The organism is Neomelitea salexigens DSM 19753 (assembly GCF_000422345.1).
GTDB lineage: Bacteria > Pseudomonadota > Gammaproteobacteria > Pseudomonadales > Spongiibacteraceae > Spongiibacter > Spongiibacter marinus_A.
Genome location: NZ_AULP01000006.1, coordinates 1 through 57,671, shown reverse-complemented (window position 1 = coordinate 57,671; position 57,671 = coordinate 1). Strand labels below are relative to the sequence as shown.

Here is a 57,671-nt window from a genome sequence, read left to right as displayed (position 1 = left end):
GCCTTGGAGAAGGACCCGCAAGTTCAAGAGGCGATTAACAAGGGCTATTGCGTACAGGCCTTCAGCGCCCACTGATCTACCGCGAAAAAATCGTCGCTCACGCTACGCCGTGGGCACATGCTGGCGCAGCCACTGCTGAAATTGCGCCTTCGGCAAAGCGCCTGACAGGCGAGCGATCTCTCGCCCCTGGTGAAGCACAATCAACGTGGGAATGGAGCGAATTTGATAGGCCGCCGCTGCCTGCGGCTGGGCCTGTGTATCCACCTTCAGAAAGCGCGCACGCGTCGCTTCTTCTGCGGCAACGCTGCTGTACACCGGCGCGAAACTTTTGCAGGGCCCGCACCACGGCGCCCAAAAATCCACAACTACCGGCTGGCTACTGTGCTGTCGAAAGCGCTGAAGGGTTGCACCGTCTGCCGTGACGACCTGTCCATCTAATAATGGCGCCCGGCATTTCCCACATACCGGGCCGTCATCTAAACGGCTATCGGGTATACGATTGATCGCCCCGCACGCAGGGCATGGCAGTTGTTGGCTCGCCGTCACGACAATTCCTCTTTCATCCACAACGGTAGTTATCGGGACGAAAAACCGGATTTCAAGCGGCTCACGCCCCTGACGGTAGCAAGGTTAAAAATGCGCTAATGGCGCCGTTTACTGGCTCTGGCTTTTCCAACTGCACAAAGTGACCGGCATCTGGCACCAGAACGAGTGGCTGCAACCCGGGAATACGCTGACGCATTCTCGCGACCATCTCATCATCTAACGAGGCCACTACAGGGTCGGCTTCACCGGCAATAAAAAGTGCAGGCACGGTAATATTCTGCCCAGCGTAGGCCGCGCCGATGTGCCAGTTTTCGTCGGCGACCCGGTAGCTGGCCAAGGCACCACTGAAGGCATTACCGGCACCGGCGCGCAGATAATCGTCGACAATGACCGCCATATCGCCCTCACTCATCCACGGCCACGGCAAGCTCGGCGCCGGTGGCAGCACGTCCAGATACGCGGTGCCCTGGCAGGGAAAGCTCGCCCAATCGCCGAGGCTGCCCTCGGCACTTAACGCCCAGTATATGCGGCGTAAAAATTCGCTGGCATTGTGGCCGAGCTCGCGATCGGCCACGCCGGGGCGCTGAAAATACTGCGCGTGTAAAAATTGCTGCTCTGCAATCGCAGCAAAGCCCACACTGGGTGGATGTAGTGGCGATGCCACCAGCAGGGAGTCGGCATTGAGCACCTGCAGTTGTTCAGCAGGCAAATGTCCCATACAGCTGCGGCCGTAGTAATCGTGATCAAAGGGCACGCTAATACCGACCACAGCCCGCACGCGCTCGGGGTGCCTCAGGGCGAGGCTCCACACCAGTGATGCGCCAAAATCCTGCCCGATAAACACAGCTTGTTGAATACCAAACGCATCCAGCAAACCGCACATATCGCCAATTTGCTGGTTCATGTTATAGGCCGAGACATCCGCTGGGCGGCTACTCTGACCGTAGCCGCGCATATCGGGCACCACAGCGGTATAACCCGCATCGGCCAGAACCTGCATTTGGCTGCGCCAGTTTGACCAATGACCGGGATAACCATGGCAAAGCACGACCCAGGGGCCCTCCCCCTGACACCGTACGTGTAGGTGGATCCCGTTAACCTCGACCCTTTGCTGGCGCATGCCGGCCATGACCTCATCCTCTGGTTGCGGCGCGTAACATCCGCCCCAACCTCAGGGAGTCAACAGCCAGACTTTCTCCTGTGCGGGGCACTGACCCTTGAGTCCCCCAGGCACCAACTCACAATGCAATGGCTTAAGGGTATAGCGCTGCGCGTAGTGCCTATTTAGCTCGTCGTCACTAATGGCGAATGGCGGCCCGGGCATCGCGCTTTGCTGGTAGTCATAATTCACCAATAACTGCGGGGCCGCATCGGTCATTTGAATGAGGTGTTGTGTATAGTTCTCGCGCATTTCTGCCGGCAGAGCGACCAGTGCGGCGCGATCATAGATGGCATCAACCGCCCCGAGTAAAGGCGCTGTTAACGCAATGATGTCACCCAAGTAGATATCCAGGCGTGGAGCAGCATAGACGCTCAGTTTGCCGAGCTCGGAGATCACTTGGGTTTCACCTAGCTCACTGAATAACTCCTCGACAGCAATGCGGCCAAGCATCTGGGGCTGCCGCCAGCCACGGTGACCCGCCGGCTGCAAAAATTGGAATACCAGCTGGGGTATAAACTGCTGCAGCGCTCAGCCCGCCAATGTGTGCTCACCGTCGACGGCGAGGCGCTATACCAAGCCTACGCTGAATTAATCGAACAATTTGACCAAACACGGCAGCAGCTGCGCAGTGACATGCAACAGCTGCGCGGAAAGTTGCGGGTCCTCGCGCCAAGCAACATTTCTCACGGCACACTGCGCCCCATGTGGCTGGGCTTTACCCGCGACCACCCCGACATTCAACTCGAGCTGCAACTGAGCAACCAGCTGCAGGATATGATCAAAACCAAGGCTGATATCGCCCTGCGCATTGGCCCTCAAGCCGACTCGTCGCTGTATCAAAAAAAGCTGAGGCAGATCGATAAGGTGGTAGTGGCGGCAGCCAGCTACCTGAACAAGGCCGGCGAGCCGCAGCACCCCAGCGAATTGAAAGACCACCGCTTAGTCGGCACCACCATTTCCAGCAAATGGACACTGCGCCACGTTGAGACAGGGAACCTGCAGGAAATCCTCCCGCGTTTTGTCGCACAGTTTAACGACACCACTTTCGCCAAATACATGGCCGTCGACGCGCAGGGGATCACATTGCTGCCGCTCAGCGAGGTGAAACCCGAGCTCGACTCCGGGCAGCTGGTGCAGGTGTTGCGCCAATGGCAGGGGGAGCCGCGTGAGCTCTTTGCGGTGTGGCCAAGCGGCCGCCTATTGAGCGCCAAGGCGAAGTGCCTGCGTGACTATATGGCTGAATATATCGCGCGCCACTTGTCCTGAAACACACTGCACCCCATCGGCAATGCCTTGACCGTATTCGCCATTACGGTGCCGAGTGGCGGTGATTATACTGGGCGAATCACTGACAGGAGCCCACTATGGAAGTCCAAGATAAACTGAATGCCGTGCAGCGCTATGTCGATGCCTTTGAAACGGCGGACATCAACATTATTAAAGAACTCTACGCCGCCGATGCGACAGTCGAAGACCCTGTGGGAAGCGATATTCACAATGGCATCGACGCGATTGTGGCATTTTATGAGGGCGCACTAAGCGCGGGGATTAAGTTGCAACTGAGCGGCACGCCGCGCTGTGCAGGTAGCGAAGTGGCTTTCCCTTTTCAAGTGAAAGGGCCAGGCATGAGTATCGATGTGATTGATGTCTTCAAATTCAACGCCGAAGGCAAAGTAGTGTCTATGCGCGCCTTTTGGGGCCCGGAAAATATGGCCAGCTAATCATTCCAGCCGAAAAAAAAGGCGCCCAAGGGCGCCTTTTTTTACTGGCCAAGTCGCAACTACAAACTCAGCACTTTCTCGCCACGGGCAATACCCGACACACCACTGCGCACTACTTCCATAATGGCAGCTTCGCCAACGGCCTCCAGGAAGGAGTCCAGCTTATCCGCCGCGCCGGTCACTTGAATGGTGTAGACACTGGGGCCGACGTCGACGATCTGGCCGCGGAAGATGTCAGTGCAGCGCTTGATCTCGGCGCGCTGCGCACCTGTCGCCCGCACTTTCACCAACATCAGCTCACGCTCGATGTGTGCGCCCTCTGACAAATCGACCAACTTCACCACATCGACCAAGCGATTGAGGTGCTTGGTGATCTGCTCGATCTTGTGATCGTCGCCAACCGTTGTCAGCGTCAGCCGCGACATCGTTGGGTCTTCAGTCGGCGCCACATTGAGCGTTTCGATGTTGTAGCCGCGCTGAGAGAACAGCCCGACAACACGCGACAGTGCGCCGGGCTCATTTTCCATAAGTACTGAAATAATCCGCCGCATTAGGTTCGCTCCGTTTTGTTCAACCACATGTCGCGCATCGAGCCATTCGGGGCCACGTGCATGGGGTACACGTGCTCGTGCGGGTCAACATGAATGTCCATGAATACCAACTCATTCTTGCGGGCGAAGACTTCTTTCATCGCCTCTTCCAGATCACTCAGCTGCGTGACCTTAACCCCCGAGTGCTGGTAGGCCTCGGCCAGCTTGATAAAGTCTGGCAATGAGTCTTCATAGACACTTTCTGAGTAACGGCCGTCGTACTGCATGTCCTGCCACTGCTTAACCATGCCCAAGTAGCCGTTGTACAAGTTCAAGATTTTCACGGGAATCTTGTACTGCGCACAGGTAGACAGTTCCTGGATATTCATCTGAATACTGCCTTCGCCGGTAACGCAGGCAACGTCCGCATCCGGGAAGGCCAACTTAACGCCCATCGCGGCTGGCAGACCGAAGCCCATGGTTCCCAAACCACCGGAGTTGATCCAGCGGCGCGGTTCGTCGAACTTGTAGTACTGCGCGGCAAACATTTGGTGCTGACCTACGTCCGAGGTCACAAAGGCCTTGCCACCGGTTACCTTGCAAAGCGTTTCGATAACCTGCTGAGGTTTGATGTAGGGCGTTGTCGTATCGTAGCGCGGCGCCGTCCACAGGCCGTGGTGGTCACGCCATTCATCGATCTGTTTCCACCAGTGGCCCAGCGCGTCTTGATCCGGCAGCGTAGGTTCCTCGGCACGCAGCTCACGCACCAGCGCAATCAATTCAGTTAATACCGAATCGACGGGGCCAACGATGGGAACATCGGCGTTGACCGTTTTAGAGATCGCCGCCGGGTCAATATCGATGTGAATGATCTTGGCACCCGGGCAGAACTTGCTCGTGGTATTGGTCACCCGGTCATCAAAGCGCGCGCCCACCGCCAGAATCACATCGCTGTGGTGCATGGCGTTGTTGGCTTCGTAGAAGCCGTGCATGCCGAGCATCCCCAGGAACTGGCGATCACTACCGGGGTAAGCACCCAATCCCATCAACGTGTTAGTAACAGGGAAATTCAACTCCTGGGCCAACTCGCGCAGCTGCGGCGAGGCATTGCCTTGCACCACACCACCACCGGCGTAAATAACCGGACGCTTGGCAGCCAGCAGCAAGCTCGCCGCCTTTTTAATTTGCCCACTGTGGCCACGGCTCGCTGGCGTGTAGGAACGCAGCTTCACCTTCTTCGGGTAGTTGTACTCGTACTTGTCGTGGGGGTTGGTGAGATCCTTCGGCAGATCCACAACAACCGGCCCGGGGCGACCACTGGAGGCGATATAAAACGCCTTCTTGATCATCTCGGGGATCTCTTCGGTTTTCGTCACCTGGAAGCTGTGCTTCACAATCGGCCGAGAAATACCGAGCATGTCGGTTTCCTGGAAAGCGTCCTCACCGATCAGGTGACTCATCACCTGCCCGGAAAGTACCACCATGGGAATAGAATCCATATAAGCTGTGGCAATACCGGTAATGGCATTGGTGGCTCCGGGGCCGGATGTCACCAGCACCACACCGGGCTTACCCGTGGCACGGGCATAACCGTCTGCCGCATGGGTGGCCGCCTGCTCATGACGCACCAGAATATGCGGCACCTTACAACTTTTGAAAAGCGCATCGTAAATATGTAACACCGCACCGCCGGGATAGCCGAAGATGAATTCAACACCTTCGTCTTCCAAAGCACGTGCGATCATTTCGCCGCCAGATAACAACTCCACTGAAAGACCCTCGCTTCAGTTTGAAACTTAAATTCCGTCGCCACGCCTCCGGCTGCCCACCGGAAACGCTCAATGTGAACGCCTAGATGCCGAAACACATACCTTCCGAGCACATTTGCTGGTGCTCGGGCGAATCGCCTAATGCCGCTGCTAGCGGCTATCTTTGCTTTGCGGGGTACGCAAAGCGGGCAATCTCGCAACACAGGTCATGTGTCTGCAGAGTGAATGGAACTACCTTGAGTAGCAGTGCAACAGCTTTAGTCACACTCTGTATATTGGCCGCAGGTAAGCAGCGCGGAAAACAGCCATCGCCACCCTAATTGGGAGGACGGTATATTTTTTAACCTCGCCCGTTTTTTGTCAAGGTAATGCGTCGCCAAGACCGTGTTTTTTCTGGCAATCTGGCTGTTTTGTGGTTTTGTGACAGCGCTTTTTGCGACCCAGGGAGAATCTGCCATAATCAGCCCATCAATTATGTTGTTGTGGCCGCTGAGTATGCGCAAAAATTTGCTGTTTTTATCCCTGATAAGTGTGAGCTTATTGACCAGCCACGCCGCCCTTGCGGCCAAGTCCGGTTACTACCGCTGGACCGATGCAGAGGGCGAGGTGCACTTCAGCCAAAAACCTCCGGTAGGGAAAGCCTACGAGTTTATCGAGTCGCAAACCGGAAAGCGCTCAGCCGCGACTGAAAGCGCTAACGACTCAACAACGAACCCACCCGAGTCCGAGCAAGACTTACCCCAGGACGCAAAAATGGAAGTGCTTCCGCCCAAGGACCCGGCAATTTGCCAGCAGGCGAAAAGCAATATGCAATCACTGAATGCCGCCGGGGCACGAATTCGCGCAACCGGGAAGAATGGCGAAGTTCGCTATCTGACGCCGGAAGAGATTGAGGTGCAAAAGCTGCGTGCCCAAGACGCGATTAACGTGCACTGCGAATAACGCCCTCTGTTAAACACGTTGCCACGCCCACCACAAACCTATGGCGGCAACCGCAAGTAATACAGCGGGATACACCCAGCGGCTATAAAGGGGCTTTTTCTGGCAGTACATGAGAAGAGGCACCAGAGCCACCGTTACAGCTAATTGCGCAGCCTCCACACCAATATTGAAACTGGCTAATGCCAGAACAGCACTGCTGCCCTCATCCATTAACCCGGCCAACATACTGGCAAAACCAAATCCGTGAATGAGCCCAAACGCCCCCGCCAGCTGCCATTGATAGCGATGGTGTTCGCCGACCAAAGCGGCCAACGCCGCGACGCTTATTGATAACGCGATGACTATTTCAACAGGCTGGATAGGCAACTGCCACCACCCGAGGGTTGCTGCAGATAACGTAATACTGTGAGACACCGTAAAAGCCGTCACGACGCCTGCGCAGCGCCATAGCAACGGTCTAAGCGACTCATCTCCGGAGGATGCCTTTACCAAAGGCAATAGCAAGGCCAACAAAAAGAGAAGGTGGTCGTAGCCCAACACCATGTGCAGAACGCCTTCCTTGAAGAAGGCCGTTACGGTCGCCCAGGGCCCATGAGACTGTATACCCAGGGCTCTTTCAGAAGGTGTCAGTACACCGAGTTGCGGCTGCTCTGCCACATCATTTCGGTAGAGCAGCCTGTGAAGTGGGTCGACATCAAAGAGTAAGTCGTAATTCAGCGTCAGCCTTTCCGGTTCAGAGAAGCAAGGTGACTTAAGCTCCCACACGGCATAATACTCGCCGCTGTGGCTCGCCACACCCAGGCGTTGCAAGTCGAGGGGGCAACCCCCGCCTTCTCGCGTCACGCGGATGCCTTTCAGAATAGACGCCTCAAGCCCCGCCTCCGCACCGCGAAGCTCCTTGGCCGTCACCCGCCCATCCACCGGATTTGTATCTAGATTGTAAATCCGCTGCAAATCTTCCACGGCAATATCGAGCCGCCATTGCTCCGAAGCGATATACAGATAACTGTCACTATTTTTATGCGCAAATAAGCTGGTACTGGCAAAGCAAAGAAAGAGAACAAGCCATCGACTCATTGTTGTGCTCCCACTGCCGACCGACTGCGCGCCAGTAACTGCTCGCCCGGCCACTCACGCTGCTCTTGCCAATTGCTGCTAGCAACACGCAAAGCCATGTCCGGCTTCTCTACAACATCGAGCAAAAAATGCGCGTAAGCGCGCTTGTGGAGCCGCTCCCCACGCCACTGAGCATCCTCAAATTTTTCGAGGAGTTCCGCCTTCAACTGTAAATACTGCTTTGTATAATCCGCTTCATTGGTTGCTGCCAGACTCTTTAGCGCGACCGCCCGACAAGTGAGTACGCCATCTGAGAGCGCTCCCTCGCTGATATCCAGTACCAACGCGTACTCGCGCTGCTGCAATGCCGCAAGGCAAAAACGACCACGCGCGTATTGATCATCCGGCAACAGCGCAGCGGCGGAGCGCCAGAGCGCGAGCGCATCTGCTCGACGGCCTCGGTCAGCCAAGTCAGCTAGGCTGACCAATGACCAGTGTAATTGGGGGCCTGTGCCTTGCAGCATTTTTGCTCTTACGAGCCCCTGCAGCGCCTCGAAAGCTTGTTCAATATCACTGGTAAGTCCACGCAAGTATTCGCGGCATGCTTGGGAATACAACGACGGGCTGACGACGCCCAGTTGCTTACAATGCGCTTTCGCGCCATCGTATTCGCCTCTCACAACGGCCAGGTTCATGAGGGCAAGCAACGTTTGCTCATACTGGGCGCTGACCTCAAGTTCACTGACGTCGCGAAGCGCTTGCACGGCCCTATCGAGACCTTTCTGAGCCTCGTTGAACTTATGAAGACTCTCGGCGATTTGAGCCTTTAAAAAGTGAAATCGCCATTTTAGAAGAGGGGAAAGACCAGTCGAAGTGTCTAGCTTGGCTAATACTGCGCTGGCCTCGCCCAGGCGCCGAGGATTACCCTCTCGTCGGTATTCTTGGAGATAATTTTCCACTAAGGCCAGCAGCTCTGCGGGCGACCTATCCGCACTGACCACAGACTCAGGCTTAGCCTCAACTTTAATTAATTCAGTACTCGGCGCGGGCCAGGACACCTCTGGAAAGGCGTAAAGACTCGCGCTAAAAACCCCAATAAAAACGGTAAGGATGAGTCCTTTCATATTATTTACTCAATAATAAAAAAGGGCAGCCTAGCTGCCCATGCCTGCCCGTAGACTGGCTAGCGAATAAAGCCGTCGAAAGACTGCTTATCCAGTGTTTCAGGCTTAATATCGTTGACCTCCACAGGCGCGTCATTCGGCTCCTGAGAAAAGGCCTGTGCAAAAGTGACAGCAAAGACGCCATCGCGCTTGGCTTGCGCGGGTCCATCACCGTCGTCGTCAAGTGAGCACGCCGACACCGCTGCCGCCATAATTGCTATTACGAGTCGCTTTTTCATAGGTAAAGTCCTCGTATTATTCAGGGTGAACCCGCAATGGGCGTAGCGAGATAGGGGAAACCGCCGAGATAATCAAAGCGGTCAGGCTTCGCCCCGTCATTGACAACGGCGCCAGCATTCACGACCACCGGTGCCGCCCCTGACAAGTCGCAAGTCTGCAAACCATTGGGGTTGGCCCCGGTAATCGCGCCCTCGGCAACACTTAAAGCAATGTCAACGACATCATCTACCGGGCGGCGCCCATTCGGGAAACCCGCTAAGTCACAATCCAAAAAGCCCAACTCCCCCTGACTCACTAACGCCGTAGGCGCGATCGCGGTATTCAAGCGAAGCATCTCGCCTGGCTGTGCGGAATCTGCTTGATTCAAGCCATTAACACCGGTCACGAATGCCGCTAGCAAATCGCTTCGCGGTGTGTCGGGTACGACAGTAGCTCCGGGGAACAGAACATCTACCAGGACTGGTAGCGTGGGATACAAAACATAAGCGCCGAAGTTTTCAACGTCATCTTTTGGATGGCTGGCGTTAAACTTGTCTTTATCCGTGATCCCGATGACCACCTCATTGACTAGCGGGCTACCCAGGCGAGACACCTGAGTCCAGGCACCACCTTCCACACTGGGTCCCTGCCCATTGGCCGAGGCTGTCGGCCCGACGGGCTTGGAGTTCAGCAGTCGCGCCTGCGGCTTACTTGCCGTTGTCCAGGCACCAATAACGGCTTCGCTGCCAGCGGTCACACAACTGATCGGCAGTTCGAGCGCCAGCGACGTTACGTTTTTATCGCCAATAGTATTTGAAGCACTGTCTCTAGCACCCAGAGGGTTAAGATTCACTTGGTCAAAGACTTGCCCTAGGTTTACAACAAACCCTTCTTGGCGCTGGCCGACAAACATCTTGCCCGGAGACATGCACCCGGGAATATTAATATCGTATACGAATTGCGAGGCGTAGCCTTCGTAGTCAGGAATGGTCTTGTTGCCGATATTGTCTACCGGCTTTGCGAAGCTTGTAGACCCGTCAGCCAGGTTCGAAACCGGCGTCGCGTTACCACTGCGGCGTGGTCCGGCAACCAGCTCCACAGAGAAAGTCTCTACGACATTCAGCAATCCCGTACTCGTGCCGCTGCCACCTCCAACTGCGGCTAACGGGACCTGTACCAAAATGTCATTGCCCTGATCGTCCTCACCGGTTTTAACCTTACCCGCATCAATCAGCCCTGCCGCTGATGCTTGGCCGTAGGCATTACTGAACTGGAACTGAAACGTCAGATCCTCAACAGCGTCGCCATTATTGTCTATGTGAATTTCATAGAGCGCTTGTGGGTCCATAGTGAAGTAATTAGGGCCGCCGTAGGCGTCTTGAAGTGGCTGATAATTGGCGATCAACGTCACGAACCCGTCACGCCCAGCCTCGTAGCTGCGGAACATGTAGAAGTCAGTACCGTCAACCTTGGGAGAAGACGCTATGAACGGCGCTTCTCGGTGGCTTGACGCTAGGACTTGGGAACTAAATATAGTCCCGAGCACAGCTAGTGCCAGGCTACTTTTGACAGGGGAACCCATAATATCACCTCGATTACGTACACGGTTTTATAATTGTTTACCGTCAACGCGTACGATATGAACGAGCGTTTCGATCACCAGCTGAATGGACAGGGCAAAAAAAAGCCCGGTGAATGCCGGGCAATTGATAAGGGTGGGTGGGTATGTTTTGTCGCAGGCCTACTGTAGCGTAGCCGCTTTAAATGCCAATTGATCTCCATCAATTTCTGCGCAAATTTGCTGCCCCGGGGTAAATTCGCCCTGCAGCAGGCGCTGCGCCAAGGGGTTTTCCAGCTGCTGTTGTATCGCGCGCTTGAGCGGGCGAGCACCAAATACGGGGTCAAAGCCCACATCCGCCAGACGATCCATCACCGCATCGCTGAGCACCAGTGACAACTCCCTTTCGGCCAGCCGCTTATTGAGTATCTCCAGCTGGATATGCGCGATTTCACGCACTTGCTCTCTGTCCAGCGGCTCGAATACCACCAGCTCATCGACGCGGTTAACAAACTCTGGACGGAAGTGGCCGGACACCACGTCGAGCACCGCGGAACGAATCGCCGGGTAGTCGCTACCGCCGCGCGTCATTTCCTGAATCACGTCAGAACCCAAGTTCGAGGTCATCACAATCACCGTGTTGCGAAAATCCACCGTGCGACCCTGACCATCGGTCAGGCGGCCATCGTCGAGCACCTGCAGCAGGATGTTGAACACATCGGGGTGGGCCTTTTCAACCTCATCCAGCAACAACAGCGAATAGGGGCGACGACGCACCGCCTCAGTAAGGTAGCCGCCCTCTTCATAGCCGACGTAGCCCGGAGGCGCACCAATTAAGCGAGCGACCGAGTGCTTCTCCATAAACTCCGACATATCGATACGGACCATCGCCTCTTCGCTGTCATACAGGAAGGTTGCAAGCGCCTTGCACAGCTCGGTTTTACCCACACCGGTTGGCCCAAGGAACAGGAACGAGCCATTGGGGCGATTCGGATCACTCAGGCCCGCGCGACTGCGGCGCACCGCATTGGAAACCGCGTCCACCGCTTCGCCCTGCCCGACAACGCGTTTGTGCAGCGCCTCTTCCATGCGCAGCAGCTTGTCTTTTTCGCCCTCCAGCATCTTGCTGATGGGAATACCCGTCCAGCGCGATACCACCTCGGCGACTTCCTCGTCCGAGACCTTGTTACGCAGCAGCTGCATTTCGCCGTGCTCTGCGGCATCTGCCGATGCAAGACGCTTTTCCATATCGGGGATCACGCCGTACTGCAGCTCCGACATCTTGGTTAGGTCGCCACTGCGACGCGCAGCTTCCAGATCCAGCTTAGCTTGCTCGAGCTCACTCTTAATCTGCGCGCTGCCGTGCAGGGTCGCCTTCTCGGCCTTCCAAACTTCGTCGAGATCGGCGAATTCCTTCTCCACTTTATCGATATCGGCATTGAGCAAGGCGAGTTGCTTCTTAGCCGCCTCATCGTCGTCTTTCTTCACCGCTTCACGCTGAATTTTCAGTTGAATCAAGCGGCGCTCGAGCTTGTCCATCACCTCGGGCTTGGAGTCGATCTCCATGCGAATACGGCTGGCCGCTTCGTCGATCAGGTCGATGGCTTTATCCGGCAACTGGCGGTCGGTGATGTATCGCTGCGACAGTTTGGTCGCCGCAATAATGGCGGAGTCAGTAATATCGACGCCGTGGTGCACCTCGTAGCGCTCTTTCAGGCCACGCAGAATCGCGATGGTGTCCTCTTCAGAGGGTTCGTCCACCAAGACTTTCTGGAAACGACGTTCAAGCGCCGCATCTTTTTCGATGTATTGGCGGTATTCGTCCAGCGTTGTGGCGCCCACACAGTGCAGTTCACCGCGCGCCAGCGCAGGTTTGAGCATATTGCCTGCGTCCATGGCGCCGTCAGCTTTACCGGCACCGACCATGGTGTGCAGTTCATCAATAAACAGGATGACCCGCCCCTCTTCCTTGGCGAGTTCGTTGAGCACCGACTTCAGGCGCTCTTCAAAGTCACCGCGAAACTTTGCGCCGGCAAGCAGTGCACCCAAATCCAGAGACAGCACGCGCTTGTCTTTTAAGCCCTCGGGCACCTCACCGTTAATAATGCGCTGCGCCAAGCCCTCAACGATGGCGGTTTTACCCACGCCCGGCTCGCCGATCAGCACCGGATTGTTCTTGGTACGGCGCTGCAACACTTGAATTGTGCGGCGTATTTCATCGTCGCGGCCGATCACCGGATCCAGCTTGCCCGACTCAGCGCGCTCGGTCAGATCAATGGTGTATTTATCCAAGGCCTGACGATTTTCCTCGGCCGATGCGTCGTTCACCGACTGCCCCCCTCGCAATTGTTCTATCACGGATTCAAGGCGGCTTTTCTCTATGCCAGCCTCTTTCATCACTTTGCTAATCGACGTCGCCGACTCCAGCATCGCCAACACCACCAGCTCGCTGGAAATGTAGGCATCGCCGCGCTGCTGGGAAAGTTTGTCGCTGATATTAAATACCCGTGCCAGGCCCTGCGACACATGAACATCGCCAGGGTTGCCCTCGACACGGGGTAGCTTGTCCAGGGCGTCATTGACCGCAGCGTCCAGCGCAGCGGCATTCGCCCCAGCCTGGCTGAGCATGGGTTTAACCGCGCCGCCGGATTGTTTTAGCATCGCCGCCAACAGGTGCTCGGCTTCAATATATTGGTGGTCGCGTCCCAGCGCCAAGGATTGGGCATCTTGCAGCGCGGTTTGCAGTGAGTTGGTAAATCGATCTATACGCATTCGCGGCTCTCCATCCATGCGGCCCAGCTCACGCAGAGCGATAACCGCACTATTAATAAGGTCTTTCTATTTACTAGATGGGGGTGCTCCGCTGGCTTTCAAGCCCGGCGGGAGAGATTTTTAGTTATCCCGCAACAGAATAATGCTGGCCTGGCGCCCACACTGGGGCTGTCGTCGATAGGAGTAGAACAGGTCGTCGTCGGCCACCGTGCAATACTCTCCTCCATAGATGGCGTCGACGCCCAGCGATTTCAACTGCAGCCGCGCTAATTGATACAAATCGGCGAGGTATTTTCCAGAGTGGCCGGCTATCGGCGCAAAGGCGGCGCGAATGGCCGCGCTATCTGGGCCGGTAAATTGGCTTTCAAACGCCTGCAGCACCTCTTCGCCAACTTCAAAATGCTGAGGGGAAATCGCCGGCCCCAACCACGCCATTAATTGCTGAGCGGGGCGATCAAACGCGGCAACGGCATTGGCGACCACACCGCTACACAGGCCACGCCAACCCGCGTGAACAGCGGCCACCTGGCGCCCCAGCCGGTCGCAGAGCAATACCGGGAGACAGTCGGCAGTTAATACGGCCAGCGCCTGGCCGATGTCAGTTGTGATGGCCGCATCAGCATCGGGCAGCGCCTGCACATCGGCCCGAGATCGATACACTACGGTGCCGTGGGTTTGGTTCAGCCATTGGATACGACGCAAGCCCTGCGGCTGTAATTGGTGGAAAAGCGCCGCGCGGTTTGCGGCGACCGCCAGCGGCTTGTCGTTAACATGCTGGGCAAGATTAAAATCCGCATACGCCCCTTCACTGGCACCGATGGTGCCCGCTGGCGCGTGCCGCGTTGTGGTCAGCGCGATCACATTATCGGGCGCTGGCCAGGCGGCGTGAATCACAACTTTTCCTCAGCATCCAATACGGCTAGTAGAGCTTGCATGTCGTCGGGCAAGGGCACTTCCCAGCTCATGGTATCGCCACTTATGGGGTGCTCGAGTTCAAGTTTACGGGCATGCAGCGCCTGCCTGGGAAAGCTGCGCAGCATATTCACCAGCTCATCGCTCGCGCCTTTGGGCAAGCGCGGCCGACCGGCATAAGTCGCGTCGCCCACCAAAGGGTGGCGAATATGGGCCATATGCACACGAATCTGGTGGGTGCGGCCCGTTTCAAGAAAACAACGCACATGGCAGTGGTCGCGATAACGCTTTTGCAGGCGATAATGCGTAATCGCCTCCTTGCCGCCAAACTGCACCACCGCCATTTTTGTGCGCTGCTGGGGGTGACGCCCCATTGGCTCCTCAACCTTACCCCCACCGGTCATGCTGCCCATCACAACGGCGTCGTATTCGCGGTGAACATCGCGCGCTTGCAGCTGCGCCACCAAGTCGGCGTGGGCTTGCAGCGTTTTGGCAACCACCATGAGTCCGGTGGTATCGCGGTCAAGACGGTGCACGATACCCGCGCGCGGCACACTATCAATACTCGGGCAGTGACTGAGCAGGGCATTCAGCAGGGTGCCACTGGGATTACCGGCACCCGGGTGAACAACCAGGCCAGCGGGCTTATTGATCACGATAATATCGTCGTCTTCATAGACGATATCCAGCGCTATCGCCTCGGCCTCAAAGCGCCCCTCGGGTTGCAGCTCCGCTTGCAAGGTCAGCACGTCGCCTTCGTGAACTTTGTCCCGGGGGCGGCAGCTGCTGTGATTGGCCGTTAATTGACCGCCTTTTATCCAGCTTTGCAGGCGCGATCGCGAATATTCAGGGAACAAGGCGCTGGCGGCCTGGTCGAAACGCGCATAGTTGAGGTCGGCGGGAACGATTTCCTGGCGATTGATGGTTTCTGTCATAGTGATTCTCCGAGGCCTTCTTTATACCACTGACACGCTGTGGTTAAATAGCAGGCCCTCGCAAATGCGGGGTTCTTCCGCCATTTGGAACGGGTAAATGAAAGCGTTTAACAAGCTCCTAGCACTCCTTCTCATCGCCACCCTCGCGGGTTGCGCCAGCGAACCTGAACGACAGGAACTGTCGGAGCGGGAGATATACGAAACCGCGCAAGGCTACCTGAACAGCAAGAACTTTTCACTGGCTATTCAGAACCTGCAGCTCTTGGAAAGCCGCTACCCCTTTGGCCCCTATGCCGAACAAGCGCAGCTGGAGATTATCTACGCCTACTATCGCGGCGGTGACAACGAGGCAGCAATCGCCGCTGCCGATCGCTTTATTCGCCTGCACCCACAGCACGAGAAAGTGGATTACGCCTACTACATGCGCGGTCTCTCGAACTACACCGAGGGCGAGGGCCTGCTGGAGCGCTTCATCCCCACTGACATGACGCAGCGCGACCCGGGGTCGGCGATCCAATCCTTTGAAGATTTTCGTCAGCTGTTGCAGCGCTTCCCAAACAGCGTGTATGCCGATGATGCGCGCGCCCGGATGATCTACCTGCGAAACCGTCTCGCGCGCTACGAGATCAATGTGGCGAATTACTACTTTAAGCGCAAAGCCTATTTGGCCGCGGCCAATCGCGGGCGCTATGTTATAGAAAATTTGCCTCAAACGCCGGCTGTTCCCGATGCGCTGGCGGTAATGGTACAGGCTTATCTGCTGTTAGGTATGGATGATCTGGCGGAGCAGTCACTTGCCGTGTTGCGCAAGAACTATCCCGACCATCCCAACCTGGACAAGAACGGTAACTTCATCAGCGAAGTCGGTATCGAACAGGAAGGCTCATTTATCAATAAAGCCACCTTCGGCCTGTTTGACCGCTATGAGCCGCCGCGTTTTGACAACCGCAGCAAGAGTGAAGAATAGGTCGTCGCGACAGCGGGGTACAAAAAAAGGGCGCCATAGGCGCCCTTTTTTATTTCCGGTCTATCAATCGCCAATCGGCCATTTCTGAGTGATGGGGTAGCGACGGTCACGCCCGAAGCCTCTCTCGGTGATGCGCGTACCGATCGGCGCTTGCCGGCGCTTGTACTCGTTTAAATCGACAAGGCGCAGTACCCGGTACACGGTGTCGCGGTCAAAGCCATCGGCGATAATCGCTTCAGCGCTTTCATCGCGCTCGATATAGCGCTCCAGGATTTCATCCAGCGTATCGTAGGGCGGCAGGTTGTCTTCATCTTTCTGATCTGGCGCCAACTCGGCCGAGGGCGGCCTGTCGATAACGCGCTGCGGGATCGCTGGAGAGCGGGTATTGCGATAGCGAGCCAGTTCAAACACCCGGGTTTTGGCGACATCTTTCAGTACGTCAAAGCCACCGGCCATATCGCCGTATAGCGTCGAGTAGCCGACCGCCACTTCGCTTTTGTTGCCCGTGGTGAGGACCAGGTAGCCCTTTTTGTTGGAGATCGCCATCAACAGAACACCGCGACAGCGAGCCTGCAGGTTCTGCTCCGTGGTATCGACCTGGGTGCCGGCAAACTCGTCGGCCAACGTCGCCATGAAGGCGTCGTACATCGGCTCGATCGACAGACAGGAGTAGCGCACACCCAACATATTCGCCTGTTCCTCGGCATCTTCAACGCTCATGGACGCCGTGTAGCGAAAGGGCATCATCACCGCCTCCACGCGCTCAGGGCCCAGTGCGTCAACGGCAATCGCCAGCGTCAAACCGGAATCAATACCGCCTGACAAACCCAATACCACGCCCTTAAAGCCATTTTTCTCAACGTAGTCGCGCACCCCCAGCACCAGCGTTTCGTAGACATCGTCCAGCACCGGTTTAAGGTCGGTCACCGCCCCTTCATCAATGCTCAGCGAGCCGTCCTGCCAATGTGCCGTAACACAGGCTAAATGCTCGACATAGGCGGGGCTTCGCGCCAGTAACTCCCCCTCTTTGGAAACCACCATCGACGCGCCATCAAACACTAACTCGTCCTGACCACCCACCAAATTGCAGTAGACGATGGGCATTCCGCCTTGCCAGGCCCGTTGCGCCAGCAGGGCTTCGCGCTCTATCTGCTTACCTGCATGAAAGGGCGAGGCGCTCATATTCAACATCAGCTGTGCACCGGCGGCTCTGGCAGCCGCGGTGGGGCCATCCTGCCAGATGTCTTCGCAAATACTCAGCGCGGTGGGCACACCAAACAGGTCAAAGACGACGCTTTCACGGCCTTCTTTGAAATAGCGCTTTTCATCAAATACGCGGTAGTTCGGCAAACATTGCTTGTGGTATTCGTGGAGCAAACGGCCGCGGAAGAACACCCCAGCCGTGTTATACAAACCTTGATCTCGGCTGCGCGGATAACCGACAACGATATAGGTCTCTTTCGCCGCTTTGGCAATGCGCGCCAAAGCGCGCTCTACCCGATGGCTAATGCTACTGCGCAAGAGCAAGTCTTCGGGCGGATACCCCGTCACAACAAGCTCTGGGAACAATATAAGCTGGGGGTTGTGCGCCCGCACTGCCTCTTCAACGGCGTTGAGAATTTTGTCGGTGTTGCCTTCGATGTCCCCTACTACCGGGTTGATCTGAGCAGTAACAATACGAAGCGTGGTCATGAATCTGTGTATCCCCGTTAATAGGCGTTGGCTTACCGCAGTGCGCTGGCATTCTATCAAAACTCGCGATGTGCATCCGCAGGAATTGCCAGATACACTTATTGGCATTAGCCGAACGAGAGCATCATGCATAGCGCCAGCATCGACCACAGCCAACGCCGCGCCGTCATGCGGGTATATGCAGCGTACCGCCTGCTGCTAGCCAGCGCGCTGTTTTTCATCTTCATTTATGGGTTCAGTCAATCGGTGCTGGGAAGCACCGCCCCCGGCATCTATTCGCTGATTTCCTTTGCCTACTTGGCTTTTTCACTGCTCGCCTTGTTCCAGCATTTGCTGGCCAGTCGCCACTATCACGACACGGGGCTGTTCTTCGAGTTTTTCATCGACATTGGCTGCATCATGCTGATGAGCTACTGCTCTGCAAGTGCCGACTCTGGCCTTGCCTCACTGTTGATGGTTAGCATCAGCGCAGCAAGCATGACCTTACCCGCCCGCTTGTGCCTGTCTCTAGCCTCGCTGGCGACCATCAGTGCCATTGCCGAGGTCGCGGCCAATACCCTTTACGAGCGCGTAGAAACCCAGCAATTTATCGTCGCGGGCATGATGGGGATGGCCTATTTTTCAACAGCCATTGCCATTCGCTACCTCAGCCAACGAATTATTTCCGCTCAGCAGTTGGCAGAGCGTCGCCGCAGTGACTTAGAGCGGCTATCGCAAATCAACCAAAGCATTGTGCAGCGAATGCAGACGGGCATTGTGGTCATGTCACGCAGTGGCCGCATCAAGCTCTGCAACGCCGCTGCCGCAGAACTTTTGCAAGTCCCCTACCAACGCCGCCCCGATTCACTCTATGCCCCCCCGCAAATCACCGCCCTTACCGCACCGGGTAGCAGCTTGTCGAAAATTATCCAGCTGCAGCCCTCTGGGGTCGAGTTACATGTCAACATCGCCCAGCTGGACCAAGACAACGACGAAGATTTCCTGCTGTATATTGAAAATATCAGCAAGATCAATCAGCGCGCTCAGAACTTAAAGCTTGCCTCGCTTGGGCGCTTCACCGCCAGCATCGCGCATGAAATACGCAACCCTCTTTCGGCAATCAGCCATGCGGCGCAATTGCTCGCCGAAAGCCCTCACCTCGACGACGGGGATGCGCGCTTTGTCGGCATTATCCAAAACCATGCAAAACGCATGGACGATATTGTAAAAAATGTTCTCGAGCTGTCTCGCGGCCGCCTACCGAAACCCGAAGCCTTCGCGCTAATGCCGTGGCTGCAGCACTTTTGCCGGGATTGGCACAGCATTCACCAGGGGAAGATACAGCTGCTACCTGACGACTCACAATGCAGTAATGACACGGTTAACGTCGACCAAAGCCAGCTAAACCAGATACTGAGTAATATTACGGAAAACGGTATTCGTCATAGCTTGGCAGAGGCCGACACAGCCGTTATCCGCTACCGTTTGAGCAACGGTATTAGCGGCGGCGTAACACTGGATATCATGGATAATGGCCCCGGCATTTCTCAGGACAATAAAGACAAAATCTTTGAGCCCTTTTTCACCACGGAATCTCAGGGCAATGGACTCGGCTTGTACCTCTGCCGCGAGCTTTGCCTGGCGAACCAAATCGCCATTAGCTACCGGCGGGAACCCAGCGGCGACAGCTGTTTTCGATTACAATTCGCCCACCCGCAGCGCAGCGCGCTCCCCGATTGATACTGACAAGCCGATATGACACAGAAAACCGTACTCATCATTGACGACGAACCGGATATTCGCGAACTTCTGGAAATTACTATCAGTCGCATGGGCCTTCATACCGAATCGGTCGGCTGTGTCAGTGACGCTATCGCACTCCTGCAGCAAAACACCATTCAGCTTTGTCTTACCGATATCAAATTGCCAGATGGCTCGGGCTTGGACGTCGTTCACCACATCCAACAGCACTGCAGTGAAACTGCCGTTGCGGTGTTAACTGCCTATGGCAGCACAGAGCTAGCAGTTGAGGCGCTAAAGGCGGGGGCATTCGACTTTATCAACAAGCCGGTGTCTATAGATCAGTTGCGCAACCTGATCAAAACCGCCCTGCAGCTGGAGAGTAGCAGCGCCACCGCTATCGACAGTAGCCGCAACACCCGCTTACTCGGCGAAACCGACGTTATCAGCCGACTGCGCCAGCAAATCACCAAGCTTGCCCGCAGCCAGGCCCCCGTCTACATCAGTGGCGAGTCGGGCAGTGGCAAGGAAGTCGTAGCGCGCATGATCCACGCCAATGGGCCGCGCCGCAATGCTCCCTTTGTCCCAGTGAACTGTGGCGCCATCCCCGACGAGCTTGTCGAAAGTGAATTCTTTGGTCATGTTAAGGGCAGCTTTACTGGCGCTTATGGCGATAAGGAAGGCTTGTTTGAAGCAGCCAATGGCGGCACTCTCTTCCTGGACGAAGTCGCCGACCTGCCGCTGAATATGCAGGTTAAACTGCTTCGCGCTATTCAGGAAAAGGCGGTGCGGCGCATCGGTTCAAATGAAGAAATTTCCGTCGACGTTCGCATACTCAGCGCTACCCATAGAGACCTTTCCCGCGAAGTCGCCTCAGAACACTTCCGCAGTGACCTGTTCTACCGAATTAATGTTATCGAGGTCGCAGTACCCAGCCTGCGGCAACGGGTCAGCGACATCCCGTTATTGGCCAATTTTATGCTTGAGAAAATCGCTAGCGAGTGGGGTATACCGGCCCCTCGTCTCAGTGAAGATGCTCTCAATGCGCTGAGCAGTTACCCCTTTCCCGGCAACGTTCGCGAGTTGGAAAACATTATTGAACGCGCCGCAACACTTTGCGACGACGAGACCATCACTGCCAAGGACCTATCGCTCCCGGCATCAAATAGCAGCGTGAACCCGGATAAACACACCGACCACCTATCGGCCGCTATCGGAGACGTGGAAGGGTATCTTGCCAGTATTGAGCAAAACATAATCAATGCTGCCCTAAAAGCCCAACAGGGCAATAAGACGGAGTCAGCGAAGTTGCTGGGGCTCACCTTCCGGCAATTTCGCTACAAACTAAAGAAGTACAACCTCGACTAGTGAGCTCACAAAACTAAAAAGGCGGCCGAGGCCGCCTTTTTAGTTATTCGTAATACCAGTAGGTCCGTTTTCGCCCACCGGACAAGTCGAGCGCAGGGGTGCTGGGGTCAAAGGGTGATGGCCCCGCCCCACCAATCACAAAGGGCACGGTTTTCCCATCAATCGTCACGAGCCCGGCAATAGGTGACGGTGGAAGTCCACCACCAGAAAATTCATTTCTCTGCCGCTCACCTGTCACAAGATTCACAACATAGGCCCCAGCGTTACCTAAATTTGCACTGCAACTTTCAGCATCGGGCACATCCGGCTGGTTGGTACCAAAATAGACTTTCCCGGCAACAGCCAATGGTGCGTTAACGCCTTTTTCACCCACTAGCAGGTCAAAGTAATACCCTGCGACACCGCTATCCAAACCACTAAAATACAACTCGGTCGCACCTTCGCTGCCACAGGAAACAATGCCACCACTGCCGTCACTACACTGCAACGTGCTTTGGTCAACCAGGTCACTTACGGTCACCGCGGAGTGAGTCGATGGCATCGATTTGCCGGTATTTTTGTCCATAATCATGAAAAATTTATTTTCAACATTGTAGGCAAGTCCGGCAGTGGTACTGCTGGTATAAAGCGGGTGCTCACGGTCACCAGAGACCGCCACCACAGCGTCGAAGTTATTCGTCGGCACGACATCCGGGGCAAATAGGAATTTGCGAGCACTGTTGCCGCTGCCCCCCAGACTTGCGAACTTATTCACTTCAATGTCGCTAAAGGCGGTTGTCGCTGGGCTGGCTGCCTCAAGGTCAATGCGCCATATATTCCCGCCCACATCCGCCGCATAGAGGCGGTCGGTGAACCCATCTAAGTCCTTATCCAGAACCGTTACATCAGCGGGGAAAGATTTTGTCATCGCGGAAACGGTTTCACAGTGCCCACCTGATGCCAGCGTGACACCGGTGCAATCAGCAAGTGCGGCCCACAGTACTCCGCCGGTGAATGCGTCTAGGATAAGTACCCCACGCCCTTGGCTGTTTGTCGCCGGTGCGGGCTCTTGGTCCTCGGCAGGGTCGTAACCGGCGCCCAGTACCAACACCGGGTTACTGTGCCCCTTAATCAACGTTAATTGAGCTTGAGACCACGTCTGCCCCAATTCAGGCACTTGGCTATTTGACAACGACCACAAGTAACGGGGCTCAGCGACATTGCTGACATCTAGCGCGTAGAGCAACCGTCCACCACGGCGCGCTGACATAAAGATTAAGGACTTCCCTGACGTTGGCTCACCGGTGCGCTTGTCCTGCAAAATGGTGGTGTTACCGTCGAAGAAGTAATCGCGCGGCTGCGCGCGACTGTCGAGCACATTGGGGTACTTCACCAATGGGTCGTTATTAAACTGCCGTTTAAACTTGCCAAAGAACTCCGGTGCAACAAAGCTCCACAACTCTCCACCCGGTTGCACACCAGCTATATTACCGGTTTGATTACCATTGATGGCGTGGAAGTGCCCATCGTTGGAGCCGTAGAACACAACGACCCCAGTAGTGCCCCCGTAGTTGATAACCGCGGGGCGCGAGTGCAGGACATCGGCGTGGATCGAACCGCGCGCCGTGATCGGGCAATCACTACCACGCTGCTCCGGCGGGCATGGGCCGCGGCGGGTTTCGTTGCCGATGATGTCTTCTCCACGCACCCAATCAATGAGGGTTTCTGCAGTAAGTGACACCGCACTGCTGCCACAACTTACATTGTTGTTTTCCGCAAGCACGTAGTCGCCAAGCCTTAGCACATAGTTGTCGGCATCCGTAACCGCGATCACACTCCCAAGTACCGTGCCACTGAGCAGTTGGCTGTTATAGGTATTATCAGTAGAGCCAACACTGCAGCCTTCCAGCTCAACCTGGTCGCCCAACCCCAAACCATGGGCAGTTTGCGCAACGCGAGCGGCACGGCTTACTTCTACAATAACGGCGCCATTGTAAGTTTGGCCACTAGGGATGTTTTTTGAATTAACATCAAAGCTGGTGGCCGTGACATTACTAATGCTACATGGCGTTGCAAAAGTGCAAGTTTGTTTATTCGCCTGAAGGGACTCATTCCAGGCGTTCAGCATCACCACCTTGTCTGTTGCCGCATCTAACTGCGTACCGCCACTGCCATCGTGAGTGATAGTACAAGTAATATTATTCCCTTTACCCGAACAGCTTGTTGATATCGTTTCGCCATCGTCATAACGGCCAACACTTATCGATGCATTGCCGCCCTCTTCAGCAGCGCCCAACTCCGCATTTAGCTGAGACACCAGAGTGGTATTCGTCGTTTTAAACTCGGGCAGAGCCGACGTGCTCGGACAACCTCCGACACTGTTACAGGTATAGACTTTGCGGCCTGATGATGTGGTCAGGTTGTTCACGCGCAATAACTGACCCGCACCGCCTTTTTCCACTAAATCGCCGTCAGGGTGGTCAAAGGCAAAGCCCTCACCTTCCGGGCTATTGCGCCAAAAACCATCCAGTGGCCAGTCCGCCACCGCAGCACCCGACGCATCCTTGGGCGTGTTTGTGGTCCAAAAACTTATCGCGTCATCAACGATCGACCCCGTGATGGGATTAGTGACCGATGTCACCGCAGCCGAAATATCCTGCGTCGAGTCCGTGAGGACAATATTCCCGCCCGCATCAAACCCAAGCTGATACTGTTTAACGTTGCCGTTCCAGCGAGGTGCCGCATCGCTGTCGGGTCGAAAACTGGCGATATACACTTGGTTAAGAAAGGTACCTTGCGTGTTAGCACTAACGGGCAGCGTCGCTGATGAAAATGCACTGTTAATATCCTGCACTTCATTAAATATTTGGAGGAGCACCTCTGCCAGACCCGCATGATTATCGGCAGTCACCTTGAAGGCCTTGCCGCCGCCAACATTCGCCAAGTCTGCGAGGAAGTTGATCTCGCCAGCCAACTTTGTTTCTAAGTTAGGGTCGTAAACCGCGATTGAGTACGTAGTGACATTGCGGTCAGACTGGGTGCTATCGCTGGTATCCACGAGATTCATAAATTGCGTCCATTCATCCCCCCAGTATTTATTATTGGGCGAGTCTGAATTGGTAAGCTGTGTCACTGCTCGAGGGGTAGCAAAGAACTGGTATTGCGAAGAACTTGTTGCGTAAGAGAAAACATCCGTCAACTGGCTTTTCAGCAGAACGTCAGGGTTACCGGTACCATCCGCAACGTTAGCGTTCTGCTTTGTCGCATTTCCGATATATACCAACACAGCATCGCGACACTGAGTTGCGATGTCCGCCAAACCGGAATAGTCGACCCCCGAACATGACGAACTTAAACCATTGAGCATAGCCCAGCTCTCAGCTATCAAATCCCCCAAACGAGACTGGTTAGCCAAATGATTTTTACCAATACTCTTCAATCGGCTGATAAAGCCACTAATACCATCGCGATCCATCAAAGCTGGCGGCGATAGCAGAAAACCACAACGATCATCACCGTTACCAAGACCGGTGCCATTATCAAAGTTACTGAATCGGTTGGCGTTGAACACCATCAGCCCGACCTTAATCGCCCCCAAAAGGTAGTCATACTCTGGTTCGAGCAATGACAACATGGTATTCACCACCGCGCATTGTTCCATGCCCCCAACAGTGTCGCCTAAATTTGGCGCGGCACCATCATCGGCATAGGTGCAACCATGAGTGACATTAGCATTAGAATTGGCGCTGCTGTGCCAACCAAGCAAAACCGTCGGCGGGTTGGCCCCGCCAGGGGTAATCCCGGCAAACAAATCAATGTCTTCGGCATGTACCAGCGTAGGTACCGCTATAAAAATAAGCGACAGACAGATCCAACTAATCAGTGTTTTCATGGCCTTCACTCTTTCTAACGCCGGCTAAACCGGGAAATTAATTCAAACAGGGCGTCCCAATGACTTCGCGCAAATACACCCCTTGGTGCATTTCCAGACGACTTTCAGTCTTAGCGTCACCCACTGTTGCAGCGATATCCCAGCGCATTTTGGTACACCAGGAGTTGCCTCGGAGGGCAACATCGTCATCCGTCAGCACACCGCCGGTATTACTTTTGCCCGTTCCCAGACACTGAGCATCTGCTGGGTCGGCGACATCAAGCTCAACTTGTTTTATTGGGTCTGTACTCAAGCAGGTTGGCGGAGCGACCACAGCAACCATGTCATCACTGCCATCACCATTGAAGTCGCTGCCAAACTCTGTATTCTCGTCTGGCAATGGAATTGCGAAATTAGCCGGGTTACTGACAAAAGATTCTATGGCGTTACTCGCCGCATTTTTTGATTCGATGTGATACTGCTGATTGCCGGCTATTTTAAAATTAATATTGCTGCCGCTAAGCATGCTGACAATAATAATGCTGAATATCCCCAGCATGACGAGAACTACGATCAATACCAAACCTGACTGTCGCTTTACACTTATCATTCTCTCGGCCCCGCAACATTAGGTATTAACACAACGGTCGACACTACTTGCCGTTTAAAACGGTCGTCGAAAGGCCCCACCCTGTCAGCACGGCCAAGATCAAAGGTGTCGTCAACTGGCTCTGCTAAAATCGGTTCTTCAGAGCGAATCAATAAATGTACGCGCACAGCTACGGTGTCCCGCCAGTTTTCCGTTGCCGTACCAGACCACTCCGCGGCCGGGCAGCCACTGGGTGCGACGGCGGCACCGGGGTCACTCACATAGCAATCGGGCCCACCATCGACATCTAAATCCAAGCCGTATTCGATATGTAGATCTTCAACTCCAGAGACCAGTGGAAGTATGCGCCGAACCCCACTGCTGTACTCAAGCATTTTAAGTGTGGGGCGACCATCACCACCATCGGCACAATCTTCACAATCGCTTATAAAATAGCTGCGAACGAGATAAGGACGAGCACGGGCTAGTGACGTGCAGCCCTTTGCCCGCAAGGTAAGCGCCGCTGGGTCTGTATTCAGTATATAAGGCAGAGCATCGAGCTCGCAGTTGGAAACCTGCAAGTAGGGCGTCGTATTTCCCGTCGCGATGCTGGCAACGTCCACCTCTGCAACGTCCACACGATAAATGTTCAGCATCGGCGAGTTCGCCACCGGACTATCTGCGCTGACACATGCCGGCATTGTCGCGCCGCTGACAACACCAGACACCGCCAGCGGCAGCGCAAGCGTACTCGGGTCAAAACCTAGGTCACTCGCATTGCCACTATTTACGCAGGGGTCAACGAGCTGGTAGTCGGCCACACCAACACCCGGATGATAAGTGCCGAGAAAACCCGCCAGTGCCAACTCTTCATTCAATGCATGCAAGGCATAACGCCCGCTCTCTGCTTGATCCGATACCAAAGATAGCTTAGTACGGGTCTGACTGACGGAGGCCACTAGGGAAATAATTCCCAATAGGATAAAGGCGCCCAATCCCAGAGCAATCATTAGCTCGACCAAGGAAAGGCCCCGTTGCTGCCGCCTAGACAGATTCACGTTAAATCTCCAATTCGCACGATTGCGGTAACAATTCTCCGCTGCTTTTCGTCACCGTATTGGTTCTTCCCACAGGTCAAGTTATCAGAGGGCGCAGAGGTTTCATTCAGGCCTTGCCAGGCGACACTCACGCGGTATTGACGCGTGGCGGCGTCTAGTTGCTGTATACAGCCACGGGCGCCAATCATCGCACCGATACTCTCGTCACTTTTATTTTGTTGGGCCGAGCCAATCAACGCGGCATTCCACTGCGAAAGATCTTCGTCTGCGGTCTCGCGCTGCTCGGCAGAACCTTGAGCACAAGCGGGCGGAGTGGAGGCACCATGCCCTAAGACCATACCTGTGGCACCTGCAGAATAACAAGTCACTACAAGCCGATTTGCATTAATTCGGCTCACCATATCCTGGAGTAAATTTAGCGCTTGCAAGCGCTGATAAGCTTCCACTTCCTGTTGGACAGAGCGTGCTATCAAACCCGCTCCGCCCATTAAGCCGACCAGAACAATAAGCAGGGCAACAAGAATCTCCACTAAGGTAAATCCGGCTTCCCGTTTTGGCATTAGCAGCCTCCCTTCCGGCTGCGCGGCCGGCCGCTGAGGCTTATATCCACACAGTAGGCGTTTGCGGTATTCCCGGACTCGGGCACTAGACTGAACTCTGCCGCGGCATTGCTTCGCCCTGAGCCGTTAAACTGCACCGTATTGACCGCGCTGGTAATGGTCAGGTTCGGCTGAGACGGTGCGACCTGTAGTACAGTTGCACCATCGAGCACCTGCCATCCCTTGTTCCAGTTATCGCCAATTCGACTGACACTAACCACCGCGTTGCGCTTAACCGCCTCACTGCGCGCCAGGTCAATGGTAGACCGCAAGGTGTCGGAGGCGCTACGAACGCGCTGGCGCTCAATAACGTCGTTGAACGACGGCGCCGCAATGGCGGTCACGATGGCCACTACCGCCAAGGTTACTAACAGTTCAAGTAACGTAAAGCCTCTAAACCTAGTTATTCCCAGCATCGCGTTGCCCCCGAGGCATAACCTTTTTCTCCCTTGTTGTTCAGGGTAAGCGTGCCACAATCATCACGACTTGCCTGCGCACCCTTTGGCGCAGCGCTAATAATATAACTAGGGGGGCTGGCTGTGTTGTCGGCTGTCACACTAACGGTATAGGAACTACTGATTTCAGAGGGCAGGGAAGCCCCCAGAGCAGTCAAATCCGCCGCATATGCACGGTTATCGAGATAATAGCGCTCTTGCATATTCGCAACTTCCATCGCGAAATTTTGCGCAGCGGACCGGTTCGTTCGTACTACGTACTCTTGATAAGAAGGCAGGGCAATGGCTGCCAAAATACCGATGATTGCAACAGTAATCATCAATTCAATCAGCGTAAAACCTGAAATGTATTTACCTCGCACTTAACCTCTTCTCCTGGACGTGAAAATGGCTACAGCCGACTGAGCGAATACACTACTAAGTTATTGTCAGGCAGAGGACGCGGCGACTTCCGCAGTCAGATTTCAAGGCGAAACGACTAATTAGCCAACCGTGCTATGCCAACACTTAGTTATAATTCTTTGACGGCAAGGAGGGAGAATACGCAGATTTAACGAGCATGTACAAAGCAATAATACAAATTCGCGGACTATTCGACATAAGAGAAAAACGCGTATAGACCGCAAAAAGCGACCGGCCTAATAACTATCGACGCCAACAATCGGCCAAGGACTTCTTTGAACCAGAGGGTTTATTTTTCAACGCCATCTCACCCGCATCATCCAAGGTGAAATCACCGCAGCTATCACCGACCATAACGCCGCTGCGCTTGGCGATCAGTGTGAACGTATTTGCCGTAGGCGTTCCGTCAGCAGAAATAGAATAATACGTTGAGCCATTTTCCGGTACTCGGACAGGAAAAACCGCGGGTAATTCGCTACCACCACCTGTCGTCGTGAAACGACCATTAGCAGAGTAATAACGCTCTAAGGCCTGCGCGCCAACCATCAAGGCATTTGTTGCTTCATTGCGCCGAGATTTGGCCACTTGCTCCTGGTAGCTTGGATAAGCAATCGAGGCGAGAATCGCCACGATTGCCACGGTGATCATCAGCTCTAGCAGGGTAAAACCTTTTTCCACGCTACCGTTATTCATTATTGCATTTGCCTCCAAGACTGGCGACCCACTATGCCACCATCGTCGCCTTTCTCCACAACAACGCCTACCGTACCACTGCTGCCCGAGGTGTATTTGTACTCAATTTCTCCCTTACTGACAATGCCTGGTGTCTTGATGATCTCATCGCTACCCCGTCCACTGATCGGCAGGTATTCACCGTTATAGAGAATGACATCCAATTCATCCACCATGCCATCACTGTTGGTGTCGAGCACCGGGTCTTTGTAGCGCCCACCAGTTTGAGCGTCGACCTCCATCAACCAACTTCTGCCACCGAAACCACAAACATCCTGAGTCGGGATTAACGTGGTAAAGATGATTCGACCATTGCGCAGGATGGGCTGCGACACGGAGCGCTCCCCTTCTTTTGCGTCATTGGGTGGCTGGAGCGGCAACCGCCAACCAGCCGCAGGCACACTGTCGGCGCCATTAGCGGTGACTAAACGAACCTGAAATTTGGTGTTGCCTCCTTCTTTCAGCGTACCAATCTCTTCGTAAATCACGTCTTGGGCTAACAGATCCCCCCTATTAACCACCTTGTCGTCATCATGAATGCCGTAAAATTCCTGTACTTGTGGCGACGGTCCGACGACTGAGTCATTGGTTTTGAAGAACTGCCCCGTACCGAAATATACGTAGTAGCCCCCATCATCGTGGTTACCCACAGTAGGCCGCATGGTAATCGGTTGGCGCTCTCCTCCATCATCAACAGCAACAAATAGGGGCGCGGGACTGTTTCCAGACTTGTATGCCACATGCCAGTCAGCCGCGTCACTACCCCGAACATCAAATTTCCAAAGATTGCCCTGCAGGTCGCCCGCATAGACAAAATCGGTAATCCGGTCACTATCTACATCGACCGGCACGGGTGTGGCTAGGCCATTATTAACACCAGAAACTTCGGTATCAATCGCACGAATCAGCTCCCCAGTCTCTAAGTCAACAATCATTAATTTAACGGTATCGCCTGATTCATAGCCATTACCGAATACCGCAATCCATTTGTTATCCGCATCCACTCTCGCCACGGTCGGCTCACTCATCGCCACACCTAGCTTGTGATCTGCATCCGCTGCCGTTGAGAACTCCCAGAGAAAATTCTGTGCGGTGATGGTGCTGGGGTTACTGACATCAATGGCAAACACAGAGCGCCCCCCCGCTCCCGTACTCGCCACCGCAACCGTCTTCCACGCGCCATTTAAATAGGCGTCGCTGACTCGCGGCGAGCCATCTACATAATATTGATGCTGGTAGTCTACGCTAGCTAGGTTTGGCAGGTTCGGGTAGACAGCCACTGGAATATAACCAAAGTACTCTTTCCCCGTCTGCGCATCGAAGCCGTGCAGCATGCCATCATTAGCACCCACCAGTAATATAGAGGGCCACGACTTTTTGGCCTTCATGAAGTCTTGGTAGCGATCCCCTTCACTACCACTAAGTACTTGGAACCCATAGTCGTCTTCATTGCCAACAAACGCTGGGTCAGAGTTAATGATGTCGCCCAACACGCCCGACCGACGACGAAAGGTAGTTCCCTCACCACTGCGATCCCCCCGTACCCAAGACAAAAGCCCCTTACCCAGCAGCTCAGAGGCACCGTTATTGAGCAGCGTGCGCTGGGCAAGATCCAAGCTTAGCCAGTTAGCCAAAGTAAAAGAAGTTGCTGTTGTGATAATGTCGCCGAGCCCACCAACACTGGTAAAGAGGTTCCTTGACGACTCAGCAGGGAAGCTGTCGCGATTACTGTCCCACTTAACATCACCTATCGAGCCATCGTCATTCAACTCGTAGGCGAGTAAGCGACCACTCCATTCCAAACTGTTAAAGCTGGCTTGGTAAACCAAACTTCCCGAATCTAAGCGCGTTGAGTTCGCCGCGACTGCTGAAGCAGACGACTTCCCCTCATTTACGATGGCCTGAAGGGCATCGGAAAGCTCCGTTGCAAAGTCCTCAGGGTTTGCAGCACTAAAAAAGCCGCCACGGCTGTTCACCGACGCGTGCAACAGATCATCTATTTTGTGGGCCTGCACCGATTCGGGGTCTGGCCAGTTAATGGTCGCGCCAGTTTCGATAGCAGAAAAAGCCGAATCTGGATTGATCGTCCCTGTGACGCCCAGCCCCACACCAAAGGTGACCATATGCTGCCAGAACGCCGGATTTCTTTTGTTCACAGAGACAACATTTTCTAAGTCACTGCGGAGATCATTCTTCCAATAGTACATCGCCACGTCTGCTAAGGTGTCGTCGCGCGAATCACTAAAGGGAGGAGTTGCTTTGTAGGTATAGCTCATACCCGCTGGAGATGAGTGGCTCGGATTGTCTTCCCCATCGTTGTTATCGCCGGGATCGCCTCCGACTTTCCCACCAGACCAGTATCCATCGGTCACCATCACCGTATAGTTTCGCCGGCATGCAGTTTGTTCTTTGCCATCATCAGTGCCCGGCGTACCTCCCCAGGGCCCCTTGTTGTCTCGGCGCTGATAATACTCGCCTGCAGCATCGAGGGATTTTCGCAGCGGGGTGCCTTTCGCGGGAATAGTCAAACCATACAGCTCGTCAAAAAAATCATCGCGATCGACGCCCTCAAAAGTTCGCACACCTCGACGAATCACCGCAGTTTCAACCCCATCAAGGTTTCGCTTACTTGAATTCAAGCTGCCAAAGCCCATTCTGATGTTTTTGCCTTGCTCGGCAAACGCAAAGCCCGAGCCAGCCCTCGCCGTGCCCACCCGAGAGCGGTAATAGGTATACCAATTTGCGAAGTTTTGGATCTCTTCTAAGTAAGTGCACGAGCCAGTGTTAGCGTTCAAACAGTCGTCACGGCTTTCTCGCCCGTGTCCAACGTAATCTAGACCAGGCCGGATCTCCACTTTTTCATAGTTGGCCCACTGCCACATATCGCCACTGCCCTTGTACCAAAAGTACGCGGCGGGCCAGAAGGTCTTCGTACTACTCGTCCTACTGCAACTACCCGACTTATCACAGCTTACCCAAGAGTTACCGTTGAAGTTGCTATTGTTGATCGTCAAGTTACGACAATTGGTAAGCGTTTGTAGGGTAAAGCTTTTCAGCGGGGCATGGGGTGCACAAAGAATGTTGGCATTGGGATAGCTGCTACCATCTGCTTTGATCCACGGCTCATACGTGGTCGAAGGATTGTAGTAAACAGTGTTCACCTGCGGCGAACGACTGCGCGCATTGTAGGGGTTGTTACTATCAACGGTAGGGACATAGTTGGAATAGTCCGAGCTTCCGTGGACACCGTTACTGCGCGGGAAGATATAGCGCGAACTTCCGCCAATAATCTCAGTGGGCATCAACTCAAATTGCATTGAACCCGAGTCGTCCAATATGTACAAAATATTGGGGCGCGCCTGCTGCGTAAGAAATAGTGGTATTTGGGCAATTTCACTATCGGGCGTAGAGCTGGTGCAACCCGCTTGTTGGCCCTCAACGGTAAATTGCGCCTTGCATTTCAGCGGATTGAGCTTATTGTTCTTTACCGTAAGCCGGTTCGCATTGTACGAATACGAATCTGCCCCACAGACGTGTGTCGGCTTTTTCAGTGTAAAACTGACCACACGGTTGATTCGATCGAGCTCGTCAAATGTGTAGGTTTGATTTGTTTTATTTTTGCCTAGAAACCCAGGAGTAGTGACTTGAATAGTGCATTCATCTGCCATTACTGAAGGAATGAACAAAACCAGCAAGGCGGCCACTAAGGCTAAAGCTTTGCACCCCACGAGCATGCTCGTTACACGCTGCCTACCAACCAAATTGGCCATAATTTTCACCTTGCTTAGCTCTCTACGCGTTTGTAGGTTGTTACCAACACCACCATACTGCGATCATTCAAGCCAAACCCCCTTGCGATGACTCTGTAATAACCTTTCAGAGTCACCTTCTTATCCGCGTCAAGCGGAGCATCTGGGTCATCGATCGCGCTGATCTGTTCAATTACATATTCTGGCTGCCGGCTAACATCCGGCACTGCATCGTTCATAACGATCCAGCCTGATGACTTTTCGTCCTGCCAGTCTGGGACATTACACTCTTGACGATCATCGTCCGGATCGGGACAAGAAAGATAAAGGCCGTCTTTGCCAATAAAACCTGCCGCAGAAATCGCCCCCAGTGAATCCTCAGCCTCTCTAATCGCCGCCTCGGCCGCCTGGAAGGCGATATTTACATCTTTGCTATTCCCCGCCATCCGCTCCTGCAAAGTGGCGTTACTCATCGCCGCCACACCTACAATGGTGAGAATTAGCATAAAGACCAGGGCAACAATTAATACCGCTCCGCGCTGGCTGTTTTCTAATTGACTCATCATGGCAACCTATTACGTAGAGCAAACACCGAGGTAAAAACCTGGCGCATGCGGCCATCTCCGTTGGCAATGGTGTTTCCGTCCCGGTCCGTTACAGTTTGGGCATCGGCATCACCATCTTCGCCAACAATATTTTCGTCATTACCGACTAGCGTTAACTCCACTCGCACACTTACTACATCCAGCCAGTCGGCAACGGCATCGGCGGCTTTGTACTCATCGACGGCGCGGTCACCTGAAGTATCAAGGCCATAGCTCAACTGAAGGTTCTCTATTCCCTCCACCAGCTCTATCGCAGGCTCCTCCGCACCTCCAGATGAAAGCCCCCTATGCTGACTATAGAGCGCATAAACTGGCGAGCCACCGGCCGTCTTCCGCCCAGTATCCCGAACAAAAAAGTGTGTTGTTTCAAATCCGAAAATTTCAGCATCGCCACTATAAATTTTGCTCAAGCGATTGTTGCTGTTATTCGATGAAGCATGAGCCAATGTTGTCTTGCCCTTGCCTTCGCCCTTTGGCGAGTTCGTCACGCGAAAAATATCTGCCGTCGAACAGTCAGCTATTAGCACATAATCATTTTGCTTAATATCAATGCTGTTATTTTCGATCTGCACGTTTGCATTGTTCGGCGACAGGTTGCCGGTAATCTTTATGGTTTCATCAGAGCCGCGCTTGATCCGTATCACGTCAGTGCCCGGTACGGCGTCTCTTTCATGCCCCGCGGCAACATTGTCTTGACCCACAACCGGGATAAAATCAACATCACTCGCGGGCTTAGCAATAACATTCGGCTCAATATTGCCCACCGAGCTGCACCCCATATATCCCGCCATGCGAATTTCCTTCCCCAAGAACGCCATCGCAAAACGCGCATTTTCCTGGATCATCGACAGCGAGTCCTGCATCCGATTACTGGTCCGTGTAGCCACAAATACCTGTATTACAGCCGCACTTAGCGCTAGGCCCAAAGTAATTGCGATCATCAGCTCAACGAGCCCAAATCCTGTTTGGCGACGTCTCAACTCACAACTCCGTTACGAACTCAAAAACTTGCGCGTTATCAGCGCTCTTTTCACGGGTTTTGCTCACCCGGCTTTCAGACCAGCTCACTGAAATCACGAAACGGTTGCCGTCGCGGACAATTTCCCCGTCCCCGGCCGGCATCCGGCGGGAGAGCTCGGCCAGCCAGTCGCGCAAATCTACCTGCGCCGTGGTATCACCCGAGGGCGCCTCGTCATCCACGGCGATATCGTAGCTTCCCCCTAGCGCCTGACCGCGGTTAGCGCGCAACCTGTCGGCAATATCATTGGCGAGGAAGACCGCTGACGAACGAAACTTGGCAGTTTGGTTAAATTTCAAAGAGTTAATTTGCATTGACGCGGCACCCATTACCCCTGTCGCAGTAACAAGGATCGCAACAAGGACTTCTATCAGCGTGGTACCGCGCTGTGTGTTTTTCAAAGCATTCATTTGCAGCCCCCTTCAGCGAGAGAAAGCTGACCGCTAGCGCTGATGTTGATATCTCTTGAATGAGCACAGCCTTCCTTTTCTAGCTCATACGCCATCGCAATGGACTCGGGATCATTTAAAAAGCCCTGGCGGTTAAAACTGAACTCGGTCAACACGGTGCCACTTCTCTTTACTACTAACGACGCCCCTTCGGAAAGAGGTGGTACCAGCTTGACCGTCTCACCCTTATCCACCTTGCCGTCGCTATTTCTATCAACCCAGACACGCCAACCTTGGCTCCAATCTTCAGCCGTCGCAGTAATCAAGACATCTTCTGCACGGCTCACAGCTTCGGCCCGGGCCGTGGCGCTAGACCGAACTAAGTTCTGCATATCAGCACGCACCCGAGAGTCAACGATAAAATTGCTGAAGCTGGGAACCGCCACAGAAGCCAGAATGGCGACTACCGAAATAGTTACCATCAGCTCTATGAGAGTGAAGCCCTTTTCTGACAGAGTAAACATGGATGTCTCACACTTTGCACGAATATTGTTTCTATGCAAATTACGCCGACTAGGTCTCAAAATTAATACGCAAATGCCGCTACATCGTGTCGTAATATTCGGACAATCCGGTTGATTAATAGGCACTTCTCCACTATAGATATAGCATCAGAATGGAAAGGATTCCACGATGAACGACCAGGGGAAGACGCTGATAGAACTGTTGGTGGCGATCAGCATTGCCGTGCTGATGAGTGCGGGCGCAATCCCGTCATTTCAACGCTTAAAGCAGAAACAGCAGCTAGTCGCAGCCACCAACACGCTTTACGCCGCCGCGCTGTTTGCCCGCCAGCAAGCCGCCTACTTCAATGAGACTGTCAGCATACGCAACATGGGAGACTCGTGGGAAACCGGCGCTATCATATTCACCGACCATAACCACAACGGCAAACATGACCCCGATGAAGAAGTATTGCGGAAGATTCCGAGACTGAAGGGAGTCAGTGCCTCGGGGAACCGGCACGTTCAACACTATTTGAGCTACCGCTCAGATGGTAGTGCCCACCTAAAAAGCAATGCCTTTCAAGTGGGTACACTCACTCTCTGCCCAATAACCGGCGGAGAAGGCCGTAAACTCATTTTAAGCATCGGCGGGCGCCTGCGCCGAGAGACGGCAGCGAGCACAGACTGCCAGCCTCGCGCTGATTAATGCGACGCCCCGTCAACCCAGCGCAGTTCGCGAGGCAGGGAAAAAGTAATATTTTCTGCGCGCCCCTCAAGCTCCTCAGGGGCTGACGCGCCCAGCTCACAGAGCCTGTCGATCACGGCTTTCACCAGTATTTCCGGCGCCGAGGCCCCGGCCGTAATGCCGATTCGCAAGCCCTCTTTGAGCCACTGGGGCTGTATGTCTTTCTCATTGTCGATCAGCTGTGCCTGACAGCCAAAGCGCTCGGCTAATTCGCGTAAGCGATTCGAATTAGAGCTGTTCGGTGACCCCACAACAAGCACTAGGTCGGCTTGCTGGGCGAGTGTTTTCACCGCATCCTGTCGGTTTTGAGTGGCGTAGCAAATGTCATCTTTGCGCGGCCCCTCTATAGCAGGGAAGCGCTGCCGCAGCGCATCGATGACCGCCGCCGTATCGTCCATGGATAGCGTCGTTTGCGTGACAAATGACAATTTTTCCGGCTGTTTAACCTCGAGCTTGAGCGCTTGCTCAACATCCTCAACAAGGTAGATATTTCCGCCTTGGCTAACGTCGTATTGCCCCATCGTTCCTTCAACTTCCGGGTGGCCCTTGTGGCCGATCAGTACACATTCGCGCCCGGCGTTGCTGTAGTTGACCACTTCCATATGAACCTTGGTCACCAGCGGACACGTCGCATCAAATACCTTTAAGCCCCGGCGCGCCGCCTCGTTCCTAACCGCTTTGGAAACACCATGAGCGCTGAAAATCACGATTTTGTCGTCGGGCACTTCATCGAGCTCATCGACAAATATGGCACCTCGCTGCCGCAGGTTCTCAACAACGAACTTGTTGTGAACAACTTCGTGGCGCACGTAGATTGGTGAGCCAAACACATCCAAGGCGCGATTCACGATCTCGATAGCGCGATCCACACCAGCACAGAACCCACGGGGGTTAGCGAGAACAATTTTCATAGTTTACTCCGCGCCGGCCTCTTCATCGTCAGCATGGACCTGCACGTCGAGAATCTCAACGCGGAAACCGAGCCGCTGTCCCGCCAGGGGGTGATTAAAGTCAATCTCGACCTGCTCACCATCAATCGCGCTTACTACGCCGGGGAGCTCGGTATTCGCTGCGTCAGCAAAATTGAGCACCAGGCCTTCACTGAGTTCAATATCAGCAAACTGGCTGCGTGGCATACGCTGAATATTTGCAGGGTTGCGCTGGCCGAATGCATCTTCGGGGGCAAGTGTCAGCGTCGCTTGCTGACCTGCCGTTAACCCCTGCAGCTTCGCCTCCACACCGGGGAGCAAATTACCGTCACCGAATACGAAACTCGCCGGGCTGCGCTCGAAGGTGGAGTCCACCTCGCTACCATCCTCCATCAGCAGAGCAAAATGCAGGGTGACGGCGGTTCCCGGACCAATCGCAATAGTCATAATCGCTTCTCTGTTAGCGCTATGCCGACCTTACTGGTCGCCGGCATCTGAATGATTAAAAGTGTCGATGATTAACAGCACGGCACCCACCGATATCGCCGCATCGGCAATATTGAACGTGGGGAAATACGCGTTACCCCAGTGCACCGAAATAAAATCAATAACATGGCCGAGGCGAACCCTGTCCCACAGGTTTCCCAGCGCCCCCCCCAGCACTAAAGCCAGTGCCATCGACAACAGCCACTGCTCTCGGCCCAGCTTCATTAGCCACACAAGTAAGTAAACGCTTACCGCGGCGGAGATAACGGTAAAAAACCAACGCTGCCATCCCCCGGCATCGCTCAAAAAGCTAAAAGCGGCCCCAGGGTTGTAGTGCAGCGTAATATCCAGCACCGGCAAAATGGGGTTTGGCTGCCCATAAACCAAACTGGCGTCGGCCCAAACCTTGGTAATTTGATCGACTAAAACAATAACGGCGGCAAATATCACCCACAGTAATCGCCCCCGCCGCTGCTGCGCAGCGCCGCTATTAGGCATAGTGGCGAACCTCACCATCACCATCGACGTTATCTATACAGCGGAAACACAGTTCTGGATGCGTCGTTGATTGACCAACGTCTTCGCGATAGTGCCAACAGCGCGTACATTTCATGCCTTCACTGGCGCCAACGCGTACCTGTAAGCCCTCCAGCTCTGTCGTCTCAGCTTCATTCGCCGCGGAAATCGGTGCGAGCATGGCAGATGAGGTGATCAACACAAAACGCAGCTCATCACCCAGCGCAGACAGCGTCTCGATCAATTCATCATCACAAAACAGCGTCACTTCAGCCTGCAGGGAGCCGCCCACAATGCCCTCGTTACGGGCGTTTTCCAGCACTTTATTAACCGCCGTTTTCACGCTCTGCACACGCTGCCAAAAGGCGTCGCCCATCTCGTCATCGTCCGAGAGTTTTTGCAGGCCCTGGTACCATTCAGCGGCAAATACCGGCCCTTGATGCTCGCCGGGCAGAACCTGCCACAACTCGTCGGCGGTAAAGCTGAGAATCGGCGCGATCCAGCGCGTTAGCGCCTCGGCAATGTGGTACAGAGCCGTTTGCGCCGAACGCCGCGACTGGCTGTTTTCCGGAGTGGTGTACTGGCGGTCTTTGATAATATCCAAATAAAAGCCGCCCAGCTCCAGCACACAGAAGTTGTGCAACTTCTGGTATACCACGTGGAATTGATAAGCATCGTAGGCCGCCAGCAGTTCATCTTGCAAAACCGCAGCGCGATGGACGATCCACTTATCCAGTGCGAGCATTTCGTCGCTGGCCAGCGCATGCTCACTCGGCTCAAAACCTGCCATATTGGCAAGCAGGAAGCGCGCGGTATTGCGGATACGGCGGTAGGAGTCGGCGGTGCGTTTAAATATCTCATCCGATACCGTCATCTCATTGCGGTAGTCGGTCGCCGCCACCCAAAGACGGAGAATATCTGCGCCCAGCTTATTCATCACTTCTTGTGGCGCCACCACATTGCCCAGGGACTTGGACATTTTTCTACCGTTGGCATCCACCGTGAAGCCGTGTGTCAGCACTGACTTATAAGGCGCGCAGCCCTGCGCCGCCACCGAAGTGAGCATCGAGGACTGGAACCAGCCGCGGTGCTGGTCGGAGCCTTCAAGGTACAAATCTGCGGGGAAGGCCAGCTCCTCACGCTGCGCCAATACGGCGTAGTGCGTGACACCGGAGTCAAACCATACATCGAGGGTATCCGCGACCTTGTCGTAGCTTTGCGCCTCGTCTCCCAGCAGCTCGGCAGCGTCCAGGTCAAACCAGGCCTGAATGCCGCCCTGCTCCACCCGCTCAGCAATCTGCTCTATCAGTGCCGGCGTTCGCGGATGCAGTTCAGCGCTTTCTTTATGAACAAACAGGGCAATTGGCGCGCCCCAGGTACGCTGGCGCGAGATACACCAGTCGGGCCGCTCACCCATCATCGACTCAATACGCGCCCGGCCCCAGCCTGGCATCCAGTTCACCGCATCCACTTCGGCCATGGCTTTGTCGAGCAGACCGCCCTGCTTCATGCTGATAAACCACTGCGGAGTCGCGCGAAAAATGATTGGCGATTTATGCCGCCAACAATGCGGATAGCTGTGCTCGTAGGACTCGTTGTGCAACAAACTACCGCGCTCTTGCAGTGCCGCGATCACCTGCTCATTAGCTTTAAACACATGCTGACCGGCAAATAACTCCGTGCCTTCAATGTAGGTACCATTGGCCGCAACAGGGTTGTACACATCCAAACCATATTTCTGGCCGACAACAAAGTCATCCTGGCCGTGGGCTGGCGCGGTGTGCACTGCGCCGGTACCCGCATCAGTGGTGACGTGCTCACCCAAAATCACCGGGACTTGGCGTGCATACAAGGGGTGCTGAAGAGCGAGGTTCTCCAGCGCCGCCCCTTTACACTGGCCGACCACCGCGTAATCGGTAATACCGGCACGCTTCGTGACGGACTCCTGCAGGGCCTCAGCAACAAGCAGTAACTCTGCTTTGCCGTCTCGTTGATAGGACAACCAAACGTAGTCCAGCTCGGCATGCAGGCACACAGCCATATTCGCCGGTATCGTCCACGGCGTTGTGGTCCAGATTACCAGGTTCATTGCGCCGTCAACGCTATCGGCAAGCCCGCAGCGCTGGCGAGCATCCGCGGCATCCATCACCGGAAACAGCACATCAATCGCCGGCGATGTCTTGTCTTTGTACTCCACCTCGGCTTCGGCCAGCGCCGAGCCGCAATCCATACACCAATGCACGGGCTTGAAGCCCTTGTGCAGGTGGCCGTTTTCAACAATTTTGCCCAGGGCGCGAATGATATTGGCTTCAAAGTCGAAGCTCATTGTCAGGTAGGGGTTTTCCCAGTCACCCAGCACACCTAGGCGCTTAAACCCTTCTCGCTGGCCGTCGACCTGCTTGTAGGCATAGTCACGGCACTTCTGCCGGAAGGTAGCAGCGTCAACCTTGCGCCCGACCTTACCCACTTTTTTCTCGACATTGAGCTCGATCGGCAAGCCGTGACAGTCCCAGCCCGGCACATAGGGGGCATCGAAGCCGCTTAACGTACGAGACTTAACGATCATATCTTTCAGGATTTTATTGACCGCATGGCCGATATGGATATCGCCATTGGCATACGGAGGGCCGTCGTGCAGGACAAACTTTTCCCGCCCGGCGCGCGCACGGCGAATCTGGCCATAGTAGTCCTCGTCGTACCAGCGCTTTAACGCCTGCGGCTCACGATTCGCCAAATTTGCCTTCATGGCAAAATCCGTTTTTGGCAGGTTCAGGGTGTGCTTGTAATCACTCATAAAAGCTAGTCTTAAAGGCCCGGCAATAGGGAACAGTTAAAGGGAGAAGAATCGTCGCGCCTGTGCGATGTCACGAGAAATTTGCTCGCTCAACGCGTCGATACCATCAAATTTAATTTCGTTGCGCAGTTTTTCTCTAAACAACACGCGGATATTGCGGCGATACAGATCGCCTTCAAAATCCAATAAATGCACTTCGAGTATGGCCTTGCTCAAATCGCCCACTGTTGGGCGAACCCCGACGTTAGCAACCGCCGGCAGCAGAGAATCAGACACGCCCGCGACTTGCACGGCAAATACACCTGACAGCGGCGAGCGCAGGCGGCGCAACTGGATATTCGCCGTCGGCGCACCAATAGTGCGGCCAAGCTGCTGACCGACAATGACACGTCCGGCAATACTGTAAGGGCGGCCCAACAGATGCTCAGCAAGGGCGAAGTCGCCCTGCCCCAGCACTTCGCGAATCCGCGTACTGCTTACTCGCTCACCTTCGTGAAGCAAGGTCGCGGTGTCCATCACATCAAAGCCATCGCGTGCGCCGTACTTGCGCAATAGATCGAAGTCACCGCTGCGGTCGCGGCCAAAGCGCAGGTCGTCGCCAACAACGATGTATTTCGCACCCAGATTTTTAACAAACAGACTGGTTATAAACTCGTCGGCGCTCATATTGCGCAGCGCATCGTTAAAACGAATGCGAACCACCCGGTCGATACCCAGGTCGCGAATCGCCTCAAACTTTTCACGAAATGACATCAGCCGTGGCGGCGCGGCATCGGGCGCCAGGAATTCTCGCGGCAGGGGTTCGAACAATACCACTGTTGAGGGCAGGCCGTACTCCCGACTCTTATCAATCAGCTGCCGCAGCACCGCTTGGTGGCCGCGATGAACGCCGTCAAAAGCGCCAATCGTAGCAACGCAGCCGCGATGACGCGGGCGGAAATTGTGAAATCCGCGGATTAACTCCATGCCTGTGGCCGACCCCATATGCACGCCCCGCTGTCAGCACCGCGACAAAGTCGCCAGTGAATGCGCCGAGCATTAATAAAGCGGCTGATTATAACTTACTCAGCCACGTGACAAAAACGCTTAAGTCGGCAGGTTAGCGCCGCCGCGCAAGTGTGCGGGCCGCAGCCCCATAATCAGCAAACCCAGCAGGTAGGTCACGCCGCCTGCTGCACAAACGCCGCCAAGCACCGCCGCCCGCTGCCAGGCAGGCCACAGCGACCAATCGCTGATTTGCGCGCGGCACAGCAGCAACAACGCGGACATTAGCACCACGGGAACACAGAGCTGTAGGGTGTATCGCAGCCAGCCTGCCGCGGGGCGATACACCTGGCGCGCCAGCAAGCCACGCAGCAGCAACATGGCATTGAGCCACGCCGACATGGCGGTGGCCAAAGCCAGCCCTACGTGGCCAATCTGAAGGTAATAATGCAAGGGAACGACTAAGGCGATATTAAACACCATATTCGCCACCATCGCGTATATGCCGATTTTTACCGGTGTCTTGGTATCTTGGCAGGCAAAAAATCCAGGCGCTAATACTTTGATCAACATAAAGGCGATCAGCCCCAATGTGTAGGCGCGCAGGCTCAGCGCGGCCATGGCAACATCGCGGCTTTGCAGCTCGCCGTACTGAAACAGCGTAATCAGTATTGGCTCGGCGAGAATCAACAGCGCCGCCGCCGCAGGCAATGCCATTAGCAGCACGCCACGCAGTGCCCAATCCAGGGTCTGCGAGAATGCCTGCTCGTCGCCGCCGGCTCGCTGGCGAGACAATTTGGGCAAGATCACCGTCGCGATGGCAATAGCGAACACACCAAGCGGCAGCTCTACCAAGCGATCCGAGTAATACAGCCACGAGATACTGCCCGTGGGTAAGAAAGAGGCCAGCACGGTATCGAGCAACAGGTTTATCTGGCTGACCGATACACCGAACATCGCCGGCACCATAAGCTGCACAATGCGCTGTACGCCCTCATCGCCCCATCGCCACTGCGGTGTTGGCAGCAGGTGCAGGCGCTGCAAAAACGGCAGCTGGAACAACAACTGCACACAACCGGCCATCAGCACACCCCAGGCCAGCGCCATCGCAGGCTCGGCAAAATATGGCGCGGCCACCACGGCAGCGGTAATCAAACAGACATTGAGCAACACCGGCGTAAACGCGGGCACCGCAAAGCGCCCGTAACTGTTGAGAACAGCCCCGGCAAAACCGGTCAGTGAAATCAGCATCAAATACGGAAAGGTGATGCGAATCATCTCGGTGGTCAGCTGAAACTTCAGCGGGTCGTCGCGAAACCCTGGCGCAAAGATCGTCGCCACCATCGGCGCGGCAACCACGGCGAGAATCGTTAGACACAACAGCACCCCACCCAGTGCGCCCACCACGCGATTAAGCAGGTCTCGCACAGCAGCGTGGTCACGCTGCTCTCGATATTCCGAAAGTACAGGTACAAAGGCCTGGGCAAAAGCGCCCTCGGCAAATAGGCGGCGCAGAAAATTGGGGATCTTAAAGGCGACAAAAAAAGCATCGGCGTTTGCGCTGGCGCCCAGCACCACCGCAATCACCACGTCGCGCGCCAAACCCAACACCCGCGACAACATCGTCATGGCGCCCACCACCAGGCTGGAGCGCAATAGTCCGCCGCCGCGAGAAGCCTCTGCCTCACTCATTGCCAGGCCTCACGAAGGCGCTGGCGGTGGCGCTGCAGCCACAGCAGGGCAATCAGGCTGTGGGCGTTATTAATCTCACCGTCGACGAGCATTTGCATCGCCTGGTCAAAACCGTAGACCTTGGCGCGAATGTCTTCGCCTTCGCCCGGCAAGCCGTGAAGGCCACCGGCCTCCGCCAGATTGCAGCGGCCGCAATACAGGTAAAAATATTCATCGCTGCCGCCGGGAGAGGAAAAATACTCCGCTATCGGTTCCAGCTCAGATACTGTTAACCCGGCTTCCTCGTGCGCTTCGCGCAGCGCGACCTGCTCGGGCGCTTCATCGGTATCGATAATTCCCGCCACAAGCTCCTGCAACCAGGGCGAGTCGCCGCTGTCGAGGGCACCAACACGGAATTGCTCGACAAACAGCACCTCATCGCGCTCGGGGTCATAGGGGAGCATGCCAACCGCCGCGCCGCGCACAAAGAGCTCGCGATTTAGCGGATTGCCCCAGCCACCGGCAAACAACCGGTGGCGCAGGCGCAATTGGCGAATTTCAAAGAAACCCTTCCAGGCGCTTCGTTTTTCCAGCACCTCGACATCGTCGCGACCAAAGCGGCTCATCAGAAGCGCCTTTCGGTGTACCAATTCACATCCCGCGCCGATTTATCCACTTGATCGACGACATCCAAGATCATGGCAAACAACGCCATGCGCACCAGCACGCCATTGTCCGCTTGACGAAAAATTGCCAGGTTGGGGTTGTCATTCAGGTCGTTGTCCAGCTCGTTGGCTTCTTGACGCGAATCGCGGGGCAGCGGGTGCATAATCACCGTATTGGGTTCGCAATAGCGAGTATAGATAGCCTGATTCAAACGATAGCGGCCGCGATACATATCGGCTTCGGCCTTGCTTGCAAAGCGCTCTTCCTGAATGCGAGTGGAATAGGCAATATCCACCTTGGCAAGGCTGCCCTCCATCACATCGGATTCAATCACCGTGTGGCCGGCACTGCGCAGGGCGTCAACAATTTCACCGGGCATCTTCAGCTCATCCGGCGAAATCAACACAATGTGGATATTGTTATACAAGCCCAGCAATTTGCAGAGTGAGTGTACCGTTCGGCCGTATTTCAGATCGCCAATCATCGCGATCCGCAGGCCATCCAGATCACTGCGCCCTTGGTGCAGCAACTCTTTACGGATAGTGTAAAGGTCCAATAGCGCCTGGCTGGGGTGCTCATTGGCGCCATCGCCGCCATTGATCACCGGCACGCGGCTGGCCGCTGCAAACTCAGACACCGAGCCCGACGCTGGGTGGCGCATGACGATCACGTCGCTGTAACCACTGAGCACCCGCGCGGTATCGTATAGCGATTCGCCTTTGGCAATGGCCGAGCTTTCAAAGCCCGTGGTTTCACGCACCTCGCCACCGAGTAAGTTAAAGGCGCAGCCAAAGCTCACCCGCGTTCGTGTGGAGGGTTCAAAGAACATATTTCCCAGAATTGCCCCATCGAGCACCTTGGTAATACGCTCGCGGTGCGCATAGGGCGCCATGCGATCAGCCACCGCAAACACGCGCTCGATATCTTCGCGCTCAAACTGACTGATAGAGAGAATATGACTACCGGCAAATTTCAACACTGCTCTCCCTTTATACTGCGGCCCGGCCGCTATGATTCACTGGCAGCCAAAGCCGCCTGATTATTGGCGTCGTCAAATTGCAAGCTTGCCCAACGGGCGTAGAGGGGTGACTGCACCAAAAGCTCACTGTGACGCCCACTGGCGACCAGCTCACCATTCTCGAGTACCGCAATGCGGTCTACATTGATCACGGTTGCCAAGCGATGGGCAATCACTACCGTCGTGCGGCCTTCCATCAACCTTTCCAGCGCCTGCTGCACTTGGTATTCACTTTCTGCGTCCAGGGCACTGGTCGCCTCGTCGAGCAGCAGCAGTTTAGGGTCCGCCAATATTGCTCTGGCAATCGCGACGCGTTGACGCTGCCCCCCCGACAACCGCACGCCGCCCTCGCCCACAAAACTTTGATAGCCCTCAGGCAAACGCTCAATAAATTCGTGAGCGAAGGCTGCCTTAGCCGCAGACACTATCTCCGCATCGCTGGCATCGGGGCGACCGTAGCGAATATTGTCAGCCACCGAGCCAGTGAACAGCACCGGCTGCTGAGGAACCATCGCGATATTTGCACGTAATTCGTCTGGGTCCAGATTGCGAATATCCACGCCATCAAAGCAAATCGACCCGCCACTCACATCGTAGAAGCGCAGCAACAAATCAATCAAGGTCGACTTACCGGCCCCGGAGCTGCCCACCAACGCCAAGCTGCTACCCGCCGGCACACTCAAACTAAAATTGCTTATCGCCGGGTGTTCCGGCCGCGAGGCATAGGCAAAACTCACCGATGTAAAATCGATATCGCCACGCACTGGCACCGGCAAATGTGCCGGGGCTGCAGGTGGCAATATACGATTCTCTGCCGCCAACAATTCCAGCAGCCGCTCGGTCGCTCCCGCCGCACGCTGTAAGTCACCATAGACTTCCGAAATTGCACCGACAGAGGCGGCCACCATCACCGCGTAGAAAATAAACGCCGCCAGTTCACCGCCACTGATTCGGCCGGCCAAGACATCGTGCCCACCCACCCATAGCATGCCGGTAACGGCGCCTAACACCAATACAATCACCACCGTCGACAGCCATGCGCGCTGCTTAATGCGCACGATGGCAACATCGAAGGCCACCTCTACATGGCCATCAAAGGCTTTGCGATCAAGCGTTTGATGGTTAAACGCCTGCAGCAGCTTGATATTTTTAACTGCCTCACCCACAAAGCTGCCAACACTGGCAATCTTGTCCTGACTGCTGCGCGACAGCCGCCGCACGCGGCGACCAAATACCAAAATGGGCACAATCACCAGCGGCACACTGAGCATTACCATTGCCGTTAACTTCGGGTTACTGACAAATAGCCAAATCAAACCGCCGATGAACATCAGCGCGTTACGCAGGGCGATCGATACCGAGGAACCAATGACGGTTTGCAGCAGGCTGGTATCGGTGGTGATCCGGGATTGAATGTCGCCACTTAACTGGCTTTCAAAAAAGCCGGGATGCAGGGTGACAACATGGGCAAACACGGCTTTACGCAGGTCTGCACTAACGCGTTCGCCTATCCAGGATACCAAGTAAAAACGCACAAAGGTGCCGGTCGCCAACAGTAATACCAGCGCGAAAAACAGCATCAAGGCCTGATTTAGCGCCGCCTCACTGGCATTGCTGGAGAAGCCATTATCCACCAGCAAACGCAGCCCCTGACCAATCGACAGCGTGATCCCCGCCGTGCAGATCAGCGCCACGCTGGCGCCGATAACCTGCCAGCGATAGGGCTTCAAAAACCCAAGCATCGCCCTTAATACGCCTAGCTTTGCGGTGCCGCGCTCACTGTGTTGTTGCTCAGCCATTTGCCTCTCCTTCTGGCCGCGCATTATTGCCCGTATTCCCGGCAGGTAAAAGCGCCGCATCGATCAACGCTAACTTTTGTTTACGTGGTAATTTTTTTATCGCCGCTTCACGGCGCGATGCCACTGAACGGTTTTCCGCTGGCTCGGTGTAGACAATGGCCTCGGCGGGGTCACTGCGAAAGAATCTCGCGCCCTTACCGCCTTCGCCACAGTGCTCGCGAAAACGCCGCGCGGTATCCGTGGTGATCCCGGTATACAAGCGGCCACTGCGGCAGCGCACCATATACACCCACCACTGGCTCAAAGTCCCTCCTGCTCCAGTGCATCGGCGTAGTCATTGAGTTCCTGCAGCACAAATTGCTGAAAGTCATTATCGGTGGTATCGGCCAACTCCACTAAGCGCTGGCGAAAGCTGTCGAACCCGTGCAGATGTTCTCCGGGCTGACGCAGTCGCTGCCGACAGAACTCCAGCCAGCGCTGCCGCTCGCTTACAGATAAGGTTTCGGGGAAGTTACGCGCCCGATAGCGCCACAGCAGCTCGGGGAGGCGACGATCGCTAAAATTAAAGGAATGCCCGGCAATTTCCTCCGGCGACATTTTTCGCAGGCGTTCCATCTGCTGACGATCGCCGTCACTAAAAAAGCCGCCGCCATAAAGCTGCGTATCCGGGTCAGAGTTTTCGCTGAATTCGCGCTGGGCATACACCGATGCCAGGGTTTCATTAACCCCCTCGGCCTTACGCAGCATCGACCAGTGCCGCCGGCATTGGTCTAAGTCGATCTGCAAACGCTGTGCACTGGCATCGTCCAATAACTTAGGCGTGGCAACAATCGGTGCGCGATTGAGGTGAATTTCCTTGAGCGGAATGCGCGGCGTGTCCTCCCCCAGCTCGTCACTGGAGCTGAAGATTCGCCGTGCCACCTCGTCACTATCCAGGTTAATCAGCGGGCTCGGGTCAACACTTAAGTCATAGACGATCACGCTGTTCTTGTTAACCGGGTGCGGTGCCAGCGGCATCATCAATGCAGAACAGCCTCGCGCCGCGGGCAGGCGCCCGGAAACATGCAGTACCGGTACTTGGCTGTCGGTGTTGAGCATAGCCGCCACCGTGCGCTTGTTCCGCAGGCTCAAGGCATAGTCGTAGAGCTTCGGCTGGGTTTGACGGATCAAGCGAGCCAAGTCGATCGTTGCCAGTACATCTGAGAGTGCGTCGTGCGCCGATTCGTGACTCAGGCCATTGGCCGCGGTCAGCTCTTCCAACCGGAAGCTCGGCGAGCCATCCTCGCGCCGGGGCCACTCAATGCCGTCGGGGCGCAGCGCGTAGCACAGCCGAACCACATCGATCAGGTCCCAGCGAGAGTTACCGTTTTGCCACTCCCTGGCATAGGGGTCGTAGAAATTGCGATACAAGGCAAAGCGAGTCACCTCATCATCGAAGCGGATGCTGTTATAACCCACCGTGCAGGTGCCAGGCTGAGACAATTCCGCGTGGATATTGGCGACAAACTCGGCCTCACTCAGGCCTTCTTCCAGAGCTTGTTGCGGGGTAATCCCAGTGACCAGGCAGGCCTCTGGGTTGGGCAGGTAATCGGGAGTTGGGCGGCAAAACTGCACCAGCGGTTCGCCGATAATGTTCAGCTCAGCATCGGTGCGCACACCAGCAAACTGCGAGGGGCGATCCAGGGCGGGGCGAGTTCCCCAGGTTTCGTAATCGTGCCAGTAAAAGGTCTCACTCATCGCTCAGTTCGCCACCTGTGAAGCAGATACAAAAACGGCAGCGCCAATGCACCGGCCGGGGCGTCACCCAAAGCCAGCACGGCGCTGCCGCCTACTTAGCTAACGTTGATATTTTCCGCTTCGATCTTCGCCTTCCAAATTTGCGGGCCTGACTTATGCACTGAGTCGCCAGCGGTATCTACCGCGACCGTCACGGGCATATCTTCAACTGTAAACTCGTAAATGGCTTCCATACCCAATTCAGGGAAGGCCACCACTTCAGACTTTTTGATCGCCTGGGCAACCAAGTAGGCCGCGCCACCGGTGGCCATCAGGTACACCGCCTCAAACTCTTTGATGGCCTCGATCGCACCGTCGCCGCGCTCGGACTTACCGATCATGCCCATTAATCCGGTTTCGGCGAGCATGGTGCGGGTAAACTTATCCATTCGCGTTGCCGTGGTTGGGCCTGCGGGGCCAACGACTTCGTCACGCACTGGGTCAACGGGGCCAACGTAGTAGATGAATCGGCCCTTGAGGTCGACAGGCAGAGTTTCGCCTTTGCTCAGCATATCGACCATTTTCTTATGCGCAGCGTCGCGACCGGTCAGCATCTTACCGTTGAGCAAGAGCGTGTCGCCGGGCTTCCAGGTTTTGATCTCATCGGCCGTCACGGTATCCAGGTTCACTCGCTTGACGTCGCCACCAGACTGGCGCGTTACCTCTGGCCACTCTTCGAGCTTTGGCGGGGTCAGGGCGACGGCGCCGCTGCCATCCAAAGTGAAGTGGGCGTGGCGGGTTGCCGCGCAGTTGGGGATCAAGGCAATCGCCTTGTTAGCGGCGTGGGTCGGATAATCTTTAACCTTAACATCCAAGACGGTGGTCAAGCCGCCCAAGCCCTGGGCACCAATACCGAGCTGATTGACCTTTTCATGCAGCTCCAGACGCAGCTCTTCCGAGCGGTTTGCCGCGCCGCGTTTTTGCAGATCGTGAATATCGATAGGGTCGAGCAGCGCCTCTTTTGCCAACAGCATCGCCTTCTCGGCAGTACCGCCAATACCAATACCCAGCATACCCGGTGGGCACCAGCCAGCGCCCATTGTCGGCACCATTTTCAATACCCAGTCCACCACAGAATCAGAGGGATTGAGCATGGCAAATTTAGACTTGGCCTCTGAGCCGCCGCCTTTTGCCGCAACGTGCACTTCAACGGTGTCACCGGGAACAATTTCGTAGTGGATCACCGCGGGCGTGTTGTCTTTAGTGTTACTGCGGGCACCGTCGGGATCGGCAAGAATTGAGGCGCGCAGTACATTATCAGGCAGGTTGTAGGCACGGCGAACGCCTTCATTAACCATGCCGGTAACCGACATCTCAGCGTCCCACTGGACATTCATGCCCACGGTCAAAAACACCGTCACAATACCCGTGTCCTGACAAATGGGACGATGCCCCTCTGCACACATCCGCGAGTTGATCAGAATCTGCGCCATCGCGTCTTTGGCGGCAGGGTTTTGCTCGCGCTGATAGGCTTCGTCTACCGCCTTGATGAAATCAACCGGGTGGTAGTAAGAGATGTATTGCAGCGCATCTGCAACACTCTGAATCAGGTCATCTTGGCGGATAACAGTCATTGGGCGAGGTCCTTGATAACGTTGTGGTGTCGGTGCCAAAGTGCGACGGTTGCCGCACCTGATCACACTGTGCTGTTGCAGCCATGTGCCGCAACAGCTGGAATCGGCGCAGAAGTATACACCAGCTGCGGCCTCGCCGTCAGCGGGCCTGGGGACTACCGCTGTGGTATTGCGTAACCGTTTGGCGTAGCGCTTCGATATCGCGATTAACCTGTTTGCGGAAGGCGTTCACCGAATCAAGCCATTCTTCACTCTGCTGTACGCGGCGCTCAACCGCCTTCACCCGGGCATCCAGACTGCCGCCCGCGGTGAGCTGCTTATTCACCTCCAGAAGCGTCTTGCGGTTCACCTCAGACTGGGCAATGACTCGATCGAGCTTGCCAGACATAGAAGCCATTGCCTCGCGGTCGGCATCGTAACCCTGCAATGCATTCTTGAGCTTTGCGTCTAGAGAGCGGTGGCTGCTTTCGATGGCAGCCAGTCGCTTTTCATTTTTCGCCAACTGCGCATCGTGCTCAGCCAATTCTTGTTTTTGTTTTTTCCACACGTTGTCCCACAGCTTGCGGATTTCAAAATCCAGCTCTTTTAATTTCACCGCCGTGGTCACACTGTTCTCTTCCAGGCTCTCATCCGCGGACGATAAGCGCTGCTCCAGCACTTCCAGGCGCTGCTGAGCCTGCTTTAAGTCACCCTGAGCAATAGTGAGTTGATCAAACAGGTAGTAAGCGGCGGCCGCCAGCGCAACAATTAACAGCGTTAACATAAACAGGACGAAACCGCCTCCGCCACTCGCAGCAGCGGCAGGGGGTAGTTCCTTCGAGCTTGCTGCCGCCCGCTGTGCGACATCTTCCTCGTCAACAGCAATTGAAAATCGTGGTTCTTGTTTATCAGTACTCACAATTCAGTATTCCAATTAATTGTAGTTAAAGCGCCACTCTACACTCGCGCATCAGCGTGGTAATTCAGCGCATTATGAACGTCTGTCTCGTTCGCCTCCAGCCCCAGCATGCAGTTTCGCTGTTCAGCCTCGGCGGCTTTGCTATACTTGCGCAGCCTGGGCCTCGGAGTCTGCGAGTCCCAACAAAAAAACAGACAACAAGATGAGAGAGGGGTTTTATGGACGCGTTCATTTCTGCGGATCTGGCCTTGCGCTGGCTGCACGTACTGTTCGGCATCGTTTGGATTGGCCTGCTGTACTATTTCAACTTTGTACAAACTGAATACTTCAAGGAGGCAGAGCCCTCTGCCAAGGCAGACGCCGTACAAAAGCTGGCGCCTCGCGCGCTGTGGTGGTTCCGCTGGGGAGCGATGTTCACCTTCCTGACTGGTCTGGGCTTGCTGCACTTCACAATGAGCCGCGGCGGGTTGAATGGCTACATCATCATCGGTGCACTGATGGGCACCCTGATGTTTTTGAACGTCTGGCTGATTATCTGGCCCAACCAGAAGATTGTCTGCGGCATTACCCCGGGCGACGCCGCTAAAGCCGCGCCAAAAGCTGGCCTGGCTTCTCGCACCAACACCCTGTTCTCAGCGCCAATGCTGATCGGCATGCTGGGCTCTTTCCACGGCAGCGGCAATGCCGCTCTCGCCCAAGTAGGTAAAACGGCAAGCGGCGACCTTAGCCTCGGTCTGTGGATTTGCCTGGGCTTAATCGCGCTCCTCGAGCTGAACGCCCTGTTCGGCAAGACTGGCCCAATGACCACGGTCAAAGGCGTTGTCCATTGCAGCATCGCGCTGGCTCTGGCCATGGTGGCACTGCTTCAGTACGTGTAATACCGAAGAGGCCACAGCACGTGGCTCAATATAAAAAGGGGGCTTTCGCCCCCTTTTTTTCGCCAGGCTAAGCCCCTCTAGCAAGGCTTGTCACACTAGAACTGCTTACTGCGCAACAGCACCAAGGTACAGGCATCCTCGCAAACAATGCCGCGCGCCCTTAACCCTTAACTCACTGGCCAAGCCCTCGTCCTCACTCCCCGGGTTGAAAATGACCCGCTTGGGAGCCAAGCTCAACAGGGCATCCATGTGAGGGGCCAGTAGCTCGCCACGCATATACACGGTGACGGTATCGACAGGTCCGGCAACACTGGCAATATCAGGCTGGCAGTGAATTCCCGCAACCGAGCGGTGATAGGGGTTCACCGGCACGACCGTATGCCCGTATTCGATGAGCATTCGTGCTGCCTTGTTTGAATATCGCTCCGGTTTAGGGCTTGCCCCAAGTACCACAACCCGTTCAGACATGTCTTCCCTCCAAGCCCGCACTCGCCAACCCAATTAGTTCGGGCATAAAAAAGCCGGGGCGCAAGCCCCGGCTATCATAGCGAACTACGCTTACTTTTCTTTCGTGCCCATCCAACGGCGCAGTGTCGATGCCAACTCTTGCGCATTGTAGGCCTCTGCACTTTCAGGCATCGGGTCGTTACCCATTTTAATTTCTAAAGACGCCTGATAAGAGGTACGGGTGGTCGTCGATGCAACACCACCACTTAAACGCCCTGGTGTTTGAGCAACAACGGTGTCACAGCTTAGCAAGCCACAGCGACGATATACCTGAGTACTGCCTCCAAACTCATTTACACCCGAAATAGTGCTACTGCTGCGGCTTTTGCTCTCCGTATCGCGATTCACCAGCTGGAACCAGTCATAACCTTCCTGCAAAGTCAGTTCTGCCGCACGAAGCAGTGCGTAATCGTTAACCGTTTCCTTATCCGTCACAGTATTCCCTGTGAAAGTCACGCGGTAGCGGTCCTTGCCCAGAGCGGTCTCGGTGTAGCCGTATGCACCACGCTCTTCAGCGGGCTGGTAACTAGTGCTGCTGCTGCATGCAGCCATCAGCACTGAAAGCAATGCGACAAACATCATCTGGGTACGCATAAAATCTCCTCGTTTTTGTGAAAGCTAACTGCTTTTTGTTTTCCGACCTGTACTCTACTAGCCTCGCCTGAACTGAAGCTGAATAAGTAAAAACCCTTACCTAGTTGCCGCAACTCCACAGACTTAAGGGCGCCAGATACGCATTTGCGCGTGATGACAGCCTTTAGGGGGCAATAATAATTCATCGGCGAAGGCCATACCCCTCTCTACGCAAATGTAGTCACTGTAGTGCTCGGCGACATCATCCATTTTATCGGCCAAGATTGCGCCCGGGTTCCATACCACGACGGTATCACAACCCTGCCCCGCAATAGCCAGCGGCCCTTTTCCCGTTACTAATTCCTGAACGCCACCCACTTGCTCAAATACGCGATCAACCTCACCATCAAAGCGCTGGGCAGCGGTAAGTCGGCATTTAGCCAAGCCCTGGGTGTTATCCAAATAATCGCCACCGCCCAAGCCCTGAACACTCGCCGCAGCCGTATCTGCAGCAAAGTAGCTATGCATAGCAAAACTCAAGGGCAGGCTTTGCTGGCTGCGATTGCAAATCACTAAGTCACATTCCAGCTCGCGCCCCAACCGGTACGCCACCTGCGCGCTGTACGCCCAGGGAAAGCGCGCCTGCTCTTCAGGGGTAGATTCGATGGCAAATCGAAGGATCAAGCCATCCTTGTCGCTACTCGCCTCAAGCAATTGCCACTCTCGCTGCCTAGCAAACCCGTGCTTGGGCAAGGTAGCGTCGCGACGATTCACACCAAACCACGGCAAACACAGGGGAATTCCCCCGCGAATGGCCGCACCGTCGGAAAAAACCGCCTTGGGGCTCAGCCACAGCCAGTCTTCGTCGCCCGTCGGCACAAATGACAATAACTGCGCGCCCTGCAGCGCAAACACAGCCCGACATTGTGCGGCTTCTGCAACAATTAGCGGCAAAGCCTGCTCGCTGCCATATTCAGTGCGGCTATCGCTGACCCTCACTCCGCGGGGAAGATCAATCATCAGTATTTTCCTCGGGGGCGGCCGTAGACCTCACCCACAGCATATCGTTAGCTCCCTTTTGAAATTGGTAATCCACGCGTTCCATGCCAACGTCATACCCCCGCTCCCCCAACTCCCGCACAACAGCGGGCAGGTGCTGCGACACGCGGCCATCCACTGAGACCAGCGGGTAAATACGCACCTCACGTGCAACGCGGCACAGTTCAAGCACTGCCTCAACATGCGCCTGAAGATCGATGTGGTCGCTGTAGAGAAACAATAAGTGCGAGCAAAGGGCCAAGTCGTACTCGCCATCAAAACACGGCAGCTCCGGCAAACTGGCCTCAACATAGCGACCCGCTTGCAAACCACTTGGGTAATCTTCCAAAAACCGGTTCATCGCCGACATGCGCACAGAGCCCAAGTGGCCTGGATCACGGAAATGGCGCCATACATATTGGTCCGCCTGCCGCGCAAATTGGCTGAGCATACCGGGGTAGACACGGCGAATACGTTGCTGGATATCGTCGGCGCTGAACTGATAGATCGGGTCGACCGACAGCACTTTACCGCCCTGCGCCGTTACCTCAGCATTAAAACTCGCCGTGCCGTCACCGCAGCCAAGGATGCTGCGTTCTAGATCGTCGTCTCGCAGCGCAAACATCGCTGCATATTCCGTCAGGGATCGCCCCCACGGCACTACTGATGATAGCTCCAAAAATAATCCACCGAATAAACATAAAAAACCCGCGTAGCGGGCCCGGAAGAGTCAGTATAAATCTTGAGGCCCACACGGCGCCAATGCTGAGGGCAAAACTCGGCTCTATCTACCCTGGCCCTTGTCGCTGCGACCAGGCAAAAAAAAGCCCCGCATTGCGGGGCTTTTTTTGCGGGGTACGCAGGCTTACATCATGCCGCCCACTTCCACGTAATGCACTGAAAAATAAATAGATTTTATTAACCCAGCAAAATATACCCCTCATTACACCCCTATACCCGTCTAGCGCGCTCAACTTCATAGCTCAATCACGCCCGTATTGATGATTTTAAAGTTTTCAGACGGTACCGCGCTTCCGTCTGCCACCAAGGCGTTATTGTGTTTCAGGTACCCGCATAAGCGGGCAATTAACCCTAGGAAGGACTACTGCCATGAAGTATTTGAGAGTCAAATCAGTCGCCAAACTGCTGGACATGAGCGAATCAACCGTCTGGAGAGCTGTTCAGCAAGGCATTCTACCCCCACCCACCAAGCTAACACCTCGCACGACGGTGTGGCGTGAAATCGACATTGATGCAGCGATTGAAAAGATTGCAGAGGACGGAGGTACTAAAGTATGACCATCCTTCAAAAGCAAACCATCTGCGACCACTTCACTATACTTAACACTGGGGATATAAGGCAGTTTCTCGGAATTAGGACGATCCGGTTTACCAGTCGCATCACCAGTGAAACCAACGTCATCCGATTCGACCCCTACAGTGAACTCCTGTCCTACGCGGTGTCACCTCACCGGCGGGCCATATTCTTGAACTTACTGACCAATGCAGGCTTCCAAGTCAGCCCCTTACCGAGCGCCCTGGAAAGCTTCTTCCATTTAACACTATTCCCTGAGGACTGTTTGACGATTCTGGGCAAGATTAAAGTGGGGGCTTTGGTGCCCGGCGAGGACGTTACATTCATTACCAGCGGTAACGCAGGAGAGTTTGAAAATGAGCAATGAAGATGAAGCCCGAATAGCAAGAAAATACGGGGAGGAATCCGGCGCAAGTCCTGAATGCACGCCGGAGCAGGAGGCTGATCGTGCATGAAGCGATTATCACTTCATTCAAGTCCAACGCTGAGTTTTTGCACGCTATCTTCGGTGAGCAATATCCTTTTTCTCACGTAACCAGCTTCACCCAAGATCCGTCTAATATCCCCAGCGGTGAGTCGGGGCGGTGTTGGGCTGGGGGATACTACAAAGACACCCCTTTGATCGCTGACTCTAATCAATTCTACACAGTGAGCCTATTTACGCCGGACGACAGCGGCAAGGCAAACCGCAGGAAGGCTAATTTCAAAGCGTGTTATGTGATTGCTCTGGATGACGTAAAGGAGAAGCTTCCCATTGATCAAGTTATGAGGCTACCTGCGCCAAGCATAAAACTGAAGTCTTCTCTGCACTCAGAGCAGTGGCTCTATCTGTTGGCCTCACCGGAGTGTGACGCCCACAAGATCGACAACCTGCACGATGGCCTGATCACGAACGGCTTAGCACCCGACGGTAAAGACCCAGGACAAAAAGGGGTGACGCGATTTCTTCGACTGCCAGAAGGCGTTAATACGAAGTCAAAACGTATCACGGAGAATGGTGGCACCGCCCCTAGGTGTGAGGTCATTGAGTGGCGCCCCGATCGCCGATACAACCTCGAACAATTAGCAGAGCCCTTTGGGGTGGACCTGGATGCCTCTCGCGCAGGTAAGCGCGTAGATGGCGCTGCAGCAATGCCTGATCATCCTTTGCTTCACACCGAGGGGTTACACGTAAAAAGGGTCCACAGCAACGGTCGTTACGAAGTCCGCTGCCCGTGGGTAGACGAGCACACAGGCGGCGCCGACAACGGCGCTGCAATATTTACCAACAAGGACGCCAGCATCGGCTTCAAATGTCACCACGGAGCCTGCGAGAGCCGTACCGGCGGGGATTTGCTGCAAGTCATTGAATCGCTAGATCCGGGCTTCGGCGAGCGATTGAAGCAATGGCAGGTCATGCGAAGCTTTGGTGATGTCGCAGAGCCTACATCAGCGACAGGTGAGACTTTGATAACGGCGCCGTCTTCACCGCTGGAAGCCCTACTAAATAAATGCGCAAACGGGGAATCCTTCAACATGAAAAAGCAAATGATCCACGACAAGTTCATCCTAAAAGACATCGCAATTCTTGGCCAATGGACCGTGTTCTATGCTGGACCGAACACCGGAAAAACGCTGCTCACCCTGTGGATGCTGCAGGAGGCTATCGGCAACGGTGAGATTGACGGTGGCAAAGTGTTCTATGCCAACTGCGATGATACATACAAGGGCGGCGTCGAGAAGCTTGAGATCGCCGAGCAATTCGGATTCAAGATGCTCATTCCCAACGTAATGGATTTTAAAAGCGACACCTTGCTAAACACCATGGAGGCTATGGCGGAGCAGGGTGAAGCGCGTGGTGTAGTTATCGTGCTGGACACCCTGAAGAAATTTACCGATTTGATGGATAAGCGCATCTCATCCCGCTTCGGTGTGATTGCCCGTGCGTTTGTCTCCGCCGGTGGATCGTTGATCTGCCTGGGGCATGTAAACAAGCACAAGGATGGTGATGGCAAAAGCATCTACACCGGGACAGCGGATATCCGCGACGACGCAGATTGTGTTTATACCATCGAGCACGTGGGAGCTGAGGAAGGGTTTTGTCAAACAACGCATACCGTGGCGTTCGAGTGCAGCAAATCACGGGGAGCTGTTGCCGACAAGGCGGTGTTTCAGTACATCAAGAAAAAGGCAGGCATCTATAAAGATCTGTTCAACAGCGTGCGCCGCGCCAGCCGTAGCGACGCTGAGGTCGCACAGCAGGCTGCTGCGGAGGCGGAACGACGTCAAGAGGATGCTGAGATCATCGAGAAGATCAAAACCGCCCTGGTGAACGGTGAGTCAGCTAAAGGCACTATTGTGAAGTTCGTGTGCAGCGTGTCGGACTTTAGCAATAGCAAAGTGAGGACCATCTTGGAGCGGTATGAGGGTCGATTCTGGAGCATGGAGTGAATCGCCCCCAGTTTGCTAGACACCTTTTAGCCATAGAAAATGGCACAAAGAGAGGTGTTTATGAGCAAGCAGCGTTATCCAGAAGAGTTCA

Annotated in this window: 54 protein-coding genes and 1 pseudogene (1 of these 55 running past the window's edge); 12 read left to right on the top strand and 43 right to left on the bottom strand. The window is 55.0% G+C overall.

What is annotated here, in order from left to right:
• On the top strand, window positions 1-75 hold the end of the coding sequence (locus H573_RS0110455; RefSeq protein ID WP_027874226.1) for a hypothetical protein. 195 nt of this gene lie to the left of the window's left edge; 75 of the gene's 270 nt are visible here — the last part of the coding sequence; its start codon lies beyond the left edge, outside the window; the stop codon is at window positions 73-75.
• Window positions 76-102: 27 nt separating this feature from the next.
• On the opposite strand, the gene trxC is transcribed toward H573_RS0110455, so the two are convergent.
• The 3 genes from trxC to H573_RS17825 form a co-directional block, all read right to left on the bottom strand.
• The gene (trxC, locus tag H573_RS0110450; protein WP_084498019.1) at window positions 103-546 is read right to left on the bottom strand and encodes a thioredoxin TrxC; all 444 of its coding nucleotides are present in this window, start codon (window positions 544-546) and stop codon (window positions 103-105) included.
• Between the two features lie 61 nt (window positions 547-607).
• On the bottom strand, window positions 608-1,675 hold the full coding sequence (locus H573_RS17830) for an alpha/beta fold hydrolase (RefSeq protein WP_036256507.1): 1,068 nt from the start codon (window positions 1,673-1,675) through the stop codon (window positions 608-610).
• 42 nt (window positions 1,676-1,717) lie between these two features.
• Window positions 1,718-2,158, bottom strand: a complete 441-nt coding sequence (locus H573_RS17825; protein WP_051171199.1) for a class I SAM-dependent methyltransferase — start codon at window positions 2,156-2,158, stop codon at window positions 1,718-1,720.
• Window positions 2,159-2,179: 21 nt separating this feature from the next.
• Between H573_RS17825 and H573_RS17820 the strand changes: the two genes are divergently transcribed.
• On the top strand, window positions 2,180-2,974 hold the full coding sequence (locus H573_RS17820) for a LysR family transcriptional regulator (protein WP_051171198.1): 795 nt from the start codon (window positions 2,180-2,182) through the stop codon (window positions 2,972-2,974).
• Between the two features lie 98 nt (window positions 2,975-3,072).
• On the top strand, window positions 3,073-3,429 hold the full coding sequence (locus H573_RS0110425) for a nuclear transport factor 2 family protein (RefSeq protein WP_027874224.1): 357 nt from the start codon (window positions 3,073-3,075) through the stop codon (window positions 3,427-3,429).
• Between the two features lie 59 nt (window positions 3,430-3,488).
• On the opposite strand, the gene ilvN is transcribed toward H573_RS0110425, so the two are convergent.
• Both ilvN and H573_RS0110415 read right to left on the bottom strand, forming a co-directional pair.
• Entirely contained in the window at window positions 3,489-3,980 is a 492-nt protein-coding gene (gene ilvN, locus H573_RS0110420) for an acetolactate synthase small subunit (protein WP_027874223.1), read from the bottom strand.
• Window positions 3,980-5,728, bottom strand: coding sequence for an acetolactate synthase 3 large subunit (locus tag H573_RS0110415; protein ID WP_027874222.1), 1,749 nt, complete (start codon window positions 5,726-5,728; stop codon window positions 3,980-3,982). The genes ilvN and H573_RS0110415 overlap by 1 nt, the downstream gene beginning before the upstream one ends.
• A 495-nt stretch (window positions 5,729-6,223) precedes the next feature.
• Here H573_RS0110415 and H573_RS0110410 point away from each other — a divergent pair, with 495 nt between their 5' ends.
• A complete protein-coding gene (locus tag H573_RS0110410; protein ID WP_161624253.1) occupies window positions 6,224-6,670 on the top strand; it encodes a DUF4124 domain-containing protein in 447 nt (148 codons plus the stop codon).
• A 9-nt stretch (window positions 6,671-6,679) separates the two neighbouring features.
• Here H573_RS0110410 and H573_RS17815 read toward each other — a convergent pair whose 3' ends face one another.
• The 7 genes from H573_RS17815 to rluD form a co-directional block, all read right to left on the bottom strand.
• Window positions 6,680-7,747, bottom strand: a complete 1,068-nt coding sequence (locus H573_RS17815) for a HupE/UreJ family protein (protein WP_036256505.1) — start codon at window positions 7,745-7,747, stop codon at window positions 6,680-6,682.
• Window positions 7,744-8,850: a tetratricopeptide repeat protein gene (locus tag H573_RS0110400; protein WP_027874220.1), complete on the bottom strand. Its 1,107-nt coding sequence runs from the start codon at window positions 8,848-8,850 to the stop codon at window positions 7,744-7,746. Before H573_RS0110400 ends, H573_RS17815 begins: the two co-directional genes overlap by 4 nt.
• A 59-nt stretch (window positions 8,851-8,909) precedes the next feature.
• Window positions 8,910-9,128: a hypothetical protein gene (locus H573_RS0110395; RefSeq protein ID WP_027874219.1), complete on the bottom strand. Its 219-nt coding sequence runs from the start codon at window positions 9,126-9,128 to the stop codon at window positions 8,910-8,912.
• 20 nt (window positions 9,129-9,148) lie between these two features.
• The gene (locus H573_RS0110390) at window positions 9,149-10,690 is read right to left on the bottom strand and encodes a DUF4331 domain-containing protein (protein WP_027874218.1); all 1,542 of its coding nucleotides are present in this window, start codon (window positions 10,688-10,690) and stop codon (window positions 9,149-9,151) included.
• Window positions 10,691-10,849: 159 nt separating this feature from the next.
• On the bottom strand, window positions 10,850-13,438 hold the full coding sequence (gene clpB / locus H573_RS0110380; protein ID WP_027874217.1) for an ATP-dependent chaperone ClpB: 2,589 nt from the start codon (window positions 13,436-13,438) through the stop codon (window positions 10,850-10,852).
• A 120-nt stretch (window positions 13,439-13,558) separates the two neighbouring features.
• On the bottom strand, window positions 13,559-14,332 hold the full coding sequence (gene pgeF / locus H573_RS0110375) for a peptidoglycan editing factor PgeF (RefSeq protein WP_027874216.1): 774 nt from the start codon (window positions 14,330-14,332) through the stop codon (window positions 13,559-13,561).
• Window positions 14,329-15,285: a 23S rRNA pseudouridine(1911/1915/1917) synthase RluD gene (rluD, locus tag H573_RS0110370; protein WP_027874215.1), complete on the bottom strand. Its 957-nt coding sequence runs from the start codon at window positions 15,283-15,285 to the stop codon at window positions 14,329-14,331. The genes pgeF and rluD overlap by 4 nt, the downstream gene beginning before the upstream one ends.
• 97 nt (window positions 15,286-15,382) lie before the next feature.
• On the opposite strand from rluD, the gene H573_RS0110365 reads away from it, so the two are divergent.
• Window positions 15,383-16,252 carry an outer membrane protein assembly factor BamD gene (locus H573_RS0110365; protein ID WP_027874214.1) on the top strand — a complete coding sequence of 290 codons (870 nt, stop codon included), beginning with the start codon at window positions 15,383-15,385 and terminating at the stop codon, window positions 16,250-16,252.
• A gap of 63 nt (window positions 16,253-16,315) precedes the next feature.
• Here H573_RS0110365 and H573_RS0110360 read toward each other — a convergent pair whose 3' ends face one another.
• Window positions 16,316-17,944 (bottom strand): NAD+ synthase, encoded by a 1,629-nt coding sequence (locus H573_RS0110360; protein ID WP_027874213.1) that lies wholly within the window; start codon window positions 17,942-17,944, stop codon window positions 16,316-16,318.
• Window positions 17,945-18,070: 126 nt separating this feature from the next.
• On the opposite strand from H573_RS0110360, the gene H573_RS0110355 reads away from it, so the two are divergent.
• Window positions 18,071-19,663 (top strand): sensor histidine kinase, encoded by a 1,593-nt coding sequence (locus H573_RS0110355; protein WP_027874212.1) that lies wholly within the window; start codon window positions 18,071-18,073, stop codon window positions 19,661-19,663.
• Window positions 19,664-19,678: 15 nt separating this feature from the next.
• A complete protein-coding gene (locus tag H573_RS0110350) occupies window positions 19,679-21,031 on the top strand; it encodes a sigma-54-dependent transcriptional regulator (RefSeq protein WP_027874211.1) in 1,353 nt (450 codons plus the stop codon).
• 43 nt (window positions 21,032-21,074) lie between these two features.
• Here the strand turns inward: H573_RS0110350 and H573_RS19035 are convergent, their stop codons facing one another.
• From H573_RS19035 to H573_RS0110290, 13 genes and pseudogenes are all read right to left on the bottom strand, one after another.
• Entirely contained in the window at window positions 21,075-24,902 is a 3,828-nt protein-coding gene (locus H573_RS19035; protein ID WP_027874210.1) for a pilus assembly protein, read from the bottom strand.
• Window positions 24,903-24,939: 37 nt separating this feature from the next.
• Window positions 24,940-25,491, bottom strand: a complete 552-nt coding sequence (locus H573_RS0110340) for a hypothetical protein (protein ID WP_027874209.1) — start codon at window positions 25,489-25,491, stop codon at window positions 24,940-24,942.
• The gene (locus H573_RS0110335; protein ID WP_027874208.1) at window positions 25,488-26,528 is read right to left on the bottom strand and encodes a PilW family protein; all 1,041 of its coding nucleotides are present in this window, start codon (window positions 26,526-26,528) and stop codon (window positions 25,488-25,490) included. Before H573_RS0110335 ends, H573_RS0110340 begins: the two co-directional genes overlap by 4 nt.
• Window positions 26,525-27,088 carry a type IV pilus modification protein PilV gene (gene pilV / locus H573_RS0110330; protein WP_036256501.1) on the bottom strand — a complete coding sequence of 188 codons (564 nt, stop codon included), beginning with the start codon at window positions 27,086-27,088 and terminating at the stop codon, window positions 26,525-26,527. Before pilV (H573_RS0110330) ends, H573_RS0110335 begins: the two co-directional genes overlap by 4 nt.
• Window positions 27,088-27,543 (bottom strand): GspH/FimT family pseudopilin, encoded by a 456-nt coding sequence (locus H573_RS0110325; protein WP_027874206.1) that lies wholly within the window; start codon window positions 27,541-27,543, stop codon window positions 27,088-27,090. Before H573_RS0110325 ends, pilV (H573_RS0110330) begins: the two co-directional genes overlap by 1 nt.
• On the bottom strand, window positions 27,531-27,944 hold the full coding sequence (locus tag H573_RS0110320; protein WP_027874205.1) for a type IV pilin protein: 414 nt from the start codon (window positions 27,942-27,944) through the stop codon (window positions 27,531-27,533). Before H573_RS0110320 ends, H573_RS0110325 begins: the two co-directional genes overlap by 13 nt.
• A gap of 283 nt (window positions 27,945-28,227) precedes the next feature.
• Window positions 28,228-28,677 carry a type IV pilin protein gene (locus H573_RS0110315; RefSeq protein ID WP_036256498.1) on the bottom strand — a complete coding sequence of 150 codons (450 nt, stop codon included), beginning with the start codon at window positions 28,675-28,677 and terminating at the stop codon, window positions 28,228-28,230.
• A complete protein-coding gene (locus H573_RS17805; protein WP_154653871.1) occupies window positions 28,677-32,486 on the bottom strand; it encodes a pilus assembly protein in 3,810 nt (1,269 codons plus the stop codon). The genes H573_RS0110315 and H573_RS17805 overlap by 1 nt, the downstream gene beginning before the upstream one ends.
• 14 nt (window positions 32,487-32,500) lie before the next feature.
• Window positions 32,501-33,028, bottom strand: a complete 528-nt coding sequence (locus H573_RS0110305; RefSeq protein WP_027874203.1) for a pilus assembly PilX family protein — start codon at window positions 33,026-33,028, stop codon at window positions 32,501-32,503.
• Entirely contained in the window at window positions 33,028-33,915 is an 888-nt protein-coding gene (locus H573_RS0110300; RefSeq protein WP_234701863.1) for a PilW family protein, read from the bottom strand. The genes H573_RS0110305 and H573_RS0110300 overlap by 1 nt, the downstream gene beginning before the upstream one ends.
• A gap of 66 nt (window positions 33,916-33,981) precedes the next feature.
• A pseudogene (locus tag H573_RS19885) lies at window positions 33,982-34,050 on the bottom strand (prepilin-type N-terminal cleavage/methylation domain-containing protein); the annotation flags it as partial.
• A gap of 1 nt (window position 34,051) precedes the next feature.
• Window positions 34,052-34,498, bottom strand: a complete 447-nt coding sequence (gene pilV, locus H573_RS0110295) for a type IV pilus modification protein PilV (RefSeq protein ID WP_036256496.1) — start codon at window positions 34,496-34,498, stop codon at window positions 34,052-34,054.
• A complete protein-coding gene (locus H573_RS0110290; protein WP_027874200.1) occupies window positions 34,495-35,001 on the bottom strand; it encodes a GspH/FimT family pseudopilin in 507 nt (168 codons plus the stop codon). Before H573_RS0110290 ends, pilV (H573_RS0110295) begins: the two co-directional genes overlap by 4 nt.
• A gap of 169 nt (window positions 35,002-35,170) precedes the next feature.
• On the opposite strand from H573_RS0110290, the gene H573_RS0110285 reads away from it, so the two are divergent.
• Window positions 35,171-35,689 (top strand): GspH/FimT family pseudopilin, encoded by a 519-nt coding sequence (locus tag H573_RS0110285; RefSeq protein ID WP_027874199.1) that lies wholly within the window; start codon window positions 35,171-35,173, stop codon window positions 35,687-35,689.
• Here H573_RS0110285 and ispH read toward each other — a convergent pair.
• The 13 genes from ispH to H573_RS0110220 form a co-directional block, all read right to left on the bottom strand.
• Complete coding sequence (gene ispH, locus H573_RS0110280) at window positions 35,686-36,639, bottom strand: 4-hydroxy-3-methylbut-2-enyl diphosphate reductase (protein ID WP_027874198.1); 954 nt, start codon at window positions 36,637-36,639, stop codon at window positions 35,686-35,688. The two genes, H573_RS0110285 and ispH, sit on opposite strands and share 4 nt — an antisense overlap.
• Window positions 36,640-36,642: 3 nt before the next feature.
• Complete coding sequence (locus H573_RS17800; RefSeq protein WP_051171194.1) at window positions 36,643-37,104, bottom strand: FKBP-type peptidyl-prolyl cis-trans isomerase; 462 nt, start codon at window positions 37,102-37,104, stop codon at window positions 36,643-36,645.
• 30 nt (window positions 37,105-37,134) lie between these two features.
• Window positions 37,135-37,641, bottom strand: coding sequence for a signal peptidase II (gene lspA / locus H573_RS0110270; protein ID WP_027874197.1), 507 nt, complete (start codon window positions 37,639-37,641; stop codon window positions 37,135-37,137).
• Window positions 37,634-40,453, bottom strand: coding sequence for an isoleucine--tRNA ligase (gene ileS / locus H573_RS0110265; protein WP_027874196.1), 2,820 nt, complete (start codon window positions 40,451-40,453; stop codon window positions 37,634-37,636). Before ileS ends, lspA begins: the two co-directional genes overlap by 8 nt.
• 36 nt (window positions 40,454-40,489) lie before the next feature.
• On the bottom strand, window positions 40,490-41,437 hold the full coding sequence (gene ribF / locus H573_RS0110260; protein WP_307682239.1) for a bifunctional riboflavin kinase/FAD synthetase: 948 nt from the start codon (window positions 41,435-41,437) through the stop codon (window positions 40,490-40,492).
• Window positions 41,438-41,539: 102 nt separating this feature from the next.
• Window positions 41,540-43,129, bottom strand: a complete 1,590-nt coding sequence (gene murJ, locus H573_RS0110255) for a murein biosynthesis integral membrane protein MurJ (protein WP_027874194.1) — start codon at window positions 43,127-43,129, stop codon at window positions 41,540-41,542.
• Window positions 43,126-43,734, bottom strand: a complete 609-nt coding sequence (locus H573_RS0110250; protein ID WP_027874193.1) for an NUDIX domain-containing protein — start codon at window positions 43,732-43,734, stop codon at window positions 43,126-43,128. The genes murJ and H573_RS0110250 overlap by 4 nt, the downstream gene beginning before the upstream one ends.
• Window positions 43,734-44,750: an aspartate carbamoyltransferase gene (locus tag H573_RS0110245; RefSeq protein WP_027874192.1), complete on the bottom strand. Its 1,017-nt coding sequence runs from the start codon at window positions 44,748-44,750 to the stop codon at window positions 43,734-43,736. Before H573_RS0110245 ends, H573_RS0110250 begins: the two co-directional genes overlap by 1 nt.
• A gap of 32 nt (window positions 44,751-44,782) precedes the next feature.
• Window positions 44,783-46,591, bottom strand: coding sequence for an ABC transporter transmembrane domain-containing protein (locus H573_RS0110240; protein WP_027874191.1), 1,809 nt, complete (start codon window positions 46,589-46,591; stop codon window positions 44,783-44,785).
• Complete coding sequence (locus H573_RS17795) at window positions 46,584-46,895, bottom strand: GIY-YIG nuclease family protein (RefSeq protein WP_267878903.1); 312 nt, start codon at window positions 46,893-46,895, stop codon at window positions 46,584-46,586. The genes H573_RS0110240 and H573_RS17795 overlap by 8 nt, the downstream gene beginning before the upstream one ends.
• Entirely contained in the window at window positions 46,892-48,328 is a 1,437-nt protein-coding gene (sbcB, locus tag H573_RS0110230) for an exodeoxyribonuclease I (RefSeq protein ID WP_027874190.1), read from the bottom strand. Before sbcB ends, H573_RS17795 begins: the two co-directional genes overlap by 4 nt.
• A gap of 95 nt (window positions 48,329-48,423) precedes the next feature.
• Entirely contained in the window at window positions 48,424-49,941 is a 1,518-nt protein-coding gene (locus H573_RS0110225; RefSeq protein ID WP_027874189.1) for a fumarate hydratase, read from the bottom strand.
• Between the two features lie 139 nt (window positions 49,942-50,080).
• Complete coding sequence (locus H573_RS0110220; protein ID WP_027874188.1) at window positions 50,081-50,839, bottom strand: hypothetical protein; 759 nt, start codon at window positions 50,837-50,839, stop codon at window positions 50,081-50,083.
• Between the two features lie 218 nt (window positions 50,840-51,057).
• On the opposite strand from H573_RS0110220, the gene H573_RS0110215 reads away from it, so the two are divergent.
• Window positions 51,058-51,717 carry a urate hydroxylase PuuD gene (locus tag H573_RS0110215; RefSeq protein ID WP_027874187.1) on the top strand — a complete coding sequence of 220 codons (660 nt, stop codon included), beginning with the start codon at window positions 51,058-51,060 and terminating at the stop codon, window positions 51,715-51,717.
• Between the two features lie 105 nt (window positions 51,718-51,822).
• Here H573_RS0110215 and H573_RS17790 read toward each other — a convergent pair whose 3' ends face one another.
• From H573_RS17790 to H573_RS0110195, 4 genes are all read right to left on the bottom strand, one after another.
• Window positions 51,823-52,185: a CoA-binding protein gene (locus tag H573_RS17790; RefSeq protein ID WP_084498017.1), complete on the bottom strand. Its 363-nt coding sequence runs from the start codon at window positions 52,183-52,185 to the stop codon at window positions 51,823-51,825.
• Window positions 52,186-52,275: 90 nt separating this feature from the next.
• Window positions 52,276-52,818: a CC0125/CC1285 family lipoprotein gene (locus H573_RS19030; RefSeq protein WP_051171192.1), complete on the bottom strand. Its 543-nt coding sequence runs from the start codon at window positions 52,816-52,818 to the stop codon at window positions 52,276-52,278.
• A 123-nt stretch (window positions 52,819-52,941) separates the two neighbouring features.
• On the bottom strand, window positions 52,942-53,817 hold the full coding sequence (locus H573_RS17780; protein ID WP_051171191.1) for a D-hexose-6-phosphate mutarotase: 876 nt from the start codon (window positions 53,815-53,817) through the stop codon (window positions 52,942-52,944).
• Window positions 53,810-54,460 carry a hypothetical protein gene (locus H573_RS0110195; RefSeq protein ID WP_051171190.1) on the bottom strand — a complete coding sequence of 217 codons (651 nt, stop codon included), beginning with the start codon at window positions 54,458-54,460 and terminating at the stop codon, window positions 53,810-53,812. The genes H573_RS17780 and H573_RS0110195 overlap by 8 nt, the downstream gene beginning before the upstream one ends.
• A gap of 485 nt (window positions 54,461-54,945) precedes the next feature.
• Here H573_RS0110195 and H573_RS0110190 point away from each other — a divergent pair, with 485 nt between their 5' ends.
• The 3 genes from H573_RS0110190 to H573_RS19025 all read left to right on the top strand — a co-directional run bounded on the left by H573_RS0110190 (window position 54,946) and on the right by H573_RS19025 (window position 57,580).
• The gene (locus tag H573_RS0110190; protein ID WP_027874185.1) at window positions 54,946-55,134 is read left to right on the top strand and encodes a helix-turn-helix transcriptional regulator; all 189 of its coding nucleotides are present in this window, start codon (window positions 54,946-54,948) and stop codon (window positions 55,132-55,134) included.
• Entirely contained in the window at window positions 55,131-55,517 is a 387-nt protein-coding gene (locus H573_RS0110185) for a hypothetical protein (RefSeq protein WP_027874184.1), read from the top strand. The genes H573_RS0110190 and H573_RS0110185 overlap by 4 nt, the downstream gene beginning before the upstream one ends.
• 80 nt (window positions 55,518-55,597) lie before the next feature.
• Window positions 55,598-57,580: a P-loop NTPase family protein gene (locus H573_RS19025; RefSeq protein WP_051171189.1), complete on the top strand. Its 1,983-nt coding sequence runs from the start codon at window positions 55,598-55,600 to the stop codon at window positions 57,578-57,580.
• The last annotated feature ends 91 nt before the right edge of the window (window positions 57,581-57,671 follow it).

What these genes read in the sequence shown, in the direction of transcription:
- H573_RS0110225 (WP_027874189.1), bottom strand. Translation starts at nt 49,941, where the DNA reads ATGACTGTTATCCGCCAAGATGACCTGATTCAGAGTGTTGCAGATGCG.
- H573_RS0110325 (WP_027874206.1), bottom strand. Translation starts at nt 27,543, where the DNA reads ATGCTGGGAATAACTAGGTTTAGAGGCTTTACGTTACTTGAACTGTTA.
- H573_RS19030 (WP_051171192.1), bottom strand. Translation starts at nt 52,818, where the DNA reads ATGCGTACCCAGATGATGTTTGTCGCATTGCTTTCAGTGCTGATGGCT.
- H573_RS0110350 (WP_027874211.1), top strand. Translation starts at nt 19,679, where the DNA reads ATGACACAGAAAACCGTACTCATCATTGACGACGAACCGGATATTCGC.
- H573_RS17830 (WP_036256507.1), bottom strand. Translation starts at nt 1,675, where the DNA reads ATGGCCGGCATGCGCCAGCAAAGGGTCGAGGTTAACGGGATCCACCTA.
- H573_RS0110395 (WP_027874219.1), bottom strand. Translation starts at nt 9,128, where the DNA reads ATGAAAAAGCGACTCGTAATAGCAATTATGGCGGCAGCGGTGTCGGCG.
- rluD (WP_027874215.1), bottom strand. Translation starts at nt 15,285, where the DNA reads ATGACAGAAACCATCAATCGCCAGGAAATCGTTCCCGCCGACCTCAAC.
- sbcB (WP_027874190.1), bottom strand. Translation starts at nt 48,328, where the DNA reads ATGAGTGAGACCTTTTACTGGCACGATTACGAAACCTGGGGAACTCGC.
- ispH (WP_027874198.1), bottom strand. Translation starts at nt 36,639, where the DNA reads ATGAAAATTGTTCTCGCTAACCCCCGTGGGTTCTGTGCTGGTGTGGAT.
- H573_RS0110250 (WP_027874193.1), bottom strand. Translation starts at nt 43,734, where the DNA reads ATGAGCCGCTTTGGTCGCGACGATGTCGAGGTGCTGGAAAAACGAAGC.
- H573_RS17805 (WP_154653871.1), bottom strand. Translation starts at nt 32,486, where the DNA reads ATGGCCAATTTGGTTGGTAGGCAGCGTGTAACGAGCATGCTCGTGGGG.
- H573_RS0110285 (WP_027874199.1), top strand. Translation starts at nt 35,171, where the DNA reads ATGAACGACCAGGGGAAGACGCTGATAGAACTGTTGGTGGCGATCAGC.
- clpB (WP_027874217.1), bottom strand. Translation starts at nt 13,438, where the DNA reads ATGCGTATAGATCGATTTACCAACTCACTGCAAACCGCGCTGCAAGAT.
- H573_RS17780 (WP_051171191.1), bottom strand. Translation starts at nt 53,817, where the DNA reads ATGATTGATCTTCCCCGCGGAGTGAGGGTCAGCGATAGCCGCACTGAA.
- H573_RS19035 (WP_027874210.1), bottom strand. Translation starts at nt 24,902, where the DNA reads ATGAAAACACTGATTAGTTGGATCTGTCTGTCGCTTATTTTTATAGCG.
- H573_RS0110315 (WP_036256498.1), bottom strand. Translation starts at nt 28,677, where the DNA reads ATGAATAACGGTAGCGTGGAAAAAGGTTTTACCCTGCTAGAGCTGATG.
- H573_RS0110190 (WP_027874185.1), top strand. Translation starts at nt 54,946, where the DNA reads ATGAAGTATTTGAGAGTCAAATCAGTCGCCAAACTGCTGGACATGAGC.
- ileS (WP_027874196.1), bottom strand. Translation starts at nt 40,453, where the DNA reads ATGAGTGATTACAAGCACACCCTGAACCTGCCAAAAACGGATTTTGCC.
- murJ (WP_027874194.1), bottom strand. Translation starts at nt 43,129, where the DNA reads ATGAGTGAGGCAGAGGCTTCTCGCGGCGGCGGACTATTGCGCTCCAGC.
- H573_RS0110300 (WP_234701863.1), bottom strand. Translation starts at nt 33,915, where the DNA reads ATGATCCAGGAAAATGCGCGTTTTGCGATGGCGTTCTTGGGGAAGGAA.
- H573_RS0110215 (WP_027874187.1), top strand. Translation starts at nt 51,058, where the DNA reads ATGGACGCGTTCATTTCTGCGGATCTGGCCTTGCGCTGGCTGCACGTA.
- H573_RS0110360 (WP_027874213.1), bottom strand. Translation starts at nt 17,944, where the DNA reads ATGACCACGCTTCGTATTGTTACTGCTCAGATCAACCCGGTAGTAGGG.
- H573_RS0110400 (WP_027874220.1), bottom strand. Translation starts at nt 8,850, where the DNA reads ATGAAAGGACTCATCCTTACCGTTTTTATTGGGGTTTTTAGCGCGAGT.
- H573_RS17825 (WP_051171199.1), bottom strand. Translation starts at nt 2,158, where the DNA reads ATGCTTGGCCGCATTGCTGTCGAGGAGTTATTCAGTGAGCTAGGTGAA.
- ribF (WP_307682239.1), bottom strand. Translation starts at nt 41,437, where the DNA reads ATGGGGTCGGCCACAGGCATGGAGTTAATCCGCGGATTTCACAATTTC.
- H573_RS0110305 (WP_027874203.1), bottom strand. Translation starts at nt 33,028, where the DNA reads ATGAGTCAATTAGAAAACAGCCAGCGCGGAGCGGTATTAATTGTTGCC.
- H573_RS0110240 (WP_027874191.1), bottom strand. Translation starts at nt 46,591, where the DNA reads ATGGCTGAGCAACAACACAGTGAGCGCGGCACCGCAAAGCTAGGCGTA.
- lspA (WP_027874197.1), bottom strand. Translation starts at nt 37,641, where the DNA reads ATGCCTAATAGCGGCGCTGCGCAGCAGCGGCGGGGGCGATTACTGTGG.
- H573_RS0110340 (WP_027874209.1), bottom strand. Translation starts at nt 25,491, where the DNA reads ATGATAAGTGTAAAGCGACAGTCAGGTTTGGTATTGATCGTAGTTCTC.
- H573_RS0110390 (WP_027874218.1), bottom strand. Translation starts at nt 10,690, where the DNA reads ATGGGTTCCCCTGTCAAAAGTAGCCTGGCACTAGCTGTGCTCGGGACT.
- H573_RS0110425 (WP_027874224.1), top strand. Translation starts at nt 3,073, where the DNA reads ATGGAAGTCCAAGATAAACTGAATGCCGTGCAGCGCTATGTCGATGCC.
- H573_RS0110195 (WP_051171190.1), bottom strand. Translation starts at nt 54,460, where the DNA reads ATGTTTGCGCTGCGAGACGACGATCTAGAACGCAGCATCCTTGGCTGC.
- pilV (WP_036256501.1), bottom strand. Translation starts at nt 27,088, where the DNA reads ATGCCAAAACGGGAAGCCGGATTTACCTTAGTGGAGATTCTTGTTGCC.
- H573_RS17790 (WP_084498017.1), bottom strand. Translation starts at nt 52,185, where the DNA reads ATGTCTGAACGGGTTGTGGTACTTGGGGCAAGCCCTAAACCGGAGCGA.
- ilvN (WP_027874223.1), bottom strand. Translation starts at nt 3,980, where the DNA reads ATGCGGCGGATTATTTCAGTACTTATGGAAAATGAGCCCGGCGCACTG.
- H573_RS0110290 (WP_027874200.1), bottom strand. Translation starts at nt 35,001, where the DNA reads ATGTTTACTCTGTCAGAAAAGGGCTTCACTCTCATAGAGCTGATGGTA.
- H573_RS0110185 (WP_027874184.1), top strand. Translation starts at nt 55,131, where the DNA reads ATGACCATCCTTCAAAAGCAAACCATCTGCGACCACTTCACTATACTT.
- H573_RS17815 (WP_036256505.1), bottom strand. Translation starts at nt 7,747, where the DNA reads ATGAGTCGATGGCTTGTTCTCTTTCTTTGCTTTGCCAGTACCAGCTTA.
- H573_RS0110410 (WP_161624253.1), top strand. Translation starts at nt 6,224, where the DNA reads ATGCGCAAAAATTTGCTGTTTTTATCCCTGATAAGTGTGAGCTTATTG.
- H573_RS17800 (WP_051171194.1), bottom strand. Translation starts at nt 37,104, where the DNA reads ATGACTATTGCGATTGGTCCGGGAACCGCCGTCACCCTGCATTTTGCT.
- H573_RS0110365 (WP_027874214.1), top strand. Translation starts at nt 15,383, where the DNA reads ATGAAAGCGTTTAACAAGCTCCTAGCACTCCTTCTCATCGCCACCCTC.
- H573_RS0110355 (WP_027874212.1), top strand. Translation starts at nt 18,071, where the DNA reads ATGCATAGCGCCAGCATCGACCACAGCCAACGCCGCGCCGTCATGCGG.
- pilV (WP_036256496.1), bottom strand. Translation starts at nt 34,498, where the DNA reads ATGAATGCTTTGAAAAACACACAGCGCGGTACCACGCTGATAGAAGTC.